We start from the raw sequence: 57,074 nt of genomic DNA, 5'->3' as shown, positions 1-57,074 counted from the left end.
GGGCGATCTCGTTGGCCTTCAGGCCGCCGTCGACCTCGAAGAACTCGAACGCCATGACACCGACATAGTCCAGCTTCTGCAGCACGCGGCCGACGTAGTCTTCGGCCAGGGCCTGCAGCGGATGCGCCTCGCTGGCCACCGACAATTTCAGGATGCCGCTGTCGTGGGTGTTGTGCACCAACGGGTAGAAGCGGGTTTCGCCATCGCGGGCACGCACGGCCACCAGCGACACTTCGCCGGTGAACGGTACGAAACCTTCCAGCAAGCAGGGCACGCTGCCCAGCTCGGCGAAGGTGCCCACCACGTCCTCAGGCTTGCGCAGGACCTTCTGGCCCTTGCCGTCATACCCCAGGGTACGGGTCTTGAGCACGGCCGGCAGACCGATGCTGGCGACGGCGGCATCCAGGTCCGCTTGCGAGAGGATGTCGGCGAAAGCCGGGGTCGGAATCCCCAGGTCGCGGAACATGCTCTTTTCGAACAGACGATCGCGGGCAATGCGCAGGGCCTCGGCACTCGGATAGACCGGCACGAACTGCGAGAGGAAGGCGACGGTTTCGGCCGGCACGCTCTCGAACTCGAAGGTCACCAGGTCGACTTCGTCGGCCAACTGGCGCAGGTGGTCCTGGTCGCCGTAGTCGGCGCGCAGGTGCTCGCCCAGCGGCGCGGCGCAAGCGTCCGGGGCCGGGTCGAGGAAGGCGAAGTTCATGCCCAGCGGGGTGCCCGCCAGGGCCAGCATGCGGCCCAGCTGGCCGCCACCGATTACACCGATCTTCATAGCGTCAACCTCAAGCCTGGCGCGGGTCTGGATTGTCCAGAACGGTGTCGGTCTGCTCGGTGCGGAACTGCTTGAGCGCCGCGTGGAACTGCGGGTACTTGGCGCCCAGGATGCTTGCCGACAGCAGCGCGGCATTGACCGCGCCGGCCTTGCCGATGGCCAGGGTGGCCACGGGAACCCCAGCTGGCATCTGCACGATCGACAGCAGCGAATCGACACCCGACAGCATCGACGACTGCACCGGCACGCCCAACACCGGCAGGTGGGTCTTGGCGGCGCACATGCCCGGCAGGTGGGCGGCGCCACCGGCACCGGCGATGATCACCTCGATGCCGCGGCCTTCGGCCTCCTCGGCGTACTGGAACAGCAGGTCCGGGGTACGGTGGGCGGAAACCACCTTCACCTCGTAGGGAATGCCGAGTTTTTCCAGCATATCGGCGGTGTGGCTAAGGGTGGACCAATCGGACTTGGAGCCCATGATCACGCCAACCAGTGCACTCATCGTCGAGCCTCTTCGCTTGTGCGCCCGCAGGCGCGTCAAAAAACAACAAGCCACGCGGGACGACCGGCGTGGCTTGTTTGCTGATCATGACCGGATCTATCCGGTCGAGGGGCCGCGCAGTATAGCGTAACGCGAGGCGATCACGGCACCCCCGGCGACCAACTGTCGCCCTTATTTTTCGGGGGTTTGGCTGACTTTCGGGTCAACTGAGCCACCCTCCAGCTTGCGCCACAGCAACCGCACGTTGGCCTTGCGCACCAGCGCGCAGCGGTACAGGCGGATTTCCAGCGGCACATGCCACTGGCTGCCGCCACAGATCACCAGTTCGCCGCGCTCCAGCTCGCCGCGCATCGACAGCCTCGGCACCCAGGCGATGCCCATGCCTTCGAGGGCCATGCTCTTTAGACTGTCGGCCATCGCTGTTTCATAGACAGTGGTATAGCGCAGGTTGCGCTGGCGCAGCAGCAGGTTGACCGAACGGCCGAGGAAGGCACCGGCGCTGTAGGCCAGCAGCGGCACGCTGCCCTCGCCCTCCAGGTCGAACAGCGGCTTGCCGTCCGGGCTAACGGCGCACACCGGAAGCATTTCGGTGGTGCCCATGTGCAACGACGGGAAGATCTCGGCGTCCATCTGCAAGGCGGCGTCCGGATCATAGAAAGCCAGCATCAGGTCGCAACCGCCCTCGCGCAATGCATGAACGGCCTCGCCAACGTTGGTGGCCACCAGGCGCGTGGCGATGTTCAAGCCATCGTTGCGCAGCTGCGCCACCCAGCGCGGGAAAAAGCCCGACGCCAGGGAGTGCGCAGCCGACACCTGAATCACCTCGCCCTGCCCGCCCTCAAGGTGATGCAAATGGCGGAGAACTTCGCTCAACTGGTCGACAACGGTACGCGCGGTGACGAGAAACAGCTGGCCGGCCTCGGTCAGTTCGATCGGTGTGCGGGAACGATTCACCAAGGTCAGCCCCAACGCCGCCTCCAGGCTGCGTATGCGCCGGCTGAAGGCCGGCTGGGTGACGAACCGGCGCTCGGCCGCCTGGGAGAAACTGCGGGTTGAGGCCAGGGCACTGAAGTCCTCCAGCCATTTGCTTTCGAGGTTCATCGACTACTCCGCAACGCGTGCACCAAAATGGAACACGCTCGATTGTCAATCGGCGTCACATCAAACCGTATGCCGTTTGTGCATAGGTTAGCGTGCAACAGCATTGGCCGCAAAATCCGGGCAGCCCTAGCATTGGCGCCATTCCGGCAGGTGCCGGGTCAAAATCGAGATGATATCCATCATGTCCTCTGCTGCATCGTTCCGCGTCGAAAAAGATCTGCTTGGTACCCTTGAAGTCCCTGCCGATGCCTACTACGGCATCCAGACTCTGCGCGCTGCCAACAACTTCCACCTCTCCGGCGTTCCGCTGTCGCACTACCCGAAACTGGTAGTCGGCCTGGCGATGGTCAAGCAGGCTGCTGCTGACGCCAACCGTGAGCTGGGGCACCTGAGCGATGCCAAGCACGCTGCCATCACTGCAGCCTGCGCCCGACTGATCAAGGGTGATTTCCACGATCAGTTCGTCGTGGACATGATTCAAGGCGGTGCCGGCACCTCCACCAACATGAACGCCAACGAAGTCATCGCCAACGTCGCGCTGGAGCACATGGGCCACCAGAAAGGTGAGTACCAGTACCTGCACCCGAACAACGACGTGAACATGGCGCAGTCGACCAACGACGCCTATCCGACCGCGATCCGTCTGGGCTTGCTGCTGGGCCACGACGCCCTGCTGGCCAGCCTCGACAGCCTGATCCAGGCCTTCGCCGCCAAGGGTAAAGAGTTCGACCACGTACTGAAGATGGGCCGTACCCAGCTGCAGGACGCCGTACCGATGACCCTGGGCCAGGAATTCCGCGCCTTCGCCACCACCATGACCGAAGACCTGCAGCGCCTGCGCTCGCTGGCGCCGGAACTGCTGACCGAAATCAACCTGGGCGGTACTGCCATCGGTACCGGCATCAACGCCGACCCGGGCTACCAGGCCCTGGCCGTGCAGCGCCTGGCGACCATCAGCGGCCAGCCGCTGGTCCCGGCTGCCGACCTGATCGAAGCCACCTCCGACATGGGCGCCTTCGTGCTGTTCTCCGGCATGCTCAAGCGTACCGCGGTCAAGCTGTCGAAGATCTGCAACGACCTGCGCCTGCTGTCCAGCGGCCCACGTACCGGCATCAACGAAATCAACCTGCCAGCACGTCAGCCAGGCAGCTCGATCATGCCAGGCAAGGTCAACCCGGTGATCCCGGAAGCCGTCAACCAGGTGGCCTTCGCCATCATGGGCAACGATCTGGCACTGACCGTCGCCGCCGAAGGTGGCCAGCTGCAGCTGAACGTGATGGAACCGCTGATCGCCTACAAGATCTTCGACTCGATCCGCCTGCTGCAACGCGCCATGGACATGCTGCGCGAGCACTGCATCGTCGGCATCACCGCCAACGAACAGCGCTGCCGTGAACTGGTCGAGCACTCGATCGGCCTGGTCACCGCCCTGAACCCGTACATCGGCTATGAAAACGCCACCCGTATCGCCCGCGTCGCCCTGGAAACCGGCCGCGGCGTGCTAGAACTGGTGCGCGAGGAGAAGCTGCTGGACGAAGCGATGCTCAACGACATCCTGCGTCCGGAAAACATGATCGCTCCCCGTCTGGTTCCGCTGAAGGCGTAACCCAGGCCGCTGCAAACAGTCTCACCAGGTCGAGGGACTAGACACCTCTCAACCTTTCAAGGGCCCGAGCGCACGCTCCGGGCCCTTTTTTTGTGCCAGGGATTCGATATCCCTCCAACGGCACACAACTTGCTCTCCAAAGCTTCTCAGCCCAATGGGACGCCGAGCATGCTGCACAGCCACCTCACCACCCTCAACGCGGTTTCGCTGATCCTCCAGGTGTTCCAGGAGGCCGGCGTCGACCCGCGGCAGCTGCTCGCCGGCAGCGGCATAGGCCCGGCGGACCTGGGCCACGCCGATGCGCGCATCACCACCCAACAGGAGCTGCAGGTGTGCGCCAACGCCGTGGCCCGGCGTGAGGACATCGGCCTGGAACTGGGCCGGCGGATGCATGTGTCGTGCTACGGGATGCTCGGTTACGCCCTGCTCTCCAGTGCCACTTTGGGTGACGCCCTGCGCCTGGCGCTGAGTTATCCGGCACTGCTGGGAACAGTCTTCCAGCTGCGCCTGGTGGATGACGGCCAGCGAGTCTGGCTCAGCGCCACCGACCATTACGACGCCCCCGGCCTTGCCGCCTTCAACGCCGAGTTCTGCCTGGTGTCGCTGAAGGTGATCTGCGATGACCTGCTCGGCCGCCCGCTGCCGCTGCTGGCGGCGCGCTTCGAACACTCGCGTCCCGGCTACCACACGCTCTATGACGGTGCGTTCCAGTGCCCGCTCGGCTTCCAGGCCAGCGACAACGCCTTTGCCTTCGAGCGCCGCTGGCTGGACATGCCACTGCCGCTGGCCGACCCGATCACCCACAAGGCCATGGGCGAACGCTGCAGGCGCCTGAACCTTGAGTTCACCGGACGCCAGGCCTGGCTCGGACGCATTCGCCAGCTGCTGGTCCAACAGCTGGATGCCGCCCCCGGGCTGGAGGGGCTGGCACGGCAAATGAACTGCTCATCGCGCACCTTGCGCCGGCACCTGCAAGCGCTGGGCAGCAGTTATCAACAGCTGCTCGACGAGTTGCGCTTCGAGCGGGCCAAGCAACTGCTGGCCGAAGACCAGATGCCGATCTATCGCATTGCCGAATCGCTGGGATTCAGCGAGACCGCGAGTTTCAGGCATGCCTTCCAGCGCTGGAGCGGCGTTGCGCCCAGCCATTTCCGCGGCTGACCACCCCGCGATAGCGGTCGGCACAGGTGATGGCCATATCTATCCCCTTTTGGCCATTCATGCCGTTCTCCCTGCATCAGGCCAGCCAGCACAATCGGCCCACGCCAGTCATAAACGGAGAACAACACGTGCTGACGATCTATTCCGATGACCACCGCCTGCACCATGGCCGCTGCGAGCTGATCGACGGCCAACTGATGCCCTGCTTCGAAATGCCTTCCCGCGCCGACCACGTCCTGGAGCAGGTGCAAAAGCGCAACCTCGGCCCCGTGCAAGGCCCCACCGATTTCGGTCGCGCCCCGCTGCAACGTATCCACAGCACCGACTACCTGAACTTCTTCGAAGGCGCCTGGGCTCGCTGGGCCGCACTCGGCCACGACGGCGACCTGCTGCCCTTCACCTGGCCGGCGCGCACCCTGCGCCAGGTCAAGCCCACCGGCCTGCACGGTGAACTCGGCTATTACAGCTTCGACGCTGGCGCACCCATCACCGCCGGCACCTGGCAGGCCGCCTACAGCGCGGCGCAAGTGGCCCTGACCGCCCAGGCCGCGATCCAGCAAGGCGCCCACGCGGCCTTCGCCCTGTGCCGCCCGCCGGGACACCACGCCGCCGCCGAGGTGATGGGTGGCTACTGCTACCTGAACAACGCCGCCATCGCCGCCCAGGCCTTCCTTGACCAGGGCCGGCGCAAGGTGGCCATCCTCGATGTCGACTACCACCACGGCAACGGCACCCAGGACATCTTCTACACCCGCAACGATGTGTTTTTCGCCTCGATCCACGGCGATCCGCAGGACGAGTTCCCGTTCTTCCTGGGCTATGCCGACGAAGTCGGCGAAGGCGCGGGCGAAGGCTGCAACATCAATTACCCACTGCCCGCCGGCAGTGATTGGGCCGTCTGGAGCGCTGCATTGGAAGATGCTTGCCAGCGCATCGCCGCCTACGACGCCGAGGTACTGGTGATCTCCCTCGGCGTGGACACCTTCAAGGATGACCCGATCTCCCAGTTCAAGCTCGACAGCCCGGACTATCTGGAAATGGGCAAACGCATCGCCCAGCTGGGCAAGCCGACCTTGTTCGTGATGGAGGGTGGCTACGCTGTGGAGGAAATCGGCATCAACGCGGTCAATGTGCTGGAAGGCTTCCAGCACGCCCAGCCAGGAGCCTGAACATGGTCCGACTCAAGCGTCTGCTCGCCCCGCTCATCGCCACCGGCCTGCTCGCCGGCGCGCTCCAGGCCCATGCCGACCAGCGCACCCTGCGGGTCTACAACTGGTTCGACTACATCACCCCGCAGACCCTCACCGACTTCCAGAAGGACAGCGGGGTGAAGCTGGTCTACGACATCTTCGACACCAACGAGGCACTGGAGGCCAAGCTGCTGACCGGCAACTCCGGCTACGACGTGGTGGTGCCGTCCAACGTGTTCCTCGCCAAGCAGATCGAAGCGGGCGTGTTCCAGCCGCTCGATCGCGCCAAGCTGCCCAACTGGCAACACCTGGACCCGGCGCTGATGAAGCTGATCGAGGCCAACGATCCCGGCAACAAGTTCGCCGTGCCCTACATGTACGGCACCGTGCTGATCGGCTTCAACCCGGACAAGGTCAAGGCGTTGCTCGGCGACAACGCCCCGGTGGACAGCTGGGACCTGATCTTCAAACCGGAGAACATCGCCAAGCTCAAGCAGTGCGGCGTGGCGCTGCTCGATTCACCGTCGGAGATCCTGCCGCTGGCCCTGTCGTACCTGGGTCTGGACCCTAACAGCGGCAAGCCGGCCGACTATCAGAAAGCCCAGGACCTGCTGCTGAAGATCCGCCCGCATGTCACCTACTTCCACTCTTCCAAGTACATGGCCGACATCGCCAACGGCGACATCTGCGTGGCAGTGGGTTATTCGGGCAGCTTCTCCCAGGCCGCCAACCGCGCCCGCGAGGCAAAGAATGGCGTGACAGTGGACATGCGCCTGCCCAGGGAGGGGGCACCGATCTGGTTCGACATGCTGGCGATCCCGAAGAACGCGGCCAACCCGGAGGATGCCCATGCCTTCATCAACTACCTGCTGCGGCCTGAGGTGATCGCGCCGATCAGCGATTTCGTCGGCTACCCGAACCCGAACAAGGATGCGAACGACAAGGTCAGCCCAGCGATCCGCAACAACCCGAACCTGTACCCGACAACGGAGGCGATGGCCAAGCTGTATACCTTGAAGCCACTGCCACGGGATGCCGAGCGGGCACGCACCCGGGCCTGGACCAAGATCAAGTCGGGAACCTGATGGGGTTGGGGGCTGCTCTGCAGCCCCTCGCCGGCAAGCCGGCTCCTACAAAGGCATGCGCAGTTACTGTGGGAGTCGGCTTGCCGACGACGGGGCGCAGAGCGACCTCAATTCAGCGCCGCCAAGCCTTGCGCAGACGCATCAACGCATCCGCTATCTGCGCCTCCGGCACCGCGGCAAACCCCAGCACCAACCCTGCCCTGTTATCCACTGGCTCCTCGCTATCCTCCAGCCAGTAGCTGCTCAGCGGATTGACCTCCACCCCCACCGCTTCCGCCCGAGCCACCAGCTCCTGCTCCCGCGCGAAGTTATCCACATCTACCTTCACATGCAGCCCCGCCGCCACCACGGGCATGGCCCCCAGCCCCGGCACGTCCTGCGGCCAGCCTGCCTTGAGCACATTGCGCCGCGCCAGCGCAGCCCGGCGCATGCGGCGGATATGCCGCTGGAAATGCCCCTGGGCCATGAATTGCGCCATCACGCACTGGGTGCCGACCTCCGAATGGCGTACCGCCAGCGCCCGGCATCGACTGAACGCCTGCACCAGACGCCCGGGAAGCACCAGGTATCCCAGGCGCAAGGCCGGAAGCGCGATCTTGCCGAAGGTCCCCACGTACAGCACTCGCCCCTGGCGGTCCAGCGAGGCCAGTGGCGCCAGCGGCACACCGCTGTAACGGTACTCGCCGTCGTAGTCGTCCTCGAGGATCCAGCCATCCTGGCGCTCGGCCCAATCCAGCAGCGACAGGCGACGGGCCAGGCTCATGGTGACGCCCGTGGGGTACTGGTGGGCAGGCGTCACGTAGGCCAGCCGGCACTCGGGCATCTCGGTCAGCCTTGCGCAGTCCATGCCCTCGGCATCCACCGGCACGCCCTTGAGCGTGGCCCCGGCCATCGCGAAGGCATGCCCGGCAGCCCGGTAGCCCGGGTTTTCCACAGCCACGCCATCGCCCGGTTGCAGCAGCAGCTGTGCACAAAGGCTGATGGCCTCCTGCGCGCCACTGGTGATCACTATTTGTTCAGCCGTGCAGCTAAGCCCCCGCGAGCGTCGCAGGTAGGTGGCAATCAATTCACGCAGCTGCCACTCACCGGCCGGGTCGCCATAGCCCAGCATCGCCGGGTCGGGATTTCGCCAGAAACCCGCTTGCAGCTTGGCCCACACCTCGAACGGGAACAGGTCGAACGCCGGCACGCCGACGCGAAAAGCCTTGGGCGCCCCGCCTCTGGGCAGCGGCAAATGATGATTCTTCAGACGTTGCAGGGGCTCGCTGATGACTGCCTGCCTGGATAAATCCTCAGTATCTGAAGCACTATATGTGGATAAGTCTGTTGATAACCCCAGGGATAACCCTGTTGATAATTGTGTGGATAGTTTCGGCAGCTGGCTCACATAGGTGCCATCGCCAACCCGGCTCTCGATGAAGCCCTCCGCATACAGCTGGTCGTAGGCTCGCACCACGCTGTTGCGCGACAGCATCAGCATCGCCGCCAAATCGCGGGTGGCCGGCAACCGCGTGCCGCTGCCCAGGCGCCCATCCAGCACCCTGGCGCGCAAGGCATGGTAGAGCTGCTGGCTCAGCCCGCGGCGGCGGTCCAGGACAATACCCGCGGGGTCGAAAGGCAGAGGATGGCAACGTTCGCTCATGAAATTGGACCTATGAAAACAGCCGTGAATGGCTCTTACCTAGAGCCAATAGCCTGCCTAGCATGGGGTCATTCAGCAAGGACATCCAGCATGTACAACAACAAGTCCCACCAGGAACACGACCTCGACCGCCTGCACCGGCACATGCTGCAAACCCGCCTGGCGCTGCTGGTCAGCCAGGGTGACCAGGGCCTGCTGGCCACCCACCTGCCCGTACTGGTCGAGGCTGGCGAAGGCGAGTTCGGCACGGTCTACGCCCACCTGGCCCGGGCCAACCGCCAGTGGCAGGACCTGGAGCAAGGGGGCGAGGCGCTGCTGGTATTTCCCGGTGCCGATGCCTACGTCAGCCCGAGCTACTACCCGAGCAAGGCGGACAACCCCAAGGTGGTGCCGACCTGGAACTACCTGGCCGTGCACGCCTATGGCCCGGTCGAAGTTATCCACAACGCCCAGTCGTTACTGGACATTGTCACCCGCCTCACCGAACGCCATGAACAACTCCGCGACGAGCCCTGGAAAGTGTCTGACGCCCCAAGCGACTACCTCGACGGCATGCTCCGCGCCATCGTTGGCATCCGCCTGTCCATCAGCCGCCTGCAAGGTGCGCGCAAACTGAGCCAGAACCGTTCGGCGCATGACATTGCCGGCGTGCGCAAAGGCCTCAGTGCCAGCAATGACCACCTGGACAACCAACTCGCCGCGCACATGCGCGATCTCTGAAGGACAAGCCCATGACCCCCGTTACCCTGCGCCCGGTCGGCACTCACGATCACGCCGCCTGGCGCTCCCTGTGGCAGGCCTACCTGCGCTTCTACCAGACCGAGCTGGCCGACGAGGTCTACCTCAGCACCTGGCAGCGCCTGCTCGACCCCAACGAGCCCACCCATTCGACCCTGGCCTGGGTCGACGACAAGGCGGTGGGCCTGGTCAACTTCATCTACCATCGCACCAACTGGAGCATCCAGAATTCCTGCTACCTGCAGGACCTCTACGTGGACAGCGAGCAACGCGGCCTGGGTATCGGCCGACAGCTGATCGAGCATGTTTACGCGACGGCCAAGGCCGCCGACTGCACGAGGGTGCACTGGCTGACCCACGAGACCAATGCCACCGCCATCAGCCTGTACGAACAGATCGCCGATCGGCCGGGCTTCATCCAATTCCGCAAAGCACTGTAGGCCGAACATGAACGACGCATTGAACTGGAAGCCCGCCGGCACCCCGAAGGCCGAGCCCCTCGAAGGCCGTTTCATCCGCCTGGAAAAACTCGACCCGGCCCGCCATGGCAATGACCTGTGGGAAGTACTGCAAGGCCCGGGCTCGGACCCGTTGCTGTGGGACTACCTGCCCTACGGCCCGTTTGCCGAGCGCGCCGGCTTCGACCACTGGCTGCAAGGCAACGCCGCCAGCCGCGACCCGCTGTTCTACAGCGTGATCGACCGCGCCAGCGGCCAGGTCCAGGGCATCCTCAGCTACATGTCGATCGTCCCGGATCAGGGTCGCTTCGAAATCGGCCACATCGCCTTCGGCGCCGCCATGCAGCGCACGCCCAAGGGCACCGAGGCGGTCTACCTGCTGAGCAAGCTCGGCTTCGCGCTGGGCAACCGCCGGCTGGAATGGAAGTGCAACAACGCCAATGATCGCTCCAAGCGTGCAGCGGAGCGGTTCGGCTTTGTGTTTGAAGGGGTGTTCCGTAACCACATGGTGGTCAAGGACCGCAATCGGGATACCGCCTGGTACTCGATTACCGATGCCGAGTGGCCGGCCGTGGCGGTGGGGTTCGAGCGTTGGTTGAGTGAGGAAAACCAGCAGCCTCAGGGGCAGGTGCTGACGCTGGAGGCATGTCGCCTGGGTTGAAGCAGTGCGGGGCAAGTCGCATCGGCGCACCGCCGCTCCCACGCTTGCGACTTGCCCCGCGATGCAGTCAACCGATCTGCCGGTGACGACTGACCACACCCATTTTCAAGCCGAACGGCTTGAACACTGCATTCAACGACTTGAGCGTGGGGTTGCCTTCCCCCTGCTCGATCTGAATCAGCGTGCGAACCGAAATCTTGCACATCTTCGCAAACTGCGCCTGCTGCATCTTGGCCACCTCGACACGCAAGCGGCGCACTGCCGCGCCGAGTTCCAGGCTGCCGTCGGCGATACCTTCGCGCACAGCATCGATCAACAACCCGCGCACATCGATGGAAACTGTCATGCCAGCCCCCAGGCGGTCAGCCGCCGTTGCAGTGAGCCGAGGGCAATGGCCGGATGGTTCATTAGCGCATCAGAGAGCCCCATATCGGTCAGGATGTCCGGCAATGCCAGCAGGCTGCCGGCATCCTGGCGCAGGCGCTGGAAGGCCTGCTCCGGATCCATCAGGGGCGCCAAGGCATCAATTTCTGGGATACTCGTCCCATTGGCCCACCCTCAGCGGCAGGCCACGATCTACCTCATCAAACCAATTTCGCCTTGAGCTCGGCAATGTGCTCCGGGCCGATTCCGCAGCAACCGCCGACCAGACTGGCACCGCGCTGGCGCCAGTTCTGTGCCCAGCTCAGGTAGCCCGGTGGGTCCAGGTCTTCACGCAGCTCGTCCAGGCCATCATTGGCCGTTGCATCCTTGGGCTGGGGTGGGAAGGCGTTGGCGTAGGCACCGATGGCGATATCGGCACCCAGGCGCTCGAATGCTGCCTTGGCGGCATCGATGGCATCACCGATCACTTCGGGCTGGCTGCAGTTGAACAACAACACCTGCGCACCAAGCGCGGCAACGGCTTCGGCGGCTTGCGCGACCGGTTCGCCCGAGCGCAGCCGTGGCACATCATCGACGTCTTCATCCCGCAGGGTGAACGACACCCAGAACGGCTTGCCATCGCGCGGCAGCTGCGCGTGGATGGCACGCACTTCCGCGATCGAACTCTGGGTTTCCGCCAGCCACAGGTCGACATGCTCGGCCAGGCCTTCAAGCAGCGGCGTCAGCACTGCGGCGACCTGTTGCGGCTGGAACAGGTCTGGGCGATAGGAACCGAACAGCGGCGGCAAGGAGCCGGCAACCCGCACCTTGCCCCCGGCAGCATCGGCAGCCGCCCGTGCCAATTGCCCTGCGGTTTGTGCCAGGGCGTAGCCCTCTTTGGCAAAGCGCGCTTCGCCGATATGAAACGGCACCACCGCATAGCTGTTGCTGGTGATCACTTCGGCACCCGCCGCGATGTAGGCAGCATGGACGGCCACTACGGCCTCCGGCGCCTCGCTCAGCGCCAGCGCCGACCACTCCGGCTGACGAAACGGCGCACCCCGGCGCTGCAATTCCCGCCCCATGCCGCCATCCAGAATAACCAACGACCGTTCGCCCATATGCCATTCACTTATATTGATATGAATAAAATTCACTAGTTAGTACATGTTTATAACTATTAAATATCAAACATCCTTTATTCAAGCACTTTTTCAGGTATCTCCATGCGTTTACCAACCTTGCTGGGCGCCGGTCTCCTTGCCCTGAGCGCTGCCACTCAAGCCTTCGCAGGCGCCACGCTGGAACGTGTGGAAACTCGCAAGGAACTGGTCAATGTGCTGATGGAGAGCTACCCGCCGTTCTCTTTCCTCAACGAGCAAAATCAGCTCGACGGCTTCGATGTGGACGTGGCCAAGGCAGTCGCCGAAAAGCTGGGGGTGAAACTGCGCCTGGAAACACCCTCCTGGGACGTGATCGCTGCTGGCCGCTGGAGCGGCCGCTACGACATCTGCATCTGCTCGATGACGCCGAGCAAGGCGCGCGCCGAAGTGTTCGACTTCCCGGTGCAGTACTACGCCTCGCCGGCGGTTATCGTGGTCAACGCCAAGGACGAGCGCATCCACTCGGCCAAAGACCTGAACGGGCGCAAGGTCGGCCTGACCAGTGCCTCCAGCTACGAGAGCTACCTGAACAAGAACCTGGTGATCGAAGGCGCCGAAGACCGCAAGATCGACTACCCCTTCGACTTCGTCCAGGCCGCCCCATACGACACCGACAACGTTGCCTTCCAGGACCTCGGCCTGGGCGCCGGCGTGCGCCTGGATGCAATCCTGACCAACCTGGTGACCGCGCAACCTCGCCTGGACCAGGACAAGCGTTTCAAGCTGGCCGGGGCGCCGTTGTATGAAGAGCCCAACTCGGTGGCCATCGAGAAAGGCGACCCAGAATGGGATGCCAAGGTGCGCCAGGTGTTCGCCGAGCTGAAAGCCGAGGGTACGCTGGCGAAGCTTTCGCAGAAGTGGATCGGCGCCGACATCAGTAAATGAATGCACATCAACCTGCTCCCAAACCCGTCGCCACAACGACGGGCTCGCGCCTGCTCGGCTTTCGCAGCCGGCTGTACCTGACGTGGCTGGTATTGTTGCTGCTGTTCGTGGGCTTTTTCTTAAACTTTGATCTGAAATTTTCGATCATCGTAGAGAAATTCCCCAACCTTGCAGGCTTCCGGCTTGGCCCCAACGGCTTTTTGCAAGGCGCCGCGCTGACCCTGTTCCTGTGCATCTGCTCGATGTTCACCTCGGTGCTGCTGGGTTTTGCCGCCGCCTTGGCAAGGCTGTCCAGCAGTGCGGTGCTGTTTGGCCTGGCGAGTTTCTACACCTCGTTCTTTCGCGGCACACCGCTGTTGATCCAGATTCTGCTGATCTACCTGGGCCTGCCACAGCTGGGCCTGGTGCCGGGCGCCATCGCCGCCGGGATCATCGCCCTGTCACTGAACTACGGCGCCTACCTGAGCGAGATCTTCCGCGCCGGCATCATCGGCGTCGCCGTCGGCCAGCGCCAGGCTGCCCTGGCCCTGGGCATGCGCCCGGCAGCGATCTTCTGGCACATCACCCTGCCCCAGGCCATGCGCACCATCATCCCGCCGAGCGCCAACCAGTTCATCTCAATGCTCAAGGACTCGTCGCTGATTTCGGTGATGGGTGTCTGGGAAGTGATGTTCCTGGCCCAGTCCTACGGCCGCTCCAGCTATCGCTACCTGGAGATGCTGACCACCGCGGCGGTGATCTACTGGGTGCTGTCGATCCTGCTGGAGCTGGTGCAGGCCCGGCTGGAGCGGCATTTCGGCAAGGGTTACCAACGCTGAGCGGCAGGCGAAAAAAAGGGGAGCATTCGCTCCCCAGAGGTTAACCGCTTGTAGATGAAGGCTTATCTCAGCCTTCGATCTCGATCAGGATCTCGCCCGGGGTGACCCGGTCGCCCTTGGCCACATGGATGGCCACGACCTTGCCGGCGATCGCCGCCTGCACTTCGGTCTCCATCTTCATGGCTTCGGTGATCAGCACCGCTTGACCGGCCTTGACCACGTCACCTTCCTTGACCAGCACATCGACGATGTTGCCCGGCATGCTGGTGCTGACATGGCCCGGCTCGCTGGCCTGCTTGCGCTTGCTGCCGCCACCGCCGACGAACTCGTTGAGCGGCTCGAACACCACTTCTTCCGGCATCCCGTCGATGGACAGGTAGAAGTGGCGCTTGCCTTCGGCCTTGACGCCCACGCCGGTGATGTCGACGCGGTAGGTCTCGCCGTGCACGTCGATGACGAACTCGGTCGGCACGCCCTCACCGCCCACCGAGCCCACCGCGCCGGCTTCCGGAATCGGCAGCAGGGCTTCGGGCTTGAGGGAGCCGGCTTCGCGCTCCTCGAGGAACTTGCGGCCAATGTCGGGGAACATGGCAAAGGTCAGCACGTCTTCCTCGGAATGCGCCAGGCTGCCGATATCGGCACGCAGCTTGGCCATCTCCGGCTTGAGCAGGTCGGCCGGGCGCACGTCGATCACTTCCTCGCTGCCGATCGCCTGGCGACGCAGCTGCTCGTTGACCACGCCCGGCGCCTTGCCGTAACCGCCCTGCAGGTACAGCTTCACCTCGTTGGTGATGGTCTTGTAGCGCTCGCCGGCCAGCACGTTGAAGAACGCCTGGGTACCGACGATCTGCGAGGTCGGCGTCACCAGCGGCGGGAAGCCGAGGTCTTCGCGCACCCGCGGGATCTCCGCCAGCACTTCGTTCATGCGGTTGAGCGCGCCCTGCTCCTTGAGCTGGTTGGCCAGGTTGGAAATCATCCCGCCCGGCACCTGGTTGACCTGCACGCGGGTGTCCACGGCGGTGAATTCACTCTCGAACTGGTGGTACTTCTTGCGCACGGCGTAGAAGTACAAGCCGATCTCCTGCAACAGCTCCAGGTCCAGGCCGGTGTCGAACTCGCTGCCCTTGAGGGCGGCGACCATCGATTCGGTACCTGGATGGCTGGTGCCCCAGGCGAAGCTGGAGATGGCGGTGTCGATATGGTCGGCGCCGTTTTCCACCGCCTTGAGCTGGCACATCGCGGCCAGGCCAGCGGTGTCGTGGGAGTGGATGAACACCGGCAGCGACTGTTCGGCCTTCAGTGCCTTGACCAGCTCGCCGGTGGCGAACGGGGTCAACAGGCCGGCCATGTCCTTGATCGCCACCGAGTCGCAGCCCATGGCTTCCATCTGCTTGGCCTGCTGCACGAAGGCGTCGATGGTGTGCACGGGGCTGGTGGTGTAGGCGATGGTGCCCTGGGCGTGCTTGCCGGCGGCCTTCACCGCCTCGATGGCCACGCGCAGGTTACGCACGTCGTTCATGGCGTCGAAGATGCGGAACACATCGATGCCGTTGACCGCCGCCTTGGCGACGAAGGCCTTGACCACGTCGTCGCTGTAATGGCGGTAGCCCAGCAGGTTCTGCCCACGCAGGAGCATCTGCAGGCGGGTGTTGGGCAATGCGGCGCGCAGCTTGCGCAGGCGCTCCCACGGGTCTTCCTTGAGGAAGCGCACGCAGGCGTCGAAGGTGGCGCCGCCCCAGACTTCCAGCGACCAGTAGCCAACTTTGTCGAGCTTGTCGCAGATCGGCAGCATGTCTTCGGTGCGCATGCGGGTGGCCAGCAGGGACTGGTGGGCGTCGCGCAGGATTGTGTCGGTGACAAAGATTTTCTTGGACATTGTTCGGTTCCTCACAGGCCTGCGTGCGCGGCGATGGCGGCGGCGATGGCCAGGGCCAGCTCTTCGGGTTTGCGCTTGATCGAGTAGTTGGTCAGTTCAGGGTGGCTTTCGACGAAGCTGGTGTTGAACTGGCCGCTGCGGAATTCCGGATTGCGCAGGATTTCCTGGTAGTACGCGGCGGTGGTCTTCACCCCCTGCACGCGCATGTCGTCCAGGGCCCGCAGGCCGCGGTCCATAGCTTCTTCCCAGGTCAGCGCCCATACCACGAGCTTAAGGCACATGGAGTCGTAGAACGGCGGAATGGTATAGCCGGTGTAGATCGCCGTGTCGGTGCGCACGCCGGGGCCGCCGGGGGCGTAGTAGCGGGTGATCTTGCCGAAGCTGGGCAGGAAGTTGTTCTTCGGATCTTCGGCGTTGATGCGGAACTGCAACGCGAAGCCACGGTGCTGGATGTCTTCCTGCTTGATCGACAGCGGCAGGCCGGAGGCGATGCGAATCTGCTCGCGGACGATGTCGATGCCGGTGATTTCCTCGGTGATGGTGTGTTCCACCTGCACCCGGGTGTTCATCTCCATGAAGTACACCTCGCCATCGGCGAGCAGGAACTCCACGGTACCGGCGTTCTCGTAGTCCACCGCCTTGGCCGCGCGCACCGCCAGGTCGCCGATGTAGGCGCGCTGCTCGGGGGTCAGTTGCGGGCTCGGGGCAATCTCGATCAACTTCTGGTTGCGGCGCTGGATCGAGCAGTCGCGTTCAAACAGGTGCACCACGTTGCCGAAGCTGTCACCGAGGATCTGCGCCTCGATGTGCTTGGGGTTGACGATGCATTTTTCCAGGAACACTTCCGCCGAGCCGAAGGCCTTGGTGGCCTCGGAGATGACACGGGGGAAGTTCTGCTCCAGCTCTTCACGGCTGTTGCAGCGGCGGATGCCACGCCCGCCGCCACCGGAGGTGGCCTTGAGCATCACCGGGTAACCGATGCGGTCGCCTTCGCGCAGGGCGTCATGGATATCGGCGACGTTGCCTTCGGTGCCGGGGGTGACCGGGACACCGGCCGCGATCATGGTGCGGCGTGCCTCGGTCTTGTCGCCCATGCGGCGAATGACATCGGCGGCCGGGCCGATGAACTTGATCCCGCGTTCGGCGCAGATCTCCGCAAGCTCGGCGTTTTCCGACAGGAAACCGTAGCCTGGATGCAGGGCATCGCAGCCGGTCTCGACAGCAAGGTTCACCAGCTTGCGCGGGTTCAGGTAGCCGGCCAGGGGCTCGGCACCGATGCTGTAGGCCTCGTCGGCGCGCTTGACGTGCAGGGCGTGACGGTCGGCGTCGGCGTAGATCGCGACGGAGCGAATGCCCATCTCGGCGCAGGCACGCACGATCCGAACTGCGATCTCACCCCGGTTGGCGATCAGGATTTTTGTTATCACTGGAGTCTTCCCAAAGCCGTAGGAACAGACGAGCCGGTTTTACCGGTCGGCGCGTGACCAGACGTCGCTGGCCAGTCGCATATTCACCCTAGCGCCGAAGGTCAATAAACAAAAATCAATATTTGTTAGGGGTAGTATTAGCAAAAGCTTATAGTGAGGTAACAAGGTTTTGCCGGGGCACCGAAAAAAATGCGTAAGTCCTTGATGCGTATGACTTTGCGTCAACTGCAGGTGTTCAACGAGGTGTGTGATCTGCGCTCCTACAGTCGGGCGGCCGAGGAGATGGCGCTGACGCAACCCGCCGTTAGTCTACAGATCCGCCAACTCGAGGAGCTGGTCGGCCAGCCGCTGTTCGAGTACGTCGGCAAGAAGCTCTACCTGACCGAGGCAGCCGAGGCGCTGCAACGCGCCAGCCGGGATATCTTCGGGCGCCTGGAAAACCTCGACATGCAGCTGTCGGACCTGCAGGGCTCATTGCAGGGGCAGCTGAAACTGGCGATCGAATCCAGCGCCAAGTACTTCGTGCCACACCTGTTCGCCGCCTTCAAGCAGCGCCACCCGGAGGTCAACCTCACCCTCACGGTGGTCAACCGGGCCCAGGCGATCCGGCGCCTGTCGGACAACCGCGACGACCTGACCATCATGTCCATGGTGCCCCAGGACATGGGCCTGGAGTTCCTGCCCTTCCTCAACAACCCGATCATTGCCGTGGCGCCGCCGGACCATCCGCTTTGCAAGCTCGAACAGCTGCGCCTGCAGGATCTCGAGCCTCATGCCCTGCTGGTCCGCGAGCAAGGGTCGGGCACGCGCAAGGCCTGCGAGGAGTTCTTCAAGGACAAGCGCGTGCACTTCACCCAGACCGTCGAGGTGGCCTCCACGGACGCCCAGCGCGAATGCGTGGTGGCCGGCCTGGGCATCGCCCTGCTGACCCGCCACGCGGTCAATCTGGAGCTGGCCACCGGCGTGCTCAGGGAACTGCCGGTGGAAGAGCTGCCGCTGTACCGCAGTTGGTGCCTGGTGCAATCCAAAAACAAGCGCCAGTCGCCGGTCGCCCTGGCGTTCCAGGCGTTCATCCGCGGTGAACGTGCGCAGATCAGCGGGCTTGTGGAGCGTTTCTCGGGTAAGTTGCCGCCGAGACCTGCCACACCGTGATGGCTTGCAGGTCGGGGTAGTCGGCCAGCTCGCGCAGCAGCTGGCGCTGGTCGCAGTAGCTTTCGATCGCGCGGCGGAACTCCATGCGGCGCTGGTCCTTTTCCTGCTGCTTGCGAGCCTTGGCGTTGGGTTGGTACACACCTGCGTGATCATGTGCCATTGCCTGTCTCCCAAATAGGATGCGGGAGTTTCAGACTGGCCTCAGGGGTTTACCGTTTTGCGGTGAAATAGTGACGAAATGATGAAATCTGCGTATCGCTCAGTCGTCGGTGGCCTTGATCGACTTGGGGGACAAACGCAGGCTGCGCAAGCTGCGCTTCACGCTCTTGAGGTGGTTGACCAGGCTCGGCCCGCGGGCCATGGCCACGCCCATGGCCAGCACGTCGATCACCACCAGGTGAGCGATGCGCGAGGTCAGCGGGGTGTAGATCTCGGTGTCCTCATGCACGTCGATGGCCAGGTTGACCGTCGACAATTCGGCCAGCGGCGTCTGGCTCGGGCACAGGGTGATCAGGTTGGCGCCACTTTCACGCACCAGGTTTGCGGTGATCAGCAGGTCCTTGGAGCGCCCCGACTGCGAAATGCACACCGCCACGTCGCCCGGCTTCAGGGTGACCGCCGACATCGCCTGCATGTGCGGGTCGGAATAGGCCGCAGCGCTGAGCAGCAGGCGGAAGAACTTGTGCTGGGCATCGGCCGCCACCGCGCCAGAAGCGCCAAAGCCGTAGAACTCCACGCGCTGGGCCTGGGCCATGGCGGTCACCGCCTGCTGCAGCGCCTGCGGGTCGAGGTGCTCGCGCACCTCCATCAGCGTGTGCAGGGTGGTGTCGAAGATCTTCAGGCTGTAGTCGGCGACCGAGTCGTCTTCGTGAATCGCAAACTGGCCGAAACTGGCGCCAGCGGCCAGGCTCTGCGCCAGCTTGAGCTTGAGATCCTGGAAACCCGAACAGCCAATCGCCCGGCAGAAACGCACGATGGTCGGCTCGCTGATCCCCACGCTGTGCGCCAGGTCGGCCATCGAACTGTGCATGACGGCAGCCGGATCGAGCAGCACATGGTCGGCCACTTTGAGTTCCGATTTGCGCAGCAGGTGCCGCGATTGGTCGATATGTTGCAACAGATTCACGGGCTGGACTCGGTTATGATCGGCGTGCCGGGATGTAGCTTTCTTGTAGTTATACTACATGCTTGCCAACCCGCCCAGCTAAACGAACGTGGAGAGTGGTGGTTTGACGATTCCTTGCGACATCCTGGTTTTCGGCGGCACGGGCGACCTGGCCCTGCACAAACTGCTTCCCGCGCTTTACCACCTGTATCGCGAGGCCCGCCTGCACAACGCCGTGCGGATCATCGCCCTGGCCCGGCGCCACCTGTCGCGCAACGACTACCTCAAGCTCGCCGAACGTCATTGCCGGGCGCAGATCGCCCGCCAGGACTTCGACGAGGACGTCTGGCAGCGCTTCTGCGCCCGCCTGGACTACTTCCCCATGGACGCCGCGCAGAGCGCCGACTTCGGCCGTCTGGCCCGCTACCTGGGCGAACCCGGCGGTTTGACCCGCATCTACTACCTGGCCACCGCGCCCAAGCTGTTCGTGCCCATCGCCAACCATCTGCGCATCGCCGGCCTGGCCGACAGCGAGGCGCGCATCGTGCTGGAGAAGCCCATCGGCCATTCGCTGGAGTCGGCCACCGCGATCAACGAGGCCATCGGCGCGGTGTTCAGCGAACCGCAGGTATTTCGCATCGACCACTACCTGGGCAAGGAAACCGTGCAGAACCTCATGGCCCTGCGCTTCGCCAATGCCCTGCTGGAGCCGGTGTGGCGCAACGGCCAGGTCGACCATGTGCAGATCAGCGTCTGCGAGACCCTTGGCGTGGAGAACCGTGGCGCCTACTACGACCGCGCCGGCGCCACCCGCGACATGCTGCAGAACCACCTGCTGCAATTGCTCTGCCTGGTGGCGATGGAGCCGCCGGCGCAGTTCGAGGCCGAGGCGGTACGCGACGAAAAGGTGAAGATCCTTCGCGCGCTCAAGCCCATCACCGGCCAGGACGTGCAGGACAAGACCGTGCGCGGCCAGTACGGCGCCGGCAAGATCGGCGGCCAGGAGGTGCCGGCCTACTACTTCGAAAAGGACGTGGACAACGACAGCGACACCGAGACCTTCATCGCGGTACAGGCGCACATCGACAACTGGCGCTGGGCCGGCGTGCCGTTCTACCTGCGCACCGGCAAGCGCATGACACGGCGCTCGTCGCAGATCGTCATCCAGTTCAAGCCGGTGCCCCACGAGTTGTTCAGCGGCGGACAGGTCAACCAGTTGCTGATCCAGCTACAGCCGGAGGAGCACATCAGCCTGCGCATGATGACCAAGAGCCCGGGCAAGGGCATGCGCCTGGCGCCGGTCGAACTGGACCTGAACCTCGCCCAGGCCTTTGCCCAGACCCGCCGCTGGGACGCCTACGAGCGGCTGCTGCTGGATGTGCTGGAAGGCGACTCGACGCTGTTCATGCGCCGCGACGAGGTCGAGGCCGCCTGGGCCTGGATCGACCCGATCCTGCAGGGCTGGGAGGAACACTTCCAGGCGCCACGCCCCTACCCCGCCGGCAGCAATGGCCCGGAACAAGCCAACAGCCTGCTGACACGCCAAGGCCAGGCCTGGCATTTTTAGCGCAACAGGTCGGCCGTCGAGCGATCAAGCAACGCGCGGAACGAGGTCGCGTCCACCGGCCGGCTGATCAGGTAGCCCTGCACCTCATCACAACCATGCTCGCGCAGGAACTGCAGCTGCTCGCGGGTTTCCACCCCTTCGGCCACCACTTTCAGTTGCAGGCTCTTGGCCATGGCGATAATCGCCCGGGTAATGGCCGCGTCCTGTGAGCCTTCGAGCAGGCCGCGGATGAAGGCCTGGTCGATCTTCACGTAGTCGACCGGGAAGCGCTTGAGGTAGCTCAGCGACGAATAGCCGGTGCCGAAGTCGTCGATGGCCAGCTTCACTCCCAACGCGTGGAGCTGCTCGAAGGTGGTGATGATGTGCTCGACGCTGTCCAGCAGCTGGCTTTCAGTCAGTTCCAACTCCAGCAGGTGCGGCGCCAGGCCGGATTCCTGCAGGACCTGGCGCACCAGGCTGACCAGCTTGCCTTGGCGCAGCTGATACACCGACAGGTTGACCGAAACGCGCACCTCCAGGCCCTGGCGCAACCATTCGCACGCCTGCCAGCAAGCCTGGCGCAGCACTAACTCACCCATGGGCGCGATCAGCCCGGTCTCTTCGGCAAGCCCGATGAACTCGCTGGGCGGCACCATGCCCCACTCGGGGTGCTGCCAGCGCACCAGCGCCTCGGCCGCGTGCAACTGGCCGGTGCGCAGGCACAGCTTGGGTTGGTAGTAGACCAGTAACTGGCGATCGTCGATGGCCTTGCGCAGCTGGTTCTCCAGTTGCAGGCGTTCCAGAGTGCTGGCGCGCAGGCTCTCGGTGTAGAACTGAAAGCTGTCGCCGCCCAGGTGCTTGGCGTGCTGCTTGGCCATGTCGGCCTGGCTGACCAGGGCATTGAGGTCCTGGGTGGCGTCGGACAACAGGCTGATGCCCACCGATGCACTGATCACCACCTCGTGCCCGCCGACGCGCTGGGGCACACGCAGCTTGTCGAGAAGCCGGGTGGTGACGCGCACCAGGCTCGACAGGTTGGTGTAGCCGTCGAACAGCACGGCGAACTCGTCGCCGGACAGGCGCGCCACGGTGTCGGCCTCCGGCACCGCGTTGGCCAGGCGCTGGGCCATCTTCTTGAGCAACTGGTCCGCCAGTTCGTGGCCCAGGCTTTCGTTGAGCAGCTTGAAGCGGTCCAGGTCCACATGCAGCAGCGCCAGGCTGCGGCCGTTCAGGCGCATGCGCTGCGCCGCCTCGTGCAAACGCAAGCGGAAAAGTGCGCGGTTGGCCAAACCGGTGAGGTCGTCGTAATGCGCCAGGTAGCGCAGGCGCTCCTCGGATTCGCGGCGTGCGGACAGGTCGGAGAAGAAGCCGACGATATTGACGATTCGTCCCCGAGGGTCATTCACGCTGTTCAGTTGCAACCACTGCGGGTAGAGCTCGCCGTTCTTACGCGCCTCGACCAGCTCGCCCTGCCAGTGGCCCTGCTGCTCCAACGCCTGGTCGATGGCCTGGCTGTGGCGGCGGGCATCGCGGCTGCAGGGCAGCTCCAGGGCGTTGCGGGCGATCAGCTCGGCCCGGCCGTAGCCGGTGACATCGCAGAAGGCCTGGTTCACCGCCAGCAACTGGAAGTCCGCGTCGAGAATGGCGATCCCTTCGCTGGCCGCCTCGAACACCGTCGCGGCCAGGCGCTGCTGCTCTTCCTGTTCCTTGCGCGCGGTGATGTCGCGGCGGGTGCCGAGCATGCGCAGGACCTTACCCTGGCCATCGGACTCCACCGCCCGCCCGCAGTCCTCGATCCAGCACCAGTGCCCCTGGGCGTGGCGTACCCGGTACTCGACCCGGTAGTCCTCGGTGCGCCCCTTGAGGTGCTCGACCAGCGTGCGTCGCAGCACGGGCAGGTCGTCGGGATGCAGCCGCGGCTTGAGGTCGGCGCGCACCGAGCGTACCTGCTCCGGATCCAGGCCGAACAGCGCATGCAACTGGGTGTGATGGACCTCGTCGGTTTCCAGGTTCCAGTCCCACAGCCCAAGTTCGCTGGCCTGCAAGGCCAGGGCCAGGCGCTGCTCGCTCTTGCTCAGGGCCTGGTTGGCCAGGTCCAGCTCATGACTGCGTTGGGCCACGCGCTGCTCGAGGCCGGCATGGGCCTTGCGCAGGTCGTCCTCGGCCCGTCGCCGTTGGGCGATCTCTGCGTTGAGCTGACGGTTGAGGCCCTCACCATGACGCTGGGCGTTCTGCAGGTGCTCGATCAGCGCCTGGTTCTGGAAGCGGCGCAGCAGGCCGCGCTCTATCAGGCGATTGACCTGCCAGGCCACCACCATCAGCGCCACCAGCAGGATCAGCCCCAGCCAGCCCCAGCCGCGCTGGTGTCCGGCATCATAGACGAATAGAAACGCGATCGGCGGCAGCAGGCACGGCAGGGCGAAGCTGAGAAACGCCGGCAGGCTGACCGCGTAGGCGACACTGGCCGACAACGCCGCCGCGCCGAGCAGGCCGAAGACCCAGGCCTGCTGCACGAAGTTGTCCGCCGGCGCCAGGGCGATCACCGCGCAGGCCAAGGTCAGGCCACTGAACGCCGAGCCGAGCAGGAACATGCGCCGCCAGGTCGGCTTGGCCTGGCGCGCCGGCGTCGCCGCGTCGAAGGCCGCCACCTGGATCACCCGAAGCGCCACCAGCGCCACCAGCCAGGCCATCCAAACCCCGACCAGCAAATAGCGCGCAGGGCTCCACAGCAGCCAGGCGCAGAGCAGGCCGTTGAGCAACATGAACAAGGTGGGCAGCAACGAGCCCTGGTACAGCAGGCGAGTACGCTCGATCGACAGCTGGGTGGCGAATTGCCTGCGAACGCTCCTTGTCGTCTCCGGCGATGCTCCGATCGCCGCGCAATCCTGGGTCATATTGGCTGGGTTCTTTTGTCTTCTTGTTATGGCTGACCGCAAATGTGCAGGGAGCATACACAAGCACCGCGTCGGACCAAACTGCTCTGCGTCATGATTTCGAAAATGTCTGCTGCGTCCAGGTCTGACCGCTCAACCACGGGTACCGGACAAGTCCACCGATGAACGGTCGCGCGCCCATCCGGCGATTTGCGTCCGGGGCGTTTGCCCCTGCCTTCGCACGGCCATAGAATGCCCGGATGCATAATGACGACCTCTCCCTCCTGCTGAACTCCCTCAACGACGCTCAACGCCAGGCCGTGGCGGCCTCGGTGGGGCGCCAACTGGTGCTGGCCGGCGCCGGCTCGGGCAAGACCCGCGTGCTGGTGCACCGCATCGCCTGGCTGATCCAGGTCGAACAGGCCTCGCCGCACTCGATCCTGTCGGTGACGTTCACCAACAAGGCCGCGGCGGAAATGCGCCAACGGATCGAGCAACTGCTGGGCATCAACCCGGCTGGCATGTGGGTCGGCACCTTCCACGGCCTGGCCCACCGCCTGTTGCGGGCGCACTGGCAGGAAGCGGGGCTGGCGCAGAACTTCCAGATCCTCGACAGCGACGACCAGCAGCGCCTGATCAAGCGGGTGATCCGCGAGATGGGCCTGGACGAGCAGAAATGGCCGGCGCGCCAGGTCCAGTGGTTCATCAACGGCCAGAAAGACGAAGGCCTGCGCCCACGGCACATCCAGGCCAGCGGCGACCTGTTCCTGGCCACCATGCGTGACATCTATGTCGCGTACGAGCAGGCCTGCGATCGCGCCGGGGTCATCGACTTCTCCGAGCTGCTGCTGCGTGCCCTCGACCTGTGGCGCGACCACCCGGACCTGCTCAAGCACTACCAGCGCCGCTTCCGCCACCTGCTGGTGGACGAGTTCCAGGACACCAACGCCGTGCAGTACGCGTGGTTGCGCCTGCTGGCCTCCGGTGGCGACAGCCTGATGGCGGTGGGCGACGACGACCAGTCGATCTACGGCTGGCGCGGCGCCAAGATCGAGAACATCCACCAGTACACCGCCGACTTCCCGGACGCCGAGCTGATCCGCCTGGAGCAGAACTACCGCTCCACCGGCGGTATCCTCAAGGCTGCCAACGCCCTGATCGCCAACAACAGCGGGCGCCTGGGCAAGGAGCTGTGGACCGACATGGGCGAGGGCGAACCGCTCACGCTCTATGCCGCGTACAACGAGCACGACGAGGCGCGCTACGTGGTCGAGACCATCGAAAGCCTGGTCAAGCAGGGCAACGCGCGCAGCGAGATCGCCATCCTCTATCGCTCCAACGCCCAGTCGCGGGTGCTGGAAGAGGCCCTGCTGCGCGAACGCATCCCCTACCGCATCTATGGCGGCCAGCGCTTCTTCGAGCGCGCCGAGATCAAGAATGCCATGGCCTACCTGCGCCTGCTCGAAGGTCGCGGCAACGACGCGGCGCTGGAGCGGGTGATCAACGTGCCGCCACGGGGCATAGGCGAAAAGACCGTCGAGGCCATCCGCGACCACGCCCGCCACAGCCAGCTGTCGATGTGGGAAGCCATGTGCCAGCTGCTCGCCGCCAAGGCCCTCAAGGGCCGCGCCGCCAGCGCCCTGGGCGCGTTCATCGAGCTGCTGGAGAACCTCGCCACCAAGGTGCTGGACATGCCGCTGCACCTGATGACCCAAACGGTCATCGAGCAGTCCGGGCTGATCGTCTATCACCAGGAAGAGAAGGGCGAGAAAGGCCAGGCCCGGGTGGAAAACCTTGAGGAACTGGTCAGCGCGGCGCGCAACTTCGAAACCAGCGACGAAGACGCCGACCTCTCGCCATTGTCGGCGTTCCTCGGCCACGCCTCGCTGGAGGCCGGCGACACCCAGGCCGACGAGCACGAGGACAGCATCCAGCTGATGACCCTGCACAGCGCCAAGGGCCTGGAGTTCCCGTACGTGTTCCTGGTGGGCATGGAGGAAGGCCTGTTCCCTCACAAGATGAGCCTGGAAGAGCCCGGCCGCCTCGAAGAGGAGCGCCGCCTGGCCTACGTGGGCATCACCCGGGCCATGCGCCAGCTGGTCATGACCTACGCCGAGACCCGCCGCCTGTATGGCAGCGAGACCTACAACAAGGTATCGCGCTTCGTCCGGGAGATCCCCGCCGGGCTGGTGCAGGAGGTGCGTCTGTCGAATACCGTCAGCCGTCCGTTCGGCGGCGCGAAGACGCCGGCCAGCAGCCTGTTCGCCAACGCCAGCATCCCGCAGACCGCCTTCAGCCTCGGCCAGCGGGTGCAGCATGCGGTGTTCGGCGAAGGCGTGATCCTCAACTTCGAAGGATCTGGCGCCCAGGCACGGGTGCAGGTGAACTTCTCCGAGGGCAGCAAGTGGCTGATGCTGGGCTACGCCAAGCTGGAAGCTATCTGACCGAATCGAACGAAACGCCCCTGTAGGAGCAGCCTTGCGTCGCGGCAGGGGCGCGCAGCGGCCCCAGATTCCGAGCCGCCATTGAAATTGCTGGGGCTGCTACGCAGCCCTTTCGCGACGCAAGGCCGCTCCCACAGGGGGCAGTTTCCCAGCTCAAAGGGCTGGGCGATCACCTACAGGTGAACGCATAGATCCGGTCAGTCAGGCAAAAGCTCGAAACATCTTGTCGCTGGCTATGTCTGTCAGTTCATGTGCACCATGACGCGCGTGCAATCCACACAAACGGGAATCCCCTTCTTATGCAACGTTTTCTTAGCATCGCTCTGGCGCTCTGCGTCGGCCTGACGCTGAGCCTCGACGCCAACGCCAAGCGCTTCGGTGGTGGCAAGAGCTCGGGCTCCGCGCCTATCCACCAGACCCGCCAGGCCACCCCGACCACGCCTGCCGCCGCCCCGACCGCTCCTGGTCGCGCACCAGCCGCCGCCAGCGGTGCCTCGCGCTGGCTGGGCCCACTCGCCGGCCTCGCCGCCGGTGGCCTGCTGGCCTCCATGTTCATGGGCGACGGATTCGATGGCATGCAGATCCTCGATTTCCTGATCATGGGCCTGATCGCCTTCCTGGTCTTCCGCTTCATCGCCGCGCGCCGTCGCCAGCAGCAGCCGCAACACGCTGCCGCCGGCCACGCCCCGTACCAGCGCGAAGCCCAGCCGCAGGCCGCCCCGCAGTCGATCTTCGGCGGCTCCGCCGCGCCGGTCGCCTCGCCTGTGATCAACGCTCCGGCCTGGTTCAACGAAGCCAGCTTCCTGTCCGCCGCCCGTTCGCACTTCCAGTCGCTGCAGCAGCACTGGGACGCCAACGAGATGGACAAGATCGCCGAGTTCGTCACCCCGCAGATGCTCGAGTTCCTCAAGCGCGAGCGTGCCGAGCAGGGTGAAGGCTTCCAGTCCACCTACATCGACGACCTCGATGTGCAACTGGACGGCGTCGACGAGCGCGCCGACCAGACCGACGCCACCCTGACCTTCCGTGGCGTGTCGAAGACCTCGCGCTTCGATCAGGGCGAAGCCTTCAGCGAAAGCTGGCACATGGTTCGCGCCCATGGCGAAAATCAGCCTTGGCTGCTGGCCGGTATCCGCCAAAACGGTTAACCGTCGCACGTTGCAGAAAAAACCCCGGGCCTGTCCCGGGGTTTTTGCTTTTGCCAGAGCGGCCTACTAGGGTATAACGCGCAGCGTTGTCATAAGGTCAGAGGATGTGAACCGTGGAAGAAGTGATCGAACAACTCCGTGAAGCCAACGAGCCGGTACCGGTGCCGCTGGAACTGCCGGACGAGGATCAACTGGTCGAGATCGAGGAAGAGCTGTTCATCAACATCCCGTTCGTGTTCAAGGAATACCTGCTGACCGTCAGCGACGTGGTGTATGGCAGCCTCGAGCCGGTGACCGTGACCGATCCGCAATCCCACACCTACCTGCCGGAAGTGGCGGCCAACGCCTGGGACGCCGGCGTGCCTCGCGACCTCATTCCCATCTGCCAGGACGGTGACGACTACTACTGCGTCGAAGAGGACGGCACCGTTGTGCTGTGGTCGGGTGAAGAAGAAATCGTCACCGAGGAAAGCTGGGAATCGGTCTGGCACTGGGCACGGGATGTCTGGCTGGAAAGCTGAATGAGAAATACCCGCATAAAGTGATGGCTTATTGCTACCCATCACTCGTAGAATCGCCAGGCTCTCTGCGCCTGGCGACACTGCTACCGCTCCATCCCCTCGGACGACGGTGAAATCTTGCGCAGAAAGCGTTAGCCGCCTGCTCAGTGCGAATGATCGCGGCTGTTCTCCAACGTCTCCAGCAACGCCACCTGCATCCGCGTATGCACCCGGATCAGCCAGCGCCACAGCAGCGCCACCACCACTGCCGCCACAACGACGATGACCAGCAGCAGTTCGCTGGTCGGCAGGATGCTTGCCGACAAGGCCGACAGCAGCAGGAAGATCACCAGCAGTGACAGCAGCGGAATCACCTCGGCGATCACCCGCCGTACCCGCTGGGTATGCCGCCCTGCCATCTCGGGTTTGACGCCCATCTCCGCCAGCAACATCGACAGCGCCTTGAGCTTGCGATACGCCGCGATCAGGAACGGCAGCGACAGCAGCAATGCCGCTCCCCAGATCAGCGCCTTCTGCTGGCCGGCATCCGCCACCCACTCGCTCAACCAGTTACCGATGCGCCCGGCGAAATAACCGCCACTGAAGAAGATCGCGATCACCAACGCCAGGTTTACCCCGACCTGCAGCAGAATGCGTCGGATCATCGCCGCCAGCATGGCCCCCTCGCCCTGCGGCTGGATGCTGCGCAACCATTCGCCGTACAGCGACAGCACCCGTGCCACGCGGCTCGGCACCACCTTGCCCAGCCTGATAGACAACGGATCGGCGGCACGGATCAGGTACGGCGTCAGCAAGGTGGTGATGGCCGACACAGCCACTGCGACCGGATAGAGAAAGTCGCTGGTGACCTGCAAGGTCACCCCCAGGGCGGCGATGATGAAGGAGAACTCGCCGATCTGCGAAAGCCCCATCCCCACGCGCAACGAGGTGCGCCCGTCGTTGCCGGCGATAAACGCGCCCATGCCACAGGAGAGCATCTTGCCCAGTACCACCGCCAGGGTGATGACCACGATCGGCCAGGCGTACTCGACCAGGATCGACGGGTCGATCATCAGGCCGATGGCGACGAAGAAGATGGCGCTGAACAGGTCGCGAACTGGCTCGATCAGCCGTTCGATCTTCAGCAACTGGCGCGACTCGGCCATGATCGCGCCGATCAGGAAGGCACCGAGCACCATGCTGTATTCGAGCTTGACCACCAGCAGGCAGAAGCCAAAACACAGGCCCAGCACGGTGATCAGCAGCATCTCGTTGCTTTCGAATTTCGCCACGTAGGCCAGCAGCCGCGGCACCAGCAGGATGCCGATGACCAGAGCAACGATCATGAACAGCGACAGCTTGCCCACGGTAGAGAACACTTCGCCGGAGCTCACCGAGCCGCTGACGGCAATGCCCGACAGCAGCGCGATGATGCCGATGCCGAGGATGTCCTCGACGATCAGCACGCCGAAGATCAGCTGGGCGAAACGCTCGTTTTTCATCTTCAGGTCGTTGAGCGCCTTGACGATGATGGTGGTCGAGGAGATCGCCAGGATTGCCCCGAGGAACAGCGAATCCATGGTGTTCCAGCCGAACCAGCGACCGATCTCGAACCCGATCCAGATCATCAGGACGATTTCCAGGAACGCCGCGATGAAAGCCGTGGCGCCAACCTTGAACAGCTTGCGCAGGCTGAACTCCAGGCCCAGGCAGAACATCAAGAAGATCACACCAAGTTCGGCCAGCGTCTTGATGGTGTCTTCGTCGTGGATCAGACCGAACGGCGGCGTGTGCGGGCCGATGATGAAGCCGGCGACGATGTAGCCCAGCACCACCGGCTGCTTGAGGCGATGGAAGAGGATGGTGACCACCCCGGCAACCAGCATGATCACCGCCAGGTCCTGGATGAAGCTGATGGCATGCATGGCGTGATACTCCTTGTTTTCGGTGCACGGGGCGAACCGCTCCTCTGCCGGACGATCCTTCGGCGCGGAGCAGGCACATACTGTTGTGATAGACGCAAAAGCCCACGTTGCATGGGCGTCGTCAGGTTAACATCGCGCCTTGCCACAAAATGCCGATGCAATATGCAGAAACAGATCGGCCGATTCGACACCGCCGATGGCAAAATTGGCGTGACGATGGAGCGTCAGCCGACGTCCCGTACCAGGATGGGAAACCTCAACGAGGGGAAACAGAAGTGTCTGCAGATACCCGCCCCGAATCCGTGCAAATTCACCGTGAGCTCTCTATGGAACCTGGAAACGCCCAGCTGACCATGACCGTCCTGATGACACCGGACATGGCCAACTTCTCTGGCAACGTACACGGCGGCACCCTGCTCAAGTACCTCGACGAAGTCGCCTATGCCTGCGCCAGCCGCTATGCCGGCACCTATGTGGTGACCCTGTCGGTGGACCAGGTGATCTTCCGCGAACCGGTTCATGTCGGCGAGCTGGTGACCTTCCTGGCCTCGGTCAACTACACCGGCAACACCTCGATGGAGGTGGGCATCAAGGTGGTCACCGAGAACATCCGCGAGCGCTCGGTGCGCCACTCCAACAGCTGCTTCTTCACCATGGTCGCGGTGGACGACGACCGTCGCCCGGTGAAGGTACCACCGCGCCAGCCGCAGAGCAGCGAGGAGAAGCGCCGCTTCCTGCAGGGTCAGCAACGCCGTCAGATCCGCCAGGAGCTGGAACAGCGCTACCAGAACCTCAAGACTGATTCGATCTAACAGAGCAAACGCTGCGCCTCGAAGCGCACCCGCGGGTGGGCGATGCGGTCCTGGGCTCGCACCAGTTGCAGTTCATAGCGGGTGCAGGCCTGGGTTTCCAGCAGCACTTCATGCACGGCGGCGGCGGTGAACTCGAAAGCCTGTAGCCAGTCGTCGCCCAGTAGCACGCGGGCGAGGAACAGCCCGGAGGTCAGGTCGCCCACCCCCACCGGCTGGCGTGGGAAGGCCAGCAAAGGCCGGCGCAGGTGCCAGCTGGCATCGCGGGTCACCAGCAGCATCTCGAAGGCATCGTCCGCCCGCTGTGGATAATTCAGGTGCTTGACCAGTACCACCTGCGGCCCGCGCTCCAGCAACCCGCGCGCCATGCCCACGCAATCTTCCAGCGACTGCGCGCGACGGCCACAGAAGCTGTCCAGCTCGAGCTGGTTCGGGCACAGGATATCGGCCTTGGCGACCGCCTCCTCGAGCAGGAACTCGCTGACCTGCGCCGGCACGATGCAGCCCTTCTCGGCATGCCCCATGACCGGGTCGCACAGGTACAGGGCCTTGGGATTGACCGCCTTGATCCGCTCGACGCCGGCCAGGATCGCCCGCCCCTGCTCGGCACTGCCCAGGTAGCCCGATAACACCGCATCGCAATGGCCCAGCTCACCGATATTGGAAATGCCTTCCACCAACGCGGGAATTTGCGCTGGGGCAAGCACTTCCCCGGCCCACTGTCCATACTGAGTATGGTTGGAGAACTGTACGGTGTTGAGCGGCCAGACGTTGACCCCGACCCGCTGCATGGGAAACACCGCGGCGCTGTTGCCGGCGTGTCCAAAGACCACGTGGGACTGAATGGCGAGCAGGTGCGGTGTACGTTTCATGCGGGACGATTCCGAAACTGTGTGAATAAGTGTGCGGCCCGCAGTATGAACCCGATTGCCATCTGTACGACAGGCCAGAGACGCAGTTAAGCTGGATCGACCTGTCTGGAGCTTACGCAAATGCTGACCCTGGAAAACCTCTTCGTCCTGATGCTGGTGGCGACCGCAGGCGCCTGGCTGTGGCACAACCACGGGCTGCGCGAAAAGGCCCTGGCACGGGTCAAGCAGCATTGCGCCAAGCTCGACCTGGAACTGCTCGACGACGCCGTGGCGCTAAAGCGCATCGCCTTCGTGCGCGACGCCAATGGCAGGAAGCGCCTGGCGCGCATCTACAACTTCGAGTTCACCGTCACCGGTGAACAACGCCACCCCGGGACCGTCACCCAGTTCGGCGCTCACACCATGCAGATCGAACTCGCGCCCTACCCGTTCGAGATCAAGACCCCGCCGCGTACCGACAACGTTATCGAAATGCAGCAGTGGCGCCAGGAGCACAACCGCTGGCGCAATTGATCAACGGATCAGCGGGCAGCCGCCGAAGGCCGCTTGCAGGGCCTGCAAGGGCTGCGGCTGATCGAAAATCAGCTCGATGCGCGAGTCCTTGCGCCATTCGCTGGAACGCCATTCCAGCGTCCCGCCTTCAAGGCCATTGAACGACTGCCAGCCTTCGGTGCTGTGGATAACGCCCTTCGCCCGGCGCCACGGCCATTGTTCAAGAACACCGCGCAGCACGGCCGCGTCGAGGCATTGGTCGGGATGCCAGCGCCAGCCGATGCTCCAACCTCCCTCCCCCTGCTGAAAATGGCAGATCGGCTGTCGTGGATCGGTCCACAGGGTGGGCAACGGCACTGCATCGTTATCCACAGGCAGGCGGCCATGGTCGACTGTACCTGCCGCCACGAGGGTTGAAACAGGCAATGCAGCAAGCGGCAGTGTCCCGTGGTCCGTCCAGCGCGCCGGTATGGCGGGTAGTGATGCAGTTATCGACAAGCGTGCGGCTTCATCCACAACGCTCGCCTTGTTGAACACCAGCAACCCCACCTTCGTCAGTGCCTGGTGCTGAGCCTCAGGCAGGACGTCACCCCGGGACAGGGCCGCGGCATCCAGCACCATCAGCATTGGCTGCACCGACAGTACGCCAGTCCAAGGTGCGCGTCCCAGTTGTTCCAGCAACTCGACCGGGTGACCGAGGCCGGACGGTTCGATGAAAAGGCGGTCCGGGCGCGCCTTGCGCAGCAAGCGGCCAAGCCCCACTTGGAACGGTGCGCCATTGACGCAGCACAGGCAGCCTCCCGCCACTTCACCGATGGCGATGCCCGCCTCGTCGCGGCTGAGCAAGGCGGCATCGAGGCCGATCTGACCGAACTCGTTGACCAGCACGGCCCAGCGCTCGCCGGCTGGACGCTGGTCCAGCAGGTGGCGGATCAGGCTGGTCTTGCCGGCGCCGAGGGGGCCGGCGATCACATGGGTGGGAATGTTATGCAGCATGGCTCGGTATCGGGATGGCTTGATGGCAGTCTATACCGCCGGGCCCCGCGATTCATGCCAACCAGTCCAGGCTCAGCAACAATCGGCGCTCCCCGGCAGGCGTCAGCGGTGACCGGTGAACCAATCCCGCGCCCTCGTTGCCCAGCCACTTCTCGCCCTTGAGCAGGGCCACCTCTCCCGCCGCCAGGCGCCGAACTTTATCCACAGCCGGTAACGACTGCTGCAAGCGCGCGCGATCGATCGCTCCCTCCGCCAGCCATTCGCTGCCCGCGCCGGCATAGGTACTGAGCAGGCGCACCGGCACATGGTCCACATGCATGCGCGGGCACATCGCCCCGTCCAGTACCCGCACGCGCACACCGAGACGACGGGCGCCCAGCAGGCAGGTATAGGCAGCCACCAGCCAAGCCACATCCGCGACGAAACCGTCATAGCCGTGCAGATCGGCGGCCTCCCTGAGCAAACCGGGCAAGGCTGGCGGGTGGCGTTCATCCACCTCGATCACCCGCTCATCGGCCAGGGATTGGCCAAGGCTGAGCACCAGGTTGGCGAAGTCCTCCACCTGGGCCGGCAGGCGGCGCTGCCAGACCGCCAGGTTGACACCATCCTGAAGGATGTCGGTCATCACCTGGGGCGATTCACCGAACACCTGGCGGATATCCACAGTCATGCCACCGCGTCCTCATGCCAGGCCCCGAAAGGATCGGGCAGACGCAGCCAGGCCATCGGCCCCAACTCCATCTCGTCGTCCGTGAGCAGGCAGGCCTCCAGCTCTGTGGATAACCGCTCGAAGTCGATGTTCTGCCCGATGAACACCAGTTCCTGGCGGCAATCGCCGCTTTCCACCGACCACTGCTTGAGGATCGCCGCGGTACTCTCTTCGTCCTGCGGCCATTGCTCTCGTGGCACGAAGCGCCACCAGCGCCCCGCCAGGCCGTGACGCATCATGCCACCGGCCTGGGACCAGCTCCCAGCCTCCTGGTACTTGCTGGCCAGCCAGAAGAAGCCCTTGGAACGCAGCAACCGGCCGTTGCTCCAGGGTGTGTGGATAAAGTCGTAGAAGCGCTGCGGGTGGAATGGCCGACGTGCCTGCCAGGTGCTGGCGGCGATGCCGTATTCCTCGGTTTCCGGCACATGCTCGCCACGCAGTTCGCGCAGCCAGCCCGGTGCCTGGGCCGCCTGGTCGAAATCGAACAGGCCGGTATCGAGGATGCGCGACAGCGCCACCTGGCCCATCACCATCGGCACGATCTGCGCCCGGGCATTGAGGCTGCGCAGGATGGCCACCAGTTCCTCGCGGTCAGACTGGCTGATCAGGTCGATCTTGCTCAGCAACAGCACGTCGGCGAACTCGACCTGCTCGATCAAGAGGTCGCTGATCGAGCGCTCGTCCTGTTCACCCAAGGTCTCGCCACGGCTGGCGAGACTCTCGGCGGCCTGGTAGTCGCGCAGGAAGTTCAGCCCGTCGACCACGGTGACCATGGTGTCCAGGCGCGCCATGTCGGAGAGGCTGCGCCCCTGCTCGTCGCGAAAGGTGAAGGTCTCGGCGACCGGCAGCGGCTCGGATATTCCGGTCGACTCGATCAGCAGGTAATCGAAGCGGCCCTCACTCGCCAACCTCGCCACCTCTTCCAGCAGGTCCTCGCGCAAGGTGCAACAGATGCAGCCGTTGCTCATCTCCACCAGTTTTTCTTCCGCCCGATTCAGGCTGACGTTGCGCTGGACCTCGCTGGCATCGATGTTGATTTCGCTCATGTCGTTGACGATCACGGCGACGCGCAGGTTGTCGCGGTTGCGCAGGACATGGTTGAGCAGCGTGCTCTTGCCGGCGCCGAGGAAGCCGGACAGCACGGTGACAGGGAGACGGTTGGGCATGACTAACCTCATCGGGCAGGCGCATTCGAATCGATGCATTGCACAATGTTATATTATAACAATACAATTTCGCCAAGCCGTGTCGACCGAACGGTTGTCTGGAGAGCGTCATGAAATCATCCGGCCTCGCTGCCTTGCTGCTGCTCGCAGCACCTATGCAGCTTCTCGCCATGCCTCACACCGACCTCGCCCTGTGCACCCGCAGCGCGACCCTGCTCGCCTGCCAGGATGGCCAAGGCAACTACTACAGCGTGCGTACCGAAGGCAGCACCTTTTACCTGCGAGGCTACGAAGTAGCAGGCAAGCGCCTGTGGGCTCAGACCAACAGCCGCTACGGCACGCTGACCTTCTTCACCGGGCTGGCCAGCGACGGTGAAGCCTGGGTGGGCTACAGCCGTCGCATCGGCTGGACCACCCTCAACCGTGTCTCCAGCTCCAGCGGTCAACGCTTCAACCTGCACTGCAGCCTTGTCGGCGGTTGCCGCTGACTGCCATCACTTCAGGATCCTTCCATGTCTAGCCTTGCCCTTCCCGACATCGCCACACAAAGCAGCCAGCAGACACTGCCGCTGGACTGGGTCGGCATGTGCGGTATCGCCCTGCCGCTGCTGGTCGACGGACGCAGTCTCGGCGCGCACGCCGATGCCGGCGTGAGCCTGGATGACGGCTCAGCCCGGGGCATCCACATGTCACGGTTGTACCTGGCGCTGGAAGCGCTGGAACAGCAAGCCTTGAGTCCACGCCTGATTCGCCGGACGCTCGAGCAGTTTCTCTCCAGCCACGAGGGCCTTTCGAACGCCGCCTACCTGCGCCTGGCGTTCGATCACCTGCTCAAGCGCCCGGCGTTGGTCAGCCCGCTAGCAGGCTGGAAACGCTACCCAGTGAGCATCGACGCACAGCTGAAAGATGGAATGTTCCACGTGGAACTATCGGTGCACATTCCCTACTCCTCGACCTGCCCATGCTCGGCGGCGCTGGCCAGACAGCTGATCCAGGCGCAATTCGACCGGGACTTCGCTGGCCAGTCACTGGAGTGGGAGCGTGTTCGCCAGTGGCTCGGCAGCAGTGACGGCATCGTTGCGACACCCCATAGCCAAAGGAGCATGGCCAAGCTGCAGGTCCGTCTGGACGGCGACGCGTTCAGGCTGACCGAGTTGATCGAGACTGCGGAGGCCGCCTTGGGCACGGCCGTACAGACGGCAGTCAAGCGCGCCGACGAGCAGGCCTTCGCCCTGGCCAACGGACAGAACCTGATGTTCTGCGAGGATGCCGCCCGCCGCTTGCATGCGGCCTTGCGAACGCTAACGGGCGTAAGCGGCTTCAGCGTGCGCGTGGAACATGCAGAGAGCCTGCATGCCCACGACGCGGTGGCGGTCAGTCGTTATCGCGGGTGACCGATCAGGTACGCGGTTTGACCGTTCCACAGTCATTTCCAAGCCAGACCGCCCGTGTATCCATGCTGCCCTGCTGCTGGACCCCGGAGGCATTGAAGGTGCCGTTGACCTTGGTCAGGAACTCCCGGTCGCTGAGGAAGGTGGCCTGGCCGTTACCCTGGGCCTTGGGGCAACTGAACTGGAACTTCCAGACATTGCCATTGCGCTCGGTGATCTTCTGCGTGCAGCCCGATTGCGGATCCTGCAGCGGAATGTCATTGGTCTTGACCTGCTCCGCGGTCAGGCACGAGCGCACCCCCTTGCCCCCCACCGTGATGCCCTGCTTGGCCAGGGCACCTTCCATCATCGCCCGTTGCTCCGGCGGCAGGTTCTTCAACTGACCGAGCATGAACTCCATGTCCGGCAACGGCTTGCCATCGACCTGCATGTTGCTGGTGGTCAGCTCCCACAGGCCGGGTTGCAACATCTGCGCGTGGACCAGCGGGCTGCCCAGCCCCAGCGCCAGGGCGAGCAGTGGCAGACGAATCTTCATGGATGAAAGCTCCTCGAAATACCGGCTCTTGCCGGACTGAGCCGTTAGACGTCAAAAACGCCTGCGGGTTGCAGGCCACCCCTCGAACGTGGTCTGTTAGGCAGCAGTGCTCTCGGCAAGCAGGATGCGTATGGATTTCCACAGCCCCTACTTCTTCGGTTACTTGCTCGGCCTGATTCATCTGCTCGGCTTCATCGCCGCGCTGCATGCGGTGTTCACCGTACGCACCGCCCAAGGTGCGATCGCCTGGGCCATGTCGCTGCTGTTCATCCCCTACCTCACCCTCATCCCCTACCTGGTGTTCGGCGCCCGTTCCTTCTACGCCTACATCCAGGCCCGACGCCAGGCCAACCAGGAAATGCACGTGGCCATGGCCAACCTGAACTGGCGACCCTGGGTCGAGGAAGCGCTGACCGCCCGCGAGTCCGACAGCTACGCCGCCCTGCGCGCCATGCCCAAGCTGGGGCGCATGCCGTGTCTGGCCAACAACGAGGTGAAGCTGCTGATCGATGGCGCAGCCACCTTCGAGGCGATCTTCTCGGCCATCCGCATGGCGCGGGACACCGTGCTGGTGCAGTTCTTCATCATCCATGACGACGCCCTCGGCCGGGAGTTGCAGCAACTGCTGCTGCGCAAGGCCGCCGAAGGCGTGCAGGTGTTCGTGCTGTACGACCGCGTCGGCAGTCATGCCCTGCCAGCCAGCTACAGCCAGGTGCTGCGCGACGGCGGCGTGCAGATCGAGGCGTTCGCCACCCGACGTGGCTGGTTCAATCGTTTCCAGGTCAACTTCCGCAACCATCGCAAGATCGTCGTGGTCGATGGCGTGCAAGGCTTTCTCGGCGGGCACAACGTGGGCGACGAATACCTCGGCGCACACCCCAAGCTGTCACCGTGGCGCGACACCCATGTGCAGATCGGCGGCCCGGTACTGGCCTGCCTGCAAGAATCCTTCGCCGAGGACTGGTACTGGGCCACGCGCCAGCTGCCGCCGCTGATCCTGCCCGACGCCTACCCGGAGAACGGCGTACTGTGCCAGGCCTTGGCCAGCGGCCCGGCCGATCCACAGGAAACCTGTGCGCTGTTCTTCCTCGAGGCGATTCACTCGGCCACCCGGCGGGTATGGATCACCAGTCCCTATTTCATCCCCGACGAAGCCATCTTCGCCGCCCTGCGTCTGGCAGTGCTGCGGGGTGTCGACGTACGTATCCTGATTCCCTCGCGCCCCGACCACCGCATCGTCTACGCCGCCTCCAGCCTGTTCGCCTTCGAGGCGGTACGCGCCGGAGTGCGTATGTTCCGTTACCTGCCCGGCTTCCTGCACCAGAAGGTGGTGCTGGTGGACGATGAGGTCAGCGCCATCGGCAGCGCCAACCTCGACAACCGCTCGTTCCGGCTGAACTTCGAGATCACCCTGCTCACCGTGGACCGCACTTTCGCCGACCAAGTCGAACGGATGTTGGAGAATGACTTCGAACAAGCCCGGGAGATCACCGCAGAAGACAGCCGCGACACCCATCGCCTGCAACAGTTGGGGATGCGTATCGCACGGTTGATTTCACCGATCCTGTGACCCGGCGAGCCTTGTCGGCACGCCGGGCTACCCGATCAACGATAGAGGTCCTCACGCGTCCAAGGCAGGTCGTGGTGGCCGTCGGCGTAGGGCTTCACCGCGAGAATCTGGTGCAGGTTGATCCAGCCCTTGGTGAAGGCATAGGCGCAACCGGCCAGGTACAGGCGCCAGATACGCAAGGTCTTCTCCGGCACCAGCGCGGCGGCGCGGTGCAACTGGTTCTCCAGGTTCTCACTCCAGTGGTTGAGGGTCTTGGCGTAGTGCAGGCGCAGGCTTTCGATATCGACCACCTCCAGGCCCGCCTCGCAGATACGCGCCGTGATCATCGAGATATGCGGCAGCTCGCCGTGGGGGAACACATAACGGTCGATGAAGTCCCCCGCGCCACGGCCGACTGGGCGACCATCGACGTGCTTGGCGGTAATGCCATGGTTCATCACCAGGCCACCTTCGCGCACCGCACCGAACAGCCGCTGGCAGTACAGCTCGAGGTTGGCATGCCCGACGTGTTCGAACATGCCAACGCTGACCGCCTTGTCAAAGCGGCCATCCTGCGGCAGGTCACGGTAGTCGAGAATCTGCAGGTCGACCTTGTCGGCCAGGCCCTCCTCCTTGACCCGCTGGCGGCCCAGCTTCAGTTGCTCCTTGCTCAGGGTGATGCCGAACACCTTGGCGCCGTACTCGCGGGCGGCGAATCGTGCCAGACCGCCCCAACCGCAACCGACATCCAGCAAGTAGTCGCCGGCCTGCAGGCGCAGCTTGCGGCACAGGTGGTCGAACTTGTCCTGCTGCGCCTGGGCCAGGGTGTTGTCCGGTTCCTTGAAGTAGGCGCAGGAATAGACCATGTCCGGGTCGAGCCACAGTCGGTAGAAATCGTTGGACAGGTCGTAGTGGTAGGAAATGGCTTCGGCGTCGGTGCGCTTGTCATGGGAAGTGCGCTCCGGCACAAACTCGTCTTCATCCTTGAGCAATGCTTCGCTGAGCTCGTCGCAGACCCGGATGACTTCACCGATATCACCTTCCAGTTCCAGCTTGCCTTCAACGAAGGCAGAGCCAAGCTCATCCAGGTTCGGATGGGTGAGCTGGGTGATCAGCTGGGGCTCCTTGACCAGGATGGTAACCTGCGGGCTCGGCCCCAGGTCGAACTGGTTGCCGTCCCACAGCTTGACGCGCAAAGGTAAGTGCAGGCTCTGCAATGCGGGTGGAAGTTGCGCAAGCATTCATGACCCTCCCTTTCATTGATACGGACGCCAAGCCTCAAGGTGTCGGACGTCACCGGATCAGGGTAGTTCATTCGTGCGAAGTTTCCGTTAATCGCGACCATAGTCTAGAACTATCTGGTCCGGGTCATCCACCAGATTGTATACAATCATCATCACTCAGACTAACCTTGTGCCCCTCTTCGCTTCCTCACACTCTCGGAGTAACGAAACCCATGAAATCCTATGACGTGGTGATCATCGGCGGCGGCCCCGGCGGCTACAACGCAGCGATCCGTGCCGGCCAGCTGGGCCTGAGCGTGGCCTGTGTCGAAGGTCGCTCGACCTTGGGCGGCACCTGCCTGAACGTTGGCTGCATGCCGTCCAAGGCACTGCTGCATGCGTCCGAGCTCTACGAGGCGGCCAGCGGCGAGGAGTTTGCCCATCTGGGGATCGAGGTCAAACCGACCCTCAACCTGGGCCAGATGATGAAGCAGAAAGACGAAAGCGTGACCGGCCTGACCAAGGGCATCGAGTACCTGTTCCGTAAGAACAAGGTCGACTGGGTCAAGGGCTGGGGCCGCCTGGACGGCGCCGGCAAGGTACTGGTCAAGGCCGAGGACGGCAGCGAAACCACCCTGCAGGCCAAGGACATCGTCATCGCCACCGGCTCCGAACCCACGCCACTGCCCGGTGTGACCATCGACAATCAGCGCATCATAGATTCCACCGGCGCCCTGTCGCTGCCTCAGGTGCCCAAGCACCTGGTCGTGATCGGCGCCGGCGTGATCGGCCTGGAGCTGGGTTCGGTGTGGCGCCGCCTGGGTGCCGAAGTAACGGTGATCGAATACCTCGACCGCATCTGCCCGGGCACCGATGAGGAAACCGCCAAGACCCTGCAGAAGGCCCTGGCCAAGCAAGGCATGACCTTCAAGCTCGGCAGCAAGGTGACCCAGGCCACATCCAGCGCTGACGGTGTCAGCCTGACCCTGGAGCCCGCCGCCGGTGGCAACGCCGAAACCCTGCAGGCCGACTATGTGCTGGTGGCCATCGGTCGCCGTCCGTATACCAAGGGCCTGAACCTGGAAAGCGTGGGGCTGGAAACCGACAAGCGCGGCATGCTCGCCAACGACCATCACCGCAGCGCGGTCCCAGGCATCTGGGTGATCGGCGACGTCACCTCCGGCCCGATGCTGGCGCACAAGGCCGAGGATGAAGCGGTGGCGTGCATCGAGCGCATCGCCGGCAAGCCGCATGAGGTGAACTACAACCTGATCCCAGGCGTCATCTACACCCGCCCGGAACTGGCCACTGTCGGCAAGACCGAAGAGCAGCTCAAGGCCGAAGGCCGTGCCTACAAGGTCGGCAAATTCCCCTTCACCGCCAACAGCCGGGCCAAGATCAACCATGAGACCGAAGGCTTCGCCAAGGTCATCGCCGACGCCGTCACCGACGAGGTGCTGGGCGTGCACCTGGTGGGCCCGAGCGTGAGCGAGATGATCGGCGAGTTCTGCGTGGCCATGGAATTCTCGGCCTCGGCCGAGGACATCGCCCTCACCTGCCACCCGCACCCGACCCGCTCCGAGGCCCTGCGCCAGGCGGCGATGAATGTGGATGGGAAAGCGATGCAGATCTGATTCCTGGGGGCCGCTTTGCGGCCCCCGCATCCATCAACCGTGCGCCAACTGTTTATTCATTCCCCCATGGAAGCGCGACGCCAAAAATGGCGTGATATCCAACGGTAACGCCTCATTGTGGACAACCTTGTCCAGCAGCACACCGGTAATGGCCGACGTGAGGATTCCGGTACGGAAATGCCCACAGGCATTGAAGTAGCCCTGAACATTATCCACAGGCCCGAGAATCGGCAGTTCGTCCGGTGACCCAGGGCGCAGGCCGGCCCAGGTGCGCTTGAGGTTCACCTGCGCCAGCTGCGGCACGCAACGGATCGCGCCCTGCACAAGGCCACTGATTTCCGGGAAAGTGTTGCTGACATCGAAGCCCTTCTCTTCGGTGGTGCTGCCGATCAGGATCTCGCCATTGTCCTTCTGCGCCATGTAGCAATCGCTGGTGGTGATGCAGCCATCGAGCAGTTTGGGCAGGCGCTCGGTCAGCACGATCTGGCCCTTCACCGGCTTGACCGGAATACTCTCCCCCGTCGCCCATTCGCTCAGCTCCGCGGCCCAGGCGCCAGCAGCATTGATCAACGTGCCGCAATGGAACTCGCCGGCCTCGGCAGTGCGCACGCCCTTGATTCGCGAGCCTTCATGCAGCACGCCGGTGATGTTCACGTTCGGGTAAAGGTCGACACCGTTCTGCCGCGCCGCCTCCATGTAGGCATCACCCAGGCGGAACGGGCTGACCTGGTGGTCGCAGAGAAACTCCAGCGCGCCATTGGCCTTGAGCGTCACCGCCGGCTCCGAGGCCCGCAGCGCGTCACGGTCGAGCCAGCGAACCTGGTCGGCCAGGTGCGGGATCTGCTTGACGATGTGCTCGGCGTACAGCTGGTCTTCTTCATCCTGGATGATGTACTTGAGCCCGGTGCGTTCGAACTTGAAGTCCATGCCGTGGCGCTCGATCAGTTCCTGGTGCAGCTGTGGATAAAGCGCGTTGGACTGCAGGGCGAAGTCGAAGAAGCATTCCGGCAGGATATGCGGCGTGCTCGAGTCGACCACCACCGCGGCGCCGTTGGCCTCACGCTTGTTGCGCGAGGACATCATGCGAAAGAAGATCACCCCGCAGCCCAGCCCCACCGACTCACCGATGGCCCACAGGCCGCCGGCCGAGGCGCGGGTGGCGTTGCCCGGACGCTTGCAGTCGATCAGGGCGATCTTCAGGTTGTGCCGCTTGGACAGCTGGTAGGCACAAGACGCGCCGATCACACCGCCACCGGCAATGATGATGTCGTAATGCTTGTTCATGTTCAGGCCTCCGTGCCGAGTTGTTCGAATGCGGAAAAAGGGATCGGGTCCACCGGGAAGCGCGGACGCAGCCAGCCCACGTCCGCGCGGCCGGTGGCGCTGCGCAGGCGGTCGCTGCAGTAGCCGACGCACATGCGCCCCTGGCAGTCGCCCATGCTTACCCGGGTACGCATCTTCAGGCTGGCCATGTCCTCCACACCCTGCTCCAGGGCCAGGTCAATCTGATCGCGGGTGACGTTTTCGCAACGGCAGATCACCGTATCGGCCTGGGGCAGCTGGATCTGCGCTGCGCCGCGCGCGGTGTAGCGTTCCACCCCGGAACGGAAGCGCTTGATCGCCGCCAGCTTGCCCAGGAAGCGTTCACGGCGCTCGATCGCCTGCTCGGCATCGAGCTTGCCCATCTGCTGCAACATCGACACCGCGGCGATACGCCCGGTGAGCATCGCTGCCTCGCCACCGCGAATACCGGCCATGTCGCCGGCCAGGTGAATGTTCGGCTGGCTGCTCTGCTGCCACACGTTGCACTCGGCGCGCAGGTAGCCGTCCTCGCTGAAACCATGGGCCAGGCCCAGTTGCTGGCTGAGCTGGGTCCGCGGAATGAAGCCGTAGCCCACCGCCAGGGTGCGCACCTGCTCGCGCTGGATGCGGGTCATGTCCGGCTGCCAATCCTGGGTGTAGGGGGCGACCTGGACCTCCTGCAATTCGCCGTCACCCGTGGCGCCCACCACGCCCCAGCCGTAATGCATGGGGATGCCGTTGAGCTTCATGTAGGCCAGCATGCTCAGGCCGTCGAGGAACAGCTGCGGCTTGTTCATCAACGCCAGGCTTTCCTTGGCGATACGGTTGAACGAGCAGGCCTCGTACACGCCGGCCACCTTGGCGCCGGCGGCGTGCAGCTGGCAGGCGACCAGTGGCAGCAACGGCCCGGTACCGGCAATCAGCGTGCTGCCCAGTGGCTTGACCACGCCACTCTTGATCTGCAGCTGCAAGCCGCCGAGCAGGATCACACCGGGCAAGGTCCAGCCAGGGAACGGCACGTTGCGCTCGTGGCATCCGGCGGCCAACAGCAGGTGCGAGTAGTCGATCTCGTGCAGCTGTTCATCAGCGTCGAGGACCATCAGCCGTTGATCGTCCCCACCCACCACGCGATGGTTCAGGCGCAGGTCGATGCGCTCGGCGCAGGCGGCGAAATCTTCATGCAGCTTGGTCAGGGCCTTGGTGTAGCGCGGCCCCAGGTAGCCCAGGTCGACACCCGCGCGCAGCGGGCCCCGATAGATCACGCCACCGGGGCGCGACGCCTCGTCGAACAGCAGGCAATCCACGCCATGTTCGGCCAGCTCGATGGCGGCGCCCATGCCGGCCGAACCGCCACCGACGATCACGGGACGAAGGCTCATGGGTGGGCCTCCTCTTGCACGCGATTGACCTCGGTCTCGATGCTCATGCCCGGCTTGACGATGGTCTGGCAGGCGCGACGCTTGGGACGACCATCGATCTGCACCAGGCAGCAATGGCAGACGCCCATGCCGCAGAAGGCACCGCTGAGCTGACCATGATCGTTGCGCGCCAGCTGGCGCAGGCCAACGGCGTTGAGCACACTGAGTACGGTTTCGCCGGCACTGGCGACCGCAGGCAGGCCATTGACCAGCAGGGTCATTTCAGCGCCTTCCAATGGCTGGATATCGTGCTTTCGTTGCAGCGTCTGCATTTCCTGTCGTCCTTGATGACTGATGGGTCGGGCGACGTTAGGGCAAACAACGAGGGAAAACATTGATCCATGCCAGAGGCAGGATTAGGAAACGTCCTACAACGACGAACGTGCAACAGTGTTCACAAACGAGAAGGCTCAGGTTGGACAGATGAGCTTGTCAGGATTGATATCGACACTGAACAAGAAAGCGTTGTCATAGCCCGTATAGAAATGTTCCTGGCGGAACTTGAACCTGCGCATGGCCTCGAGAAACTCTGGCTCCTTGCAGGCCAGGCGCTCCAACCCCGCGCGCACGCGCGCCTCCATCTTCGACTTGCGCTCCCACGGCAGGCTGCTGGAGGCCATGTCGACCTGATAGCGGTAGGCGATCGTGTCGCCGGAGATGATATCGATCCTTTCCAGCCGGGTCAGTGCGTCGACCTGCCTGGGTAGGGTGCTGTTCAGATGAAGCACGTTCTCGACCCACTGGGCTCGCTGCGCAACCCGCTGCTCCTCGGCTTTGAGCGCGTAAAAACGCCCAGCCAGCATGAGCACGAGGGTTGCGCCAATGGACAGGTAGAAGTTGCGCAGGCTGCGCGGCTTTTTCGGTGCCAGTTTCATCAACATCAGGTTTTCTCTTCCTGTAAACGAAAACGCCCCTGGCAGACCAGAGGCGATCGTGAAGATAAACGAAGAAGGGAGCCAGTTACGACTCCCTTCGTCAGCGACAGTTTTTATTGCCGTGCGACAGTCTTAATTCTCAGAAACCACCTGTGTCAGGAAAATAAACATTGTCACGGCCCCCCTTGGATTTCAGGGCCTCCAAGGAAAACCGTTCAGGCTTGAGCGAAACAAAGGTTGTCACAGCCAGGGCTCGGATCAAAAAAACTGCCACGACTGAAAGAAATAAAGGTTGTCACAAACCAGTAATGAGTAGATCGAGGCTCCTGTTTCGTGTGACGCGGGCTTCGCGCGCGGTAATCAGGGCGAAAGAGCAACGCTTACCGGCAGCCCCCGTAGGGGGCGGGACACGCATTCTGCCTAGGGATAGGGGAGGATGGACTATTTTTTAGTTGGAAGCCTCCCCCACTGGTGCATCTGCGAAAAGGGCAACCAAGGCTGAGCGTTCCTGCGGCTGATCAGAGCATGCCCCGCTGCTGGCTAATGGCAGACATCAGACCGATCAACTGCATCCGGCTTGAAAGTTCATTTTTGTCGCTCACCGCCGCCAGGCAGCTCCTTCGAAGCGGGTCCTTGGATAGAGCCGTACCTGAGCAAAGCGGTCTTAATTGTGGCAACCCCCAAAGTGTTGCCTAGGAGCTGCCTCGATTGTCCTACGGCCCCTCCATGAGATGCTTACTCTTTCCGGATTTCAACAATCGTTGCCGCACTGCCCTCCATCCGGAAGTCGAACGCCACCTTGTCCCCCACCTTCAGTCCTTCAAGCTGCTGCGCGGTCGCCTTGAACCCCATGGTCATCGCTGGCCATTTCAACGCGACCACTGGTCCGTGTGCCAAGGTGACCTTGCCCTGATCGAGATCGATGGTTTTGATCGTACCCTCCGCGTGGGCGACCGGTGCCGCTTGCTCGGCCTTCATCTGCATGTCCTTCATGCCTGCCATGCTGTCCTGGGCCTGTGCACCAGCCGCGAAAGCCAACATCAGTACAGCGCCGAGATAGACGTTTTTCATCGGGTTTCTCCTAGTTTGGAATTATTAGTTACTGCGAGATTACGGCGCCGGACTAACCAATACGCCGCAGGAACAATGAACAGAGAGAGCAAGGGGGCAGAGAGCATGCCGCCCACCATGGGCACGGCGATGCGACTCATTACTTCGCTGCCGGTACCATCACTCCAGAGAATTGGCAGCAGGCCTGCGACGATCACCGCCACAGTCATCGCCTTGGGTCTGATGCGTTGCACCGCACCCTCACGGATCGCTTCCAGTAGCGCCAGTTGCGTGCGCTCACTATTGGACTGTCGCTCGGTCCATGCGTTGTTCAGGTAGATGAGCATAATCACCCCGAACTCCGCCGCGACCCCAGCCAGGGCGATAAAGCCCACGCCGGTGGCCACCGACAAATTGAAGCCCATCAGGTACAGCAGCCACACGCCGCCAGTAAGGGCAAAAGGTAAAGTGCCCATGATCAGTAGCGCCTCGCTGAGGCGGCCGAATGTCAGATAGAGCAGCACGAAGATGATCACCAGTGTCGCCGGTATCACCCAGGCCAGACGTGCGTTGGCGCGCTCCAGGTACTCGAACTGGCCGGAATAGCTCAGGCTCATGCCAGGATCGAGCTTCACCTCGCGACTCACCACCTGGCGCAGGTCGGCGACCACAGAGGACAGATCACGACCTCGCACGTCGATGTATACCCAACCGGATGGGCGGGCATTCTCGCTCTTGAGCATCGGAGGACCTTCCGTGATGCGCACATGGGCCACGGTGCCGAGAGTGATCTGGCCGCCTTGCGCGGTGTAGATCGGCAGTTGGCGCAAGGCTTCGACCGAGTCGCGCCATTCGCGGGGGTAGCGCACGCTGATCGGGTAGCGCGCCAGGCCCTCGACCGTCTCGCCGATGGTCTCGCCACCAATGGCACCGGCAACGATGGACTGCACGTCGGCAATGTTCAGGCCATATCGAGATGCAGTCTCGCGGTCGACGTCGAGATCGATGTAACGGCCGCCGGTCAAACGTTCGGCCAGTGCAGAGGTCACACCGGGCACGGTTTTGGCGGCTCGCTCGATGGCCTGGGTCGTGCGGTCGATCTGCGTCAGGTCGCTTCCCGCCACTTTCACGCCAATCGGGCTCTTGATGCCGGTAGCCAGCATGTCGATACGATTACGGATCGGTGGAATCCAGATGTTGGTCAGGCCCGGTATCCGCACCGTACGGTCGAGTTCCTCAATCAGCTTTTCGGTGGTCAGGCCCGGACGCCACTGATCTTTCGGCTTGAGCCGCACGATGGTTTCGAACATCTCCAGCGGCGCCGGGTCGGTCGCTGATTCGGCTCGGCCAGCCTTGCCGAACACGCTGGCGACCTCGGGCACGGTACGGATCAGCCGGTCGGTGCGTTGCAACAGCTCCGAGGCCTTTTGCGCCGACAGGCCTGGCAGGGCCGAGGGCATGTACAGCAGGTCACCTTCGTCCAGCGGTGGTAGGAATTCCCCACCCAGCTGGCTCAATGGCCACAGGCTGCTGAACAAGATCGCCAGCGCGCCAACCAGTGTCATCCAGGGCCAGCGCAGCACCACTTCCAACGCAGGCCGATACAGACGGATTAGACCACGGTTGAGCGGGTTACGTTCCTCTGCTGGCAGAGGGCCGCGAATCCAGTAGCCCATCAGCACGGGTACCAGGGTCACCGCCAGCCCTGCCGCGGCTGCCATGGCGTAGGTCTTGGTGAACGCCAGGGGAGCGAACAGTCGTCCCTCCTGGGCCTGCAAGGTGAACACCGGGATGAACGACAAGGTGATGATCATCAGGCTGAAGAATAGCGCCGGCCCCACTTCGACCGCCGCCTCGGTCATCACTTTCCAGTGCTGCTCGCCGCGCAGCGACATCCCTGGGTTGCGTGCATGCCAGGCTTCCACTCGCTTGTGCGCATTCTCGATCATCACCACGGCAGCATCGACCATCGCACCGATGGCGATGGCGATACCGCCAAGCGACATGATGTTGGCGTTGATGCCTTGATGGCGCATGACAATCAGAGCGATCAGTACCCCTACCGGTAGCGAGACGATTGCCACCAGCGACGAACGCAGGTGCCAGAGAAACGCCGCACACACCAGCGCTACCACAATAAATTCCTCGATCAGCTTGTGGCTGAGGTTGTCCACTGCCCGGTCAATCAGCTGGCTGCGATCATAGGTCGTGACAATCTCCACGCCCTTGGGCAGGCTCTTTTTCAGCGCTTCAAGCTTGTCCTTGACGTGGGCAATGGCCTCCCTGGCGTTTTTGCCACTGCGCAGAATCACCACACCGCCAACGGCCTCGCCCTGACCATCCAGCTCACCGATACCCCGACGCGCTTCTGGGCCAAGTTGCACCGTGGCGACATCGCCGAGTGTCACCGGCGCACCGTTGGTGGCCAGGCGCAGGGGAATGGCGCGGAAGTCGTTCAACGTCTTCAGGTACCCTGACGCCCGCACCATGAACTCGGCTTCGCCATGTTCCAGCACGCCGCCACCGGTTTCCTGGTTGGCCTTTCCGATAGCGTCCGACACCTCCCCTTGGGTGATGCCCAGGCTGGCCATCCGCAGCGGATCAAGCACCACCTGATACTGCTTGACCATGCCGCCGATGCTCGCCACTTCAGCGACATCCGGCAAGGTCTTGAGCTCGAAGCGCAGGAACCAGTCTTGCAGGCTGCGCAATTGCGCCAAGTCATGCCCGCCACTGCGGTCGACCAACGCGTACTGATAGATCCAACCCACGCCGGTGGCGTCCGGCCCGAGCACCGGCTTTGCCGACGCCGGCAAGCGCGACTGCACCTGGCTCAGGTACTCCAGTACCCGCGAGCGTGCCCAGTACAGGTCGGTGCCGTCCTCGAACAGCACGTAGACAAAGCTGTCACCGAAGGCCGAGAAGCCGCGCACGGTCTTGGCCCCCGGTACCGAGAGCATGGTGGTTGTCAGCGGGTAGGTGACCTGGTTTTCGACGATCTGTGGCGCCTGACCCGGGTAGGAGGTACGGATTATCACTTGCACGTCCGACAGGTCCGGCAGTGCATCGATCGGCAGGCTGCGCAGCGAGAACACGCCCCAGGCCACCAGGAACAGTGTGGCGAGCAGCACCAGCACTCGGTTGCCCACCGACCAGCGAATCAGTTTCGCGATCATGGTTGACTCTCCAGCGCATTGATCTGCTCGATCACCATGCCCTCATCCCGCTCGCGAACTCCGAAGCGAATACGTTGGCCCAACTTCAGCCCGACAATCAGCGTGGGATCAGACACGGGGAAGGTCATGGTCATGCCAGGCATGCCCAGGGTGAGGAAGGGACCGTGAGCGATCGTCAGCTGATTGCCCTCGATCTGCACGATACGTCCGTCTGCCTCATGCAGTGCTGGCAGTGCTGGCAGTGCTGGTGCAGGTGGGGATTCCTGCGTGGTCATGGCCTCAATACCCTTGAGGCTGGCTTCAGAGTCGATGAGGAACTGACCCGATGTCACCACCCGCTGGCCTGACTGCAGCCCTTGCAGCACGGCAACCTGGCCGCCGCTCTCTTGACCCAGCACCACTTCCACTGGGCGGAAACGGCCTTGGTCTTCGGCCAGCATCACCAGATCACGTTTGCCGGTGCGGATGACTGCTTCGGCGGGCACTAGCAGTGTGGTATCGGTTTGCCCGGCTGGATGCAGGACGACCTGGGCGGACATCCCCGGCCGCAGCCGGCCGTCGGGATTGGGTAGCTCGATACGCAGGCGCAAAGTACGGCTTTGCGGGTTGGCGTCTGCAAGCAAAGCGGTCAGCTTGCCCGGCACGGCTTCACCTGGATAGGCGGGTAAATGCGCCTGCACTGCCTGCCCCTCGTGCAGGCCCTGGGCCTGCGCCTCCGGCACTGCGGCTTCGAGCCAGACGTTGGCCACACCATTGATCCGCGCCAGGGTAGCCCCCGGCACCACGCTCATGCCCGGACGCAGGTCCAGCGTTTGGATCACCCCGGCGCTTGGTGCTAGCAGCGTGACAAGGTTCTGTACCTTGCCAATGCGCGCGACCCGCTCGATGAGCTCGGCAGGCATTCCGGCCAACAATAAGCGTTGGCGGGCTGCGGCCTGCAGTTCGCCATCGCCCAAGCGCCGCACTGCCAGATATTCCTCCTGCAATCCTGACCATTCAGGGGTCAAGACATCGGCCAGCGGTGCGCCCTTGGCCACGATATCGCCCGTGGCTCGGCCATAGGTGCGGTCGACGAATCCTGCGGTCCGTGCTTGCAGCACACTGAAATCTCGCTCGTCGAAGGCCAGCACACCACTAACCTGCAGCGTGCGTTCGAGGCGGCCCTGGGCCACTGTCGTGAGCCGCACGCCGAGGTTCTGCTGTATACCCGTGGTGATCTGTACCGCAGGCTCTGCTTGATCCTGTGTGCCATCGGCATATTTGGCGACCAATGGCATGTCCATGAAAGGTGACTTACCAGGCTCAGAGAAGTGCTGTTGAGGGTACATCGGGTCATACCAGTACAACGCTTTGCGTTGTTCTGGTGTCGGCGCCAGTCCACTTTGGGCCTGTTGAGCCAGCCAATAGCCCGCACCACCGCCTATGGCCAGTGCGAGCGTTGCGATCAATCCTATCGACATAGGTCTCATGCCCGAACCTCTCCATATGCGAAGTGCAAGCGCGCCGCTGTCGCGGCTAATTGCCCTTGCAGGTCGATATCCTGTAGCCGGGCCTCGACCCGCTGGCGTCGTGCCGCAAGCACCTCACTCAATGTCGACTTTCCCGCCCGGTAGTCCGCCAGTGCCAGGCGAACCCGGTCCTCGGCGAGGGGCAATAGGGTCTCGCGGCTACGGGTCACTGCCCGCTGCAGGCGCTGGTATTCCGCCAGATCTGACTCCAACCGCTCGGTATGTTCACGCAGCGCAGCCTCTTGCTCGTCTTCCAGCTGGCGCACCTCAGCTTGCCGCGCAGCGATCGTTGGGTCTTGGCGAGAGCCTGTGAACAGCGGCAACTGGAAACTGACTTGCACGCTGACCATGTTGCTAAAGTCCGGACCACGACGCTGGTAATCCAATTGCCAGCCCCAATCCGACTTTTTCTCGGCGACCGCCTGATGAACCTGTGCTTCGGCTTCACGGGTCTTGGCGCCGTAGGCCGCCAGTTCGGGATGCGCGTGCAGGGCGTGCAGGTATTCCGGTGCTTTCACTGGCCACTGCGGAAAAGCCGGTGCTTGTGCATCCACGTCCTGTCCGACCCAGCGCTTGAGTGCCGCTCTTGCCTGGGCCGCCTGGCTCATTAGCAGGTCCTTTTGTTCATCCAGCTGTGCTACTTCCTGGCTCGGCGCAAGCGCATCGGCCGACGAACCGCCCCCGCCGGCCAGACGGGCCCTCACGGCGGAAGCCAGCAGGCGGTTTTCCTTGTAGAACTCATCGAACTGTTGCAGCTTGCGTTGCACCGTGTAGGTGGCCACCCAAGCCTGCGCCGTCGCCGCGCGCACCTTCAAACGCTCGAAGACAGCTTCGGCATCAGCGCGTTCGACTGTGGCCCGTGCTGTCTCGACCCGTGCTTTGCGCTTGTCGCGGTTGGGCACCTCTTGAGAAAGCCCGACCACTTGCATGGTCATGAAGTCTCGGTTGGTGCTCCAGCGATCGCTGCCCTCGATCGGTAGATTCTGTACCCCGAGGTTAAGCCGCGGATCGGGTAGTTCACCCGCTGGCACGATGGAGTGACGCGCCGCCGACACCTGCTCCTGGCGTGCCTGAAGTGAAGGCGCATTACGCTCAGCCAATTGCAGCGCATCATCCAGAGAAAGCGAAGCCGCCTGCGCCGATAGCATCGGTAGCAGGACTATCAGGGCAGCCGGAAGTATCCGTCCTGAAGTGAAACGTAGGGGAGTCATGACCATGATTCCTCGAAAAACCAGCGCACAGGCGCATGCCATCGTTCGGCCGCCAAGGCAGAACAACGGGTGTGAGGTTTACGAAGGAATCAGGCGCGCGGAGGACGCCAGTGATCTGGCGGCGCTCGAGTTACCAGGCTTACGGCATAAGCATCCGCAGGGGGCGCAGTAGAGAAGGTCAGCTGGGGTTCGAGCAAGCGGACTTGGAGTGTGCTCGCGGTTCTACATTCTTGGCCGACTTTGCAAGCTTTGGAGGCGTGCTGGGAAGACTTCCCTTGGTCCTGGTCCTGACAACAGTCGTGCTCCATGCCCGCCATCATTTCCATGTCCATCTCCTGCATTGGGCAGGGCTCGATGGGCGAGTCAATTCCCGCCATCCCGTTGAGGGGAAGCGATAGAACGAGCAGCAGGATGGTGAGCAGTCGTACAAAGCGGATCATAGTGATCGAGTGTAGGTTAAATCGATTAGCCCGGCATTAATGGTGGGCACGATCATTCATCGGCCGCGTCCTGGTAGGAAATGCAATGTGGAATGCAGTCTCACCGTCCTCCGAAGCGCACCATATCCGTCCGTTGTGTGCTTCGACAATGGAACGGGTTATCGCAAGGCCGAGTCCGGCATTGCTGGGCCCCCCTTCCCGTCTTGCCGGATCGGCCCTGTAGAAGCGGTCAAAGATTTTCTTGGCATGCTCTGGAGCAATTGGCCCCCCCCCATTTCGAGTAGTGAGGGTCACGGTGTCAGCGGTTTCCTGGATCTCTACTGAGATTGAGCTTCCTTCAGGGGTGTACCGCATAGCATTCGACAAGATGTTGGAAAGGGCACGGTCGATCATGAGTGTGTCCCCAGAGACAACCCCCTCTCCTTGGAGGTTTAGCTGTATACCCCGATCCTCAGCCACCAATTGGTAGTAGTCGAAGAGCTTAGCCACTAGCTTTTCGAGTTTGATATCAACTTGCTCAGGAATGATGAGGCCATTGTCGGCTTTGGCGAGGAAAAGCATGTCATCGATCATTCGAGACATTCGCTTCAGTTCCTCTAGATTCGAGTACAGGTTCTCCTCGTACGCCACCACATCACGTTTTTTGGTAAGCACTACCTCGGTGTGCGTCAGTAAATTACTCACTGGCGTTCTTAGCTCATGTGCGATATCGGCCGAAAAATTGGATAGACGAATGAATGCGTCTTCCAGACGTGCAAGCATCCCGTTGAAAGACAAGATCATTTCCTGAAGTTCAAGGGGCACAGGCTCCAAAGGGATGCGCTCTTGGAGTGATCTCGCGGACATGGAGGTCGCAACCTTTGTTATCTGCTCCACGGGACGCAAGCCACTTTTTGCAACCACCCACCCCAATGCCGCGCTGACCAATGCGCTAATGACCAAGCCGATACTGAACCACCGTTGCAGCGTTTCAAAGAAGTGAGCATGGCTAGTGACATCCAGCATCAGCATGACGGTACCCAGGGCTGGATCGCCTTGGATCTGAACGCGAGAGGTTACACCACGGAAATTATGGGAACTGTCTTGCCACTCCCACATATTGTCCTTTCCCGCCACCTTGTATCGGTCGGGGATTAGGGTGGTTTTGAGATCAGAAAAAAGTACGCCGCCATCCGAGGTGAGAATTTCCGCCGTCAAATCTTGGTGTGCGCCCAGCAGCGCGCGCAGTTGTTCTCGCAGCTCCTCTTGCCTCGTCCCTGGTGTTTGAATTGACAGGATGTGCCTTGTCGACTCCAGTTTCTCGGACAGTGCCTGCTCATCAAGCATGCGAAAGTGATGCTGGCTTAACATGTTGACGCTGATGCCTGCGACCACCAGTACCGAAATGACCGCGAACATGATCATGAGGGTCAGACGCTTGACCAGCGAGGATTGGGACAGCATCACTCTGGCTCATCCATCATGTAACCCATTCCACGGGCGGTATGAATGAGCTTCTGAGCGAAATCGTCATCGATCTTTGCACGTAGGCGGCGAATTGCTACCTCAATCACGTTCGTGTCGCTGTCGAAGTTCATGTCCCAAACCTGGGAGGCAATCAAGGACTTGGGCAGCACTTCGCCGCGTCGGCGCATCAGCAGCTCAAGAAGAGAGAATTCTTTGGCAGTCAGATCGATTCGCTTGCCGCTTCGGGTGGCTCTGCGCTTGAGTAGGTCTACCTCAAGGTCTGCCATCTTCATGGTGGTTTGGGCTGAGGCACTGGTTCCCCGGCGTAGTAATGTTCGTACCCGAGCTAGCAATTCAGAGAAGGCGAAGGGCTTGATCAGATAGTCATCGGCGCCCAGTTCAAGGCCCTTCACTCGATCGTCCACTCCATCCCGAGCGGTCAGGAACAAGACCGGGACGTCCTTACCTGCAGCACGAACCATCCGCAGGACTTCCCACCCGTCCAAGCCCGGCATCATGACGTCGAGGATCAACAGGTCGTAGCTCTCACTCAGTGCATTTTGAAGTGCGTCGGTACCCGAGAGGACTCGGTCAACGGTGAAACCTGCCTCTGCCAGGCCCTGCTGCAAGTAGGCTCCCGTTTTCGGCTCATCCTCAGCTACGAGTAATTTCATGTGCTCCAACCCCAAAGGTGTACATGCCCAGTTTGCAGCAAAAACACCACCTAACCAGAACCTGACGCAAAAGTAATTTAGGCATCAGGCCGCTGTCAGGCAGCCCCGTCTACGGTCATTCATGACAGGCATTTCAATCGATCCTGTCTGTCATTTAGCGGTAGCAGTGACCCTGACAACCTGATGGAGATCGTCCTGTGAAATCGCTCAAACCCATGATTCTTGCTACAGCTATGCTGATATCGTCAGCTGCGTTTGCTGAAGGTGGAAGCGACCGCGCACTTGAAAGAATTCAGTCACTTCGAGACAAGGCCGAAGCTGTGTTGATCAAGGCGGAGAAAGCCGACCCCAGCCAACGGCACGTTCATATGAAAGAACACATGTCTATGCTTCAGGATTTGATGAGCCAATTGCATCAAGACCACCCCAAAGCCGGCATGTCAAAGGATGAGCATCTCGTGTGGATGGAGAAACACGACAAGATGGTAGATGACGTCCTTGGTCAGATGGTTCGTGAACACCAGCTCATGATGGCGGACAAGGAATGTCATCCATAATCCATTCTTCGTGGCCGTTCCCCAGTGCTCCTTGGCCTTGCGGCGCCCAACCGGCGCCGTTTTTTTGGGTGACGCGTGGCTGCAGTTTTCCTTGGTCAGCCTCTCGAAAGGTCCGGAACAGATGAGGTTCCTTGGACCCTAGAAGCTGACAGATCTGTAACGTCGAGCTCAGCTACCTGAAAGCGAGGCGGGGCTATTGTTGACTCCAAGCCTACCCAATGGGCCTCCAACTGACTGCAGAGAGACTAGGAATGAACATGGTGAAAGCGCTTGTGATGATGATCACTTTTGGTTTGGCTGGCGTTGCCCTAGCTGAAGGTGGTGCCGACCGCACTTTTGCAAGGATGGAGACAGCTCGCCAATCGTCTATGCAGGCCTATCAGATCGCGCAGCAGAAGAAGGACACCGTCCCAGTTGCTGCTAAGCACCGAGAGACCAAACACGAGAATTGCTGAGTCGAGCTTACAGAAATGTAATCACTCACGAATCTTTTGTGTGGCAGCTTCAGAGTGCTCGTTCCCGCCGCATCTTGTGTATGAAATTCACAAAGCTTGCGGGAATTCTAAGGAAACGGGGTGCTGCGGCTTCGCGCAGGCCCGGATATCAGCGAATTACCTGACTCACTGGACACTACGGCATGCAAAGCAAAACCACGAGACGATCCTTCGTTAAAGGCTTGGCCGCCACTGGATTATTGGGTGGATTGGGCATGTGGCGCACGCCGGTATGGGCCGTGACCAGCCCTGGCCAAGCTAACGTGCTGACAGGGAACGATTTTGATCTGTATATCGGTGAGCTGCCAGTCAATATTACCGGAGCTGCTCGCACGGCAATGGCGATCAACGGCTCACTGCCCGGTCCCATTCTTCGTTGGCGCGAAGGTGACACTGTCACCCTTAGGGTTCGAAACCGTTTGCAGCAGGACACATCTATCCATTGGCACGGCATCATTCTGCCGGCAAACATGGATGGTGTCCCAGGCCTAAGTTTCCATGGCATCGCACCCGATGGCATGTATGAGTACAAGTTCAAGGTCCATCAGAACGGTACCTACTGGTACCACAGCCATTCTGGTCTTCAGGAGCAGATCGGAGTGTACGGCGCATTGGTCATCGATGCGAAGGAGCCCGAGCCGTTCACCTACGAGCGAGACTACGTCGTGCTGCTCAGCGATTGGACGGACGAGGACCCTGCCAGAGTACTGTCCAAGCTCAAAAAGCAGTCGGACTACTACAACTTCCATAAGCGGACGGTTGGCGACTTCGTCAATGACGTCAGTGAGATGGGTTGGTCAGCAGCAGTAGCGGATCGGAAAATGTGGGCTGAGATGAAAATGAGCCCCACTGATTTGGCCGACGTTAGTGGCTATACCTACACCTATCTCATGAATGGCCAGGCTCCGGACGGTAACTGGACGGGCATCTTCCAGCCGGGCGAAAAGATTCGTCTGCGCTTCATCAACGCATCCGCCATGACGTACTTCGATGTCCGGATCCCTGGTTTGAAAATGACTGTAGTTGCGGCCGATGGGCAGCATGTCAAGCCGGTGAACGTGGATGAATTCAGAATTGCAGTAGCCGAAACCTTCGATGTCATCGTCGAACCAGACGATGCACAGGCTTACACCATTTTTGCGCAATCCATGGATCGTACTGGTTACTCCAGAGGCACCCTGGCCGTGCGCGAAGGTATGCAAGCACCAGTACCAGCCGTTGATCCACGCCCTCTAATCTCGATGAGCGATATGGGCATGGATCACGGCAGTATGGGTGGGATGGACCATGGAAGCATGGCCGGCATGGACCATAGCAAGATGGCCGGGATGGGCCAGGACAGCATGGCTGGCATGGACCACAGCAAGATGGCCGGGATGGGCCAGGACAGCATGGCTGGCATG

The 57,074-nt window shown here is 62.8% G+C and carries 52 protein-coding genes (1 of these 52 running past the window's edge); 23 read left to right on the top strand and 29 right to left on the bottom strand.

Features of this window, described 5'->3' with window-relative positions:
• The 3 genes from CC207_RS01510 to CC207_RS01500 form a co-directional block, all read right to left on the bottom strand.
• Positions 1-775, bottom strand: the 5' portion of a protein-coding gene (locus CC207_RS01510) for a 5-(carboxyamino)imidazole ribonucleotide synthase (RefSeq protein WP_028689976.1). The gene continues 308 nt to the left of window position 1, outside the view; 775 of the gene's 1,083 nt are visible here — the first part of the coding sequence; its start codon is at positions 773-775; its stop codon lies off the left edge, out of view.
• 10 nt (positions 776-785) lie between these two features.
• The gene (purE, locus tag CC207_RS01505; RefSeq protein WP_028689977.1) at positions 786-1,277 is read right to left on the bottom strand and encodes a 5-(carboxyamino)imidazole ribonucleotide mutase; all 492 of its coding nucleotides are present in this window, start codon (positions 1,275-1,277) and stop codon (positions 786-788) included.
• 171 nt (positions 1,278-1,448) lie between these two features.
• Positions 1,449-2,378: a LysR substrate-binding domain-containing protein gene (locus CC207_RS01500; RefSeq protein WP_088851469.1), complete on the bottom strand. Its 930-nt coding sequence runs from the start codon at positions 2,376-2,378 to the stop codon at positions 1,449-1,451.
• 181 nt (positions 2,379-2,559) lie between these two features.
• On the opposite strand from CC207_RS01500, the gene aspA reads away from it, so the two are divergent.
• The 4 genes from aspA (at position 2,560) to CC207_RS01480 (ending at position 7,420) form a co-directional block, all read left to right on the top strand.
• Positions 2,560-3,984, top strand: coding sequence for an aspartate ammonia-lyase (aspA, locus tag CC207_RS01495; RefSeq protein WP_028689979.1), 1,425 nt, complete (start codon positions 2,560-2,562; stop codon positions 3,982-3,984).
• 168 nt (positions 3,985-4,152) lie between these two features.
• Complete coding sequence (locus CC207_RS01490) at positions 4,153-5,145, top strand: AraC family transcriptional regulator (RefSeq protein ID WP_028689980.1); 993 nt, start codon at positions 4,153-4,155, stop codon at positions 5,143-5,145.
• A gap of 128 nt (positions 5,146-5,273) precedes the next feature.
• Positions 5,274-6,314, top strand: coding sequence for a histone deacetylase family protein (locus CC207_RS01485; RefSeq protein WP_069015983.1), 1,041 nt, complete (start codon positions 5,274-5,276; stop codon positions 6,312-6,314).
• A 2-nt stretch (positions 6,315-6,316) separates the two neighbouring features.
• Positions 6,317-7,420, top strand: coding sequence for an extracellular solute-binding protein (locus CC207_RS01480; RefSeq protein WP_088851468.1), 1,104 nt, complete (start codon positions 6,317-6,319; stop codon positions 7,418-7,420).
• A 112-nt stretch (positions 7,421-7,532) separates the two neighbouring features.
• On the opposite strand, the gene CC207_RS01475 is transcribed toward CC207_RS01480, so the two are convergent.
• On the bottom strand, positions 7,533-9,062 hold the full coding sequence (locus tag CC207_RS01475; protein WP_088851467.1) for a PLP-dependent aminotransferase family protein: 1,530 nt from the start codon (positions 9,060-9,062) through the stop codon (positions 7,533-7,535).
• Between the two features lie 90 nt (positions 9,063-9,152).
• On the opposite strand from CC207_RS01475, the gene CC207_RS01470 reads away from it, so the two are divergent.
• From CC207_RS01470 to CC207_RS01460, 3 genes are read left to right on the top strand one after another with little or no spacing between them, the layout of a single operon-like run.
• Positions 9,153-9,782 (top strand): FMN-binding negative transcriptional regulator, encoded by a 630-nt coding sequence (locus CC207_RS01470; protein WP_088851466.1) that lies wholly within the window; start codon positions 9,153-9,155, stop codon positions 9,780-9,782.
• A gap of 11 nt (positions 9,783-9,793) precedes the next feature.
• Complete coding sequence (locus CC207_RS01465; RefSeq protein ID WP_088851465.1) at positions 9,794-10,240, top strand: GNAT family N-acetyltransferase; 447 nt, start codon at positions 9,794-9,796, stop codon at positions 10,238-10,240.
• 7 nt (positions 10,241-10,247) lie between these two features.
• Positions 10,248-10,919 (top strand): GNAT family N-acetyltransferase, encoded by a 672-nt coding sequence (locus CC207_RS01460; protein ID WP_088851464.1) that lies wholly within the window; start codon positions 10,248-10,250, stop codon positions 10,917-10,919.
• 67 nt (positions 10,920-10,986) lie between these two features.
• Here the strand turns inward: CC207_RS01460 and CC207_RS01455 are convergent, their stop codons facing one another.
• The 3 genes from CC207_RS01455 to CC207_RS01450 form a co-directional block, all read right to left on the bottom strand.
• A complete protein-coding gene (locus tag CC207_RS01455) occupies positions 10,987-11,265 on the bottom strand; it encodes a helix-turn-helix transcriptional regulator (protein WP_062360088.1) in 279 nt (92 codons plus the stop codon).
• On the bottom strand, positions 11,262-11,426 hold the full coding sequence (locus CC207_RS26610) for a hypothetical protein (RefSeq protein ID WP_178080943.1): 165 nt from the start codon (positions 11,424-11,426) through the stop codon (positions 11,262-11,264). Before CC207_RS26610 ends, CC207_RS01455 begins: the two co-directional genes overlap by 4 nt.
• A 77-nt stretch (positions 11,427-11,503) precedes the next feature.
• Complete coding sequence (locus CC207_RS01450; RefSeq protein ID WP_028689988.1) at positions 11,504-12,403, bottom strand: homocysteine S-methyltransferase family protein; 900 nt, start codon at positions 12,401-12,403, stop codon at positions 11,504-11,506.
• Between the two features lie 105 nt (positions 12,404-12,508).
• Here CC207_RS01450 and CC207_RS01445 point away from each other — a divergent pair, with 105 nt between their 5' ends.
• Positions 12,509-13,330 (top strand): ABC transporter substrate-binding protein, encoded by an 822-nt coding sequence (locus tag CC207_RS01445; protein WP_062360084.1) that lies wholly within the window; start codon positions 12,509-12,511, stop codon positions 13,328-13,330.
• Complete coding sequence (locus CC207_RS01440) at positions 13,327-14,148, top strand: amino acid ABC transporter permease (protein ID WP_028689990.1); 822 nt, start codon at positions 13,327-13,329, stop codon at positions 14,146-14,148. The genes CC207_RS01445 and CC207_RS01440 overlap by 4 nt, the downstream gene beginning before the upstream one ends.
• Before the next feature lie 67 nt (positions 14,149-14,215).
• Here the strand turns inward: CC207_RS01440 and oadA are convergent, their stop codons facing one another.
• Positions 14,216-16,024, bottom strand: a complete 1,809-nt coding sequence (gene oadA / locus CC207_RS01435; protein WP_028689991.1) for a sodium-extruding oxaloacetate decarboxylase subunit alpha — start codon at positions 16,022-16,024, stop codon at positions 14,216-14,218.
• Between the two features lie 11 nt (positions 16,025-16,035).
• Positions 16,036-17,451, bottom strand: coding sequence for an acetyl-CoA carboxylase biotin carboxylase subunit (locus CC207_RS01430; protein WP_028689992.1), 1,416 nt, complete (start codon positions 17,449-17,451; stop codon positions 16,036-16,038).
• Between the two features lie 204 nt (positions 17,452-17,655).
• Here CC207_RS01430 and CC207_RS01425 point away from each other — a divergent pair, with 204 nt between their 5' ends.
• The gene (locus CC207_RS01425) at positions 17,656-18,603 is read left to right on the top strand and encodes a LysR family transcriptional regulator (protein WP_162175253.1); all 948 of its coding nucleotides are present in this window, start codon (positions 17,656-17,658) and stop codon (positions 18,601-18,603) included.
• Here CC207_RS01425 and CC207_RS01420 read toward each other — a convergent pair.
• Positions 18,545-18,763 (bottom strand): PA3496 family putative envelope integrity protein, encoded by a 219-nt coding sequence (locus CC207_RS01420; protein WP_069015985.1) that lies wholly within the window; start codon positions 18,761-18,763, stop codon positions 18,545-18,547. The two genes, CC207_RS01425 and CC207_RS01420, sit on opposite strands and share 59 nt — an antisense overlap.
• Positions 18,764-18,862: 99 nt before the next feature.
• Entirely contained in the window at positions 18,863-19,729 is an 867-nt protein-coding gene (gene hexR, locus CC207_RS01415) for a transcriptional regulator HexR (RefSeq protein WP_023630201.1), read from the bottom strand.
• Positions 19,730-19,832: 103 nt separating this feature from the next.
• Here hexR and zwf point away from each other — a divergent pair, with 103 nt between their 5' ends.
• Positions 19,833-21,275, top strand: a complete 1,443-nt coding sequence (zwf, locus tag CC207_RS01410; protein WP_028689995.1) for a glucose-6-phosphate dehydrogenase — start codon at positions 19,833-19,835, stop codon at positions 21,273-21,275.
• On the opposite strand, the gene CC207_RS01405 is transcribed toward zwf, so the two are convergent.
• Positions 21,272-24,148: a bifunctional diguanylate cyclase/phosphodiesterase gene (locus CC207_RS01405; RefSeq protein ID WP_088851463.1), complete on the bottom strand. Its 2,877-nt coding sequence runs from the start codon at positions 24,146-24,148 to the stop codon at positions 21,272-21,274. The genes zwf and CC207_RS01405 overlap by 4 nt on opposite strands.
• 239 nt (positions 24,149-24,387) lie before the next feature.
• Between CC207_RS01405 and uvrD the strand changes: the two genes are divergently transcribed.
• From uvrD to CC207_RS01390, 3 genes are all read left to right on the top strand, one after another.
• Positions 24,388-26,571, top strand: a complete 2,184-nt coding sequence (gene uvrD / locus CC207_RS01400; RefSeq protein ID WP_088851462.1) for a DNA helicase II — start codon at positions 24,388-24,390, stop codon at positions 26,569-26,571.
• Between the two features lie 299 nt (positions 26,572-26,870).
• Positions 26,871-27,719, top strand: a complete 849-nt coding sequence (locus CC207_RS01395) for a Tim44 domain-containing protein (protein ID WP_062360080.1) — start codon at positions 26,871-26,873, stop codon at positions 27,717-27,719.
• A gap of 113 nt (positions 27,720-27,832) precedes the next feature.
• Positions 27,833-28,240, top strand: coding sequence for an SMI1/KNR4 family protein (locus CC207_RS01390; protein WP_028689999.1), 408 nt, complete (start codon positions 27,833-27,835; stop codon positions 28,238-28,240).
• A gap of 143 nt (positions 28,241-28,383) precedes the next feature.
• Here CC207_RS01390 and CC207_RS01385 read toward each other — a convergent pair whose 3' ends face one another.
• On the bottom strand, positions 28,384-30,144 hold the full coding sequence (locus CC207_RS01385; protein ID WP_028690000.1) for a cation:proton antiporter: 1,761 nt from the start codon (positions 30,142-30,144) through the stop codon (positions 28,384-28,386).
• 326 nt (positions 30,145-30,470) lie between these two features.
• On the opposite strand from CC207_RS01385, the gene CC207_RS01380 reads away from it, so the two are divergent.
• Entirely contained in the window at positions 30,471-30,956 is a 486-nt protein-coding gene (locus CC207_RS01380; protein WP_023629682.1) for an acyl-CoA thioesterase, read from the top strand.
• Here the strand turns inward: CC207_RS01380 and pdxY are convergent.
• Positions 30,953-31,825 carry a pyridoxal kinase PdxY gene (gene pdxY / locus CC207_RS01375; RefSeq protein ID WP_069015987.1) on the bottom strand — a complete coding sequence of 291 codons (873 nt, stop codon included), beginning with the start codon at positions 31,823-31,825 and terminating at the stop codon, positions 30,953-30,955. The genes CC207_RS01380 and pdxY overlap by 4 nt on opposite strands.
• 120 nt (positions 31,826-31,945) lie before the next feature.
• Between pdxY and CC207_RS01370 the strand changes: the two genes are divergently transcribed.
• Positions 31,946-32,338, top strand: coding sequence for a DUF3301 domain-containing protein (locus CC207_RS01370; RefSeq protein ID WP_023629680.1), 393 nt, complete (start codon positions 31,946-31,948; stop codon positions 32,336-32,338).
• Here CC207_RS01370 and CC207_RS01365 read toward each other — a convergent pair whose 3' ends face one another.
• The 3 genes from CC207_RS01365 to zigA are packed head-to-tail and all read right to left on the bottom strand — an operon-like array spanning position 32,339 to position 35,188.
• Entirely contained in the window at positions 32,339-33,313 is a 975-nt protein-coding gene (locus CC207_RS01365) for a GTP-binding protein (protein ID WP_088851461.1), read from the bottom strand.
• Between the two features lie 52 nt (positions 33,314-33,365).
• Positions 33,366-33,983, bottom strand: coding sequence for a DUF1826 domain-containing protein (locus CC207_RS01360; protein WP_028690003.1), 618 nt, complete (start codon positions 33,981-33,983; stop codon positions 33,366-33,368).
• Positions 33,980-35,188, bottom strand: a complete 1,209-nt coding sequence (gene zigA, locus CC207_RS01355) for a zinc metallochaperone GTPase ZigA (protein WP_028690004.1) — start codon at positions 35,186-35,188, stop codon at positions 33,980-33,982. The genes CC207_RS01360 and zigA overlap by 4 nt, the downstream gene beginning before the upstream one ends.
• A gap of 110 nt (positions 35,189-35,298) precedes the next feature.
• Between zigA and CC207_RS01350 the strand changes: the two genes are divergently transcribed.
• A complete protein-coding gene (locus CC207_RS01350) occupies positions 35,299-35,676 on the top strand; it encodes a hypothetical protein (protein ID WP_028690005.1) in 378 nt (125 codons plus the stop codon).
• 24 nt (positions 35,677-35,700) lie between these two features.
• The gene (gene folE2, locus CC207_RS01345) at positions 35,701-36,582 is read left to right on the top strand and encodes a GTP cyclohydrolase FolE2 (RefSeq protein WP_088851460.1); all 882 of its coding nucleotides are present in this window, start codon (positions 35,701-35,703) and stop codon (positions 36,580-36,582) included.
• Positions 36,583-36,586: 4 nt separating this feature from the next.
• On the opposite strand, the gene CC207_RS01340 is transcribed toward folE2, so the two are convergent.
• The gene (locus tag CC207_RS01340; protein ID WP_028690007.1) at positions 36,587-37,114 is read right to left on the bottom strand and encodes a DUF3617 domain-containing protein; all 528 of its coding nucleotides are present in this window, start codon (positions 37,112-37,114) and stop codon (positions 36,587-36,589) included.
• Between the two features lie 130 nt (positions 37,115-37,244).
• Between CC207_RS01340 and cls the strand changes: the two genes are divergently transcribed.
• Positions 37,245-38,684 (top strand): cardiolipin synthase, encoded by a 1,440-nt coding sequence (cls, locus tag CC207_RS01335; RefSeq protein WP_028690008.1) that lies wholly within the window; start codon positions 37,245-37,247, stop codon positions 38,682-38,684.
• A gap of 35 nt (positions 38,685-38,719) precedes the next feature.
• On the opposite strand, the gene cfaB is transcribed toward cls, so the two are convergent.
• Positions 38,720-39,904 carry a C17 cyclopropane fatty acid synthase CfaB gene (gene cfaB / locus CC207_RS01330; RefSeq protein ID WP_028690009.1) on the bottom strand — a complete coding sequence of 395 codons (1,185 nt, stop codon included), beginning with the start codon at positions 39,902-39,904 and terminating at the stop codon, positions 38,720-38,722.
• A gap of 215 nt (positions 39,905-40,119) precedes the next feature.
• On the opposite strand from cfaB, the gene lpdA reads away from it, so the two are divergent.
• A complete protein-coding gene (gene lpdA / locus CC207_RS01325; protein WP_028690010.1) occupies positions 40,120-41,520 on the top strand; it encodes a dihydrolipoyl dehydrogenase in 1,401 nt (466 codons plus the stop codon).
• Positions 41,521-41,553: 33 nt separating this feature from the next.
• On the opposite strand, the gene hcnC is transcribed toward lpdA, so the two are convergent.
• The 10 genes from hcnC to CC207_RS01270 form a co-directional block, all read right to left on the bottom strand.
• Positions 41,554-42,804, bottom strand: a complete 1,251-nt coding sequence (gene hcnC / locus CC207_RS01320; protein ID WP_088851459.1) for a cyanide-forming glycine dehydrogenase subunit HcnC — start codon at positions 42,802-42,804, stop codon at positions 41,554-41,556.
• 2 nt (positions 42,805-42,806) lie between these two features.
• Positions 42,807-44,201 carry a cyanide-forming glycine dehydrogenase subunit HcnB gene (gene hcnB, locus CC207_RS01315; protein ID WP_088851458.1) on the bottom strand — a complete coding sequence of 465 codons (1,395 nt, stop codon included), beginning with the start codon at positions 44,199-44,201 and terminating at the stop codon, positions 42,807-42,809.
• Positions 44,198-44,512 (bottom strand): cyanide-forming glycine dehydrogenase subunit HcnA, encoded by a 315-nt coding sequence (gene hcnA, locus CC207_RS01310; RefSeq protein WP_028690013.1) that lies wholly within the window; start codon positions 44,510-44,512, stop codon positions 44,198-44,200. The genes hcnB and hcnA overlap by 4 nt, the downstream gene beginning before the upstream one ends.
• A gap of 138 nt (positions 44,513-44,650) precedes the next feature.
• Positions 44,651-45,121, bottom strand: a complete 471-nt coding sequence (locus tag CC207_RS01305) for a hypothetical protein (protein WP_028690014.1) — start codon at positions 45,119-45,121, stop codon at positions 44,651-44,653.
• A gap of 729 nt (positions 45,122-45,850) precedes the next feature.
• A complete protein-coding gene (locus CC207_RS01300; protein ID WP_088851457.1) occupies positions 45,851-46,186 on the bottom strand; it encodes a copper-binding protein in 336 nt (111 codons plus the stop codon).
• On the bottom strand, positions 46,183-49,341 hold the full coding sequence (locus tag CC207_RS01295) for an efflux RND transporter permease subunit (RefSeq protein WP_088851456.1): 3,159 nt from the start codon (positions 49,339-49,341) through the stop codon (positions 46,183-46,185). The genes CC207_RS01300 and CC207_RS01295 overlap by 4 nt, the downstream gene beginning before the upstream one ends.
• Entirely contained in the window at positions 49,338-50,810 is a 1,473-nt protein-coding gene (locus tag CC207_RS01290; protein ID WP_088851455.1) for an efflux RND transporter periplasmic adaptor subunit, read from the bottom strand. Before CC207_RS01290 ends, CC207_RS01295 begins: the two co-directional genes overlap by 4 nt.
• Positions 50,807-52,060, bottom strand: coding sequence for a TolC family protein (locus CC207_RS01285; RefSeq protein ID WP_088851454.1), 1,254 nt, complete (start codon positions 52,058-52,060; stop codon positions 50,807-50,809). Before CC207_RS01285 ends, CC207_RS01290 begins: the two co-directional genes overlap by 4 nt.
• Before the next feature lie 476 nt (positions 52,061-52,536).
• Entirely contained in the window at positions 52,537-53,943 is a 1,407-nt protein-coding gene (locus CC207_RS01275) for a heavy metal sensor histidine kinase (RefSeq protein WP_088851453.1), read from the bottom strand.
• Positions 53,943-54,620, bottom strand: coding sequence for a heavy metal response regulator transcription factor (locus CC207_RS01270; RefSeq protein WP_023628542.1), 678 nt, complete (start codon positions 54,618-54,620; stop codon positions 53,943-53,945). Before CC207_RS01270 ends, CC207_RS01275 begins: the two co-directional genes overlap by 1 nt.
• 197 nt (positions 54,621-54,817) lie before the next feature.
• Between CC207_RS01270 and CC207_RS01265 the strand changes: the two genes are divergently transcribed.
• The 3 genes from CC207_RS01265 to CC207_RS01255 form a co-directional block, all read left to right on the top strand.
• Positions 54,818-55,177: a co-regulatory protein PtrA N-terminal domain-containing protein gene (locus CC207_RS01265; protein ID WP_049274248.1), complete on the top strand. Its 360-nt coding sequence runs from the start codon at positions 54,818-54,820 to the stop codon at positions 55,175-55,177.
• A 251-nt stretch (positions 55,178-55,428) separates the two neighbouring features.
• Positions 55,429-55,632, top strand: coding sequence for a co-regulatory protein PtrA N-terminal domain-containing protein (locus CC207_RS01260; protein ID WP_031314397.1), 204 nt, complete (start codon positions 55,429-55,431; stop codon positions 55,630-55,632).
• Between the two features lie 182 nt (positions 55,633-55,814).
• On the top strand, positions 55,815-57,074 hold a 1,260-nt coding region (locus tag CC207_RS01255; protein ID WP_143496043.1), incomplete at its 3' end, for a copper resistance system multicopper oxidase.

This window comes from Pseudomonas sp. DrBHI1, assembly GCF_002205115.1.
GTDB classification, from domain to species: Bacteria; Pseudomonadota; Gammaproteobacteria; order Pseudomonadales; family Pseudomonadaceae; genus Aquipseudomonas; species Aquipseudomonas mosselii.
The sequence above is the reverse complement of the archived record's forward strand: the minus strand, read 5'-3'. Positions and strand labels throughout refer to the sequence as shown.

Coding starts and splice junctions, on each gene's coding strand:
- purE (WP_028689977.1), bottom strand. CDS start 1,277: ATGAGTGCACTGGTTGGCGTGATCATGGGCTCCAAGTCCGATTGGTCC.
- CC207_RS01500 (WP_088851469.1), bottom strand. CDS start 2,378: ATGAACCTCGAAAGCAAATGGCTGGAGGACTTCAGTGCCCTGGCCTCA.
- aspA (WP_028689979.1), top strand. CDS start 2,560: ATGTCCTCTGCTGCATCGTTCCGCGTCGAAAAAGATCTGCTTGGTACC.
- CC207_RS01490 (WP_028689980.1), top strand. CDS start 4,153: ATGCTGCACAGCCACCTCACCACCCTCAACGCGGTTTCGCTGATCCTC.
- CC207_RS01480 (WP_088851468.1), top strand. CDS start 6,317: ATGGTCCGACTCAAGCGTCTGCTCGCCCCGCTCATCGCCACCGGCCTG.
- CC207_RS01475 (WP_088851467.1), bottom strand. CDS start 9,062: ATGAGCGAACGTTGCCATCCTCTGCCTTTCGACCCCGCGGGTATTGTC.
- CC207_RS01470 (WP_088851466.1), top strand. CDS start 9,153: ATGTACAACAACAAGTCCCACCAGGAACACGACCTCGACCGCCTGCAC.
- CC207_RS01465 (WP_088851465.1), top strand. CDS start 9,794: ATGACCCCCGTTACCCTGCGCCCGGTCGGCACTCACGATCACGCCGCC.
- CC207_RS01460 (WP_088851464.1), top strand. CDS start 10,248: ATGAACGACGCATTGAACTGGAAGCCCGCCGGCACCCCGAAGGCCGAG.
- CC207_RS01455 (WP_062360088.1), bottom strand. CDS start 11,265: ATGACAGTTTCCATCGATGTGCGCGGGTTGTTGATCGATGCTGTGCGC.
- CC207_RS26610 (WP_178080943.1), bottom strand. CDS start 11,426: ATGGATCCGGAGCAGGCCTTCCAGCGCCTGCGCCAGGATGCCGGCAGC.
- CC207_RS01450 (WP_028689988.1), bottom strand. CDS start 12,403: ATGGGCGAACGGTCGTTGGTTATTCTGGATGGCGGCATGGGGCGGGAA.
- CC207_RS01445 (WP_062360084.1), top strand. CDS start 12,509: ATGCGTTTACCAACCTTGCTGGGCGCCGGTCTCCTTGCCCTGAGCGCT.
- CC207_RS01440 (WP_028689990.1), top strand. CDS start 13,327: ATGAATGCACATCAACCTGCTCCCAAACCCGTCGCCACAACGACGGGC.
- oadA (WP_028689991.1), bottom strand. CDS start 16,024: ATGTCCAAGAAAATCTTTGTCACCGACACAATCCTGCGCGACGCCCAC.
- CC207_RS01425 (WP_162175253.1), top strand. CDS start 17,656: ATGCGTATGACTTTGCGTCAACTGCAGGTGTTCAACGAGGTGTGTGAT.
- CC207_RS01420 (WP_069015985.1), bottom strand. CDS start 18,763: ATGGCACATGATCACGCAGGTGTGTACCAACCCAACGCCAAGGCTCGC.
- CC207_RS01405 (WP_088851463.1), bottom strand. CDS start 24,148: ATGACCCAGGATTGCGCGGCGATCGGAGCATCGCCGGAGACGACAAGG.
- uvrD (WP_088851462.1), top strand. CDS start 24,388: ATGCATAATGACGACCTCTCCCTCCTGCTGAACTCCCTCAACGACGCT.
- CC207_RS01395 (WP_062360080.1), top strand. CDS start 26,871: ATGCAACGTTTTCTTAGCATCGCTCTGGCGCTCTGCGTCGGCCTGACG.
- CC207_RS01385 (WP_028690000.1), bottom strand. CDS start 30,144: ATGCATGCCATCAGCTTCATCCAGGACCTGGCGGTGATCATGCTGGTT.
- CC207_RS01380 (WP_023629682.1), top strand. CDS start 30,471: ATGGAACCTGGAAACGCCCAGCTGACCATGACCGTCCTGATGACACCG.
- pdxY (WP_069015987.1), bottom strand. CDS start 31,825: ATGAAACGTACACCGCACCTGCTCGCCATTCAGTCCCACGTGGTCTTT.
- CC207_RS01370 (WP_023629680.1), top strand. CDS start 31,946: ATGCTGACCCTGGAAAACCTCTTCGTCCTGATGCTGGTGGCGACCGCA.
- CC207_RS01365 (WP_088851461.1), bottom strand. CDS start 33,313: ATGCTGCATAACATTCCCACCCATGTGATCGCCGGCCCCCTCGGCGCC.
- CC207_RS01360 (WP_028690003.1), bottom strand. CDS start 33,983: ATGACTGTGGATATCCGCCAGGTGTTCGGTGAATCGCCCCAGGTGATG.
- zigA (WP_028690004.1), bottom strand. CDS start 35,188: ATGCCCAACCGTCTCCCTGTCACCGTGCTGTCCGGCTTCCTCGGCGCC.
- CC207_RS01350 (WP_028690005.1), top strand. CDS start 35,299: ATGAAATCATCCGGCCTCGCTGCCTTGCTGCTGCTCGCAGCACCTATG.
- folE2 (WP_088851460.1), top strand. CDS start 35,701: ATGTCTAGCCTTGCCCTTCCCGACATCGCCACACAAAGCAGCCAGCAG.
- CC207_RS01340 (WP_028690007.1), bottom strand. CDS start 37,114: ATGAAGATTCGTCTGCCACTGCTCGCCCTGGCGCTGGGGCTGGGCAGC.
- cls (WP_028690008.1), top strand. CDS start 37,245: ATGGATTTCCACAGCCCCTACTTCTTCGGTTACTTGCTCGGCCTGATT.
- cfaB (WP_028690009.1), bottom strand. CDS start 39,904: ATGCTTGCGCAACTTCCACCCGCATTGCAGAGCCTGCACTTACCTTTG.
- lpdA (WP_028690010.1), top strand. CDS start 40,120: ATGAAATCCTATGACGTGGTGATCATCGGCGGCGGCCCCGGCGGCTAC.
- hcnC (WP_088851459.1), bottom strand. CDS start 42,804: ATGAACAAGCATTACGACATCATCATTGCCGGTGGCGGTGTGATCGGC.
- hcnB (WP_088851458.1), bottom strand. CDS start 44,201: ATGAGCCTTCGTCCCGTGATCGTCGGTGGCGGTTCGGCCGGCATGGGC.
- hcnA (WP_028690013.1), bottom strand. CDS start 44,512: ATGCAGACGCTGCAACGAAAGCACGATATCCAGCCATTGGAAGGCGCT.
- CC207_RS01305 (WP_028690014.1), bottom strand. CDS start 45,121: ATGTTGATGAAACTGGCACCGAAAAAGCCGCGCAGCCTGCGCAACTTC.
- CC207_RS01300 (WP_088851457.1), bottom strand. CDS start 46,186: ATGAAAAACGTCTATCTCGGCGCTGTACTGATGTTGGCTTTCGCGGCT.
- CC207_RS01295 (WP_088851456.1), bottom strand. CDS start 49,341: ATGATCGCGAAACTGATTCGCTGGTCGGTGGGCAACCGAGTGCTGGTG.
- CC207_RS01290 (WP_088851455.1), bottom strand. CDS start 50,810: ATGAGACCTATGTCGATAGGATTGATCGCAACGCTCGCACTGGCCATA.
- CC207_RS01285 (WP_088851454.1), bottom strand. CDS start 52,060: ATGACTCCCCTACGTTTCACTTCAGGACGGATACTTCCGGCTGCCCTG.
- CC207_RS01275 (WP_088851453.1), bottom strand. CDS start 53,943: ATGCTGTCCCAATCCTCGCTGGTCAAGCGTCTGACCCTCATGATCATG.
- CC207_RS01270 (WP_023628542.1), bottom strand. CDS start 54,620: ATGAAATTACTCGTAGCTGAGGATGAGCCGAAAACGGGAGCCTACTTG.
- CC207_RS01260 (WP_031314397.1), top strand. CDS start 55,429: ATGAACATGGTGAAAGCGCTTGTGATGATGATCACTTTTGGTTTGGCT.